Here is a 55,240-nt window from a genome sequence, read left to right as displayed (position 1 = left end):
CGGTGCGGCCGGCATCACAGCCGAGACGGAAGGCATTAGCCATGGCGACGGGATCGGCGGCTTTAGCGATGGCCGTGTTGAGCAGCACGGCGTCGTAGCCGAGCTCGAGCGCTTCGGCTGCGTGGCTCGGCGCGCCGATGCCGGCATCGACCACCAGCGTGATATCAGGCAGCCGCTCGCGCAGCAGTTTGAGCGCGTCGCGGTTGGTGATGCCGCGGGCCGAGCCGATCGGCGCGGCCCAGGGCATGACGACCTTGCAGCCGGCATCGACCAGGCGGTTAGCGACCGAGAGATCCTCGGTGCAATAGGGGAACACTTCAAAACCGTCCTTGATCAGGATGGTGGCGGCTTCGACCAGGCCGACGACGTCGGGCTGCAGCGTGTCGTTGTCGGCGATCACTTCCAGCTTGATCCAGGACGTGCCGAACAGCTCGCGCGCGAGTTTTGCGGTGGTCACGGCTTCGCGCACGCTGCGGCAGCCGGCGGTGTTCGGCAGCACGCTGACGTCGAGCTCGCGGATCAGATTCCAGAACGCGTCCCCGGTCTTGCCGCCGGCGGCTTCGCGGCGCAGCGACACCGTGACGATGTTCGAGCCGGAGGCACGGATCGCCGCCTGCATGATCGCAGGCGAGGGATACAGCGCGCTGCCGATCAGCAGGCGGGAGGGGAAGGTTTTGCCGTAGAAGGTCACCATGTCCGAGGTGTCTCCTCAAGTTCAACTGTCGTCCCCGCGAAGGCGGGGACCCATACCGCGTGATTTCTCTTGGGGCACGTGGGGAGAGACCGGCCGCCATAACCGCTCCCTGTGGTTATGGGTCCCCGCCTTCGCGGGGACGACAAGTGGAGAGAGCGTGCCATCATCACCTCACCCTCCCTGCCGCGGCGTGATGATCTCGATCTCGTCGCCGGCCTTGAGGTGGGTCTCGGCCCAGCGGCTCTTCGGCACGACGTCGTAATTGAGCGCGATCGCGAAATGGGTGCCCTCGTAGTCGAGCTCGCTGAGCAGCGCGTCGACGCTTGCGGAATTCACTTCGCGCTGCTCACCGTTGACGATCACCCGCATTGCATCACCTCATTGTCGATCTGGCCGCGCTGGACGTATTGCAGCGTCAGCTCGGCGAGTGCCGGCGCGATCAGGAAGCCGTGGCGGTAGAGGCCGTTGACTGCGATCCTCTCGCCGCGAATGCCGATGCGCGGCAGATTGTCGGGGAAAGCAGGGCGCAAGCCCGAGCCGAATTCGACGATCCGCGCCTCGCCGAAGGCCGGATGCACGGCATAGGCCGCACCCAGCAGCTCCAGCGCCGAGCGCACGCTGACGCCGGTGTCCTCGGCCTCGATCGAGGTCGCGCCCAGCATGAACAGATTGTCCTCGCGCGGGATCACGTAGAGCGGCCAGCGCGGATGGATCAGCCGCACCGGGCGCGCCAGCCGCACCTCGCCGGTCTCGATCAAGATCATCTCGCCCTTTACGCCGCGCAACTCCGGCTGCTCCTCGCGCGCGCCGAGGCCGCGGCAGTCGATCACGATGCCGTCGAGGTCTTTGGCGCTGACGTCGCTATCAAACTTAATGGTGCCACCGGCGGCGCGGATGCGCTCGTGCAGCTTCGGCAGCACGCGGCGCGGCTCCACATGGCCCTCAGTCGGGAAGAACAGCGCGTCGCGGAAGCGGCCCTCCAGCGACGGCTCGAGCTCGGCAAGGCTGGTCGCATCGAGCCGGCGGTGGCCTTCGGTCATCCGCGCAAAGCGCTCGAAATCGTTGCGCTCGCGCGGGTGGGCGACGACGAGCGAGCCGTTGAAGGGGGTGTCCGGCAGCTCGCGCCGCCAGATGTCCAGGGAGCGCTGGCCGAGCCTCGAGATGATGGGTTCGGCGACCTCCGCCTCGCACCAGGGCGCGAGCATCCCGCCGGCCCAATGGCTGGTGGAATCGGTCATCGCGGCGTCACCGCGCTCGTGTAGCGTCACGGCATGGCCGGCCTGCGCGAACAAAAGCGCCTGCCAGGCACCTGCAATGCCTGCGCCGATGATGGATACCGGGGAATCCGGTCGCTTGGTGGTCTGCAACATCCCTGTCCCTTCGCCGGCATGACCCGGATCAGGTTCAAAGGGTCACCGCGGTCCTGGGCCTTCTGACCCATTTAGCGGTATCTCAGCTCCTCCTCGGAGCACCCCTCGGAACAGCTCTAATGTATGCCAGCGGGACGGGGTGGTCAACGCGCTAGCCACAGGGCTGACATTCCGGCGCGGTCCGCCGGACCGAACCCCGGGTGCGCAATTGCGCACCGGGGAATCTCGAGATTCCGGGCTCGATGCTTCGCATCGCCCCGGAATGACGGTGGCTAGTGGTTGGGAACCTGCGCCCGCGCATTGCTGACGCGCTGGGCCAGCTTCTTATGCGGCGCCGTCCCGAGCATCGGCTGCGGATTGCCGTTCGGCTCGAGCCAGGTGTCGCCCATATTGGCAACCTGCACGGCCTCCTGACGCTGCCGCTTTGCAACGTAGTAATAGCCGCCCGCGAAATAACGCACGGCTCGGGCGTGGTCGCCATTGGCGGCGCGATAGGCGCCGGCGAGGTATTTGACGGCGTAGGTAAGGTTGGTGTTGGGATCGCGCAGGCCGGCGGCGTCGCCGGTGTAGCCGACCCCGCGGGCGGTCGCGAGCTTGATCTGCATCAGGCCGATGGTGCCGCCGCGACCGATCAGGCCGGGCTGATAGCGGCTCTCGCGCATGATGACGCGATGCACCAGCGCTTCCGGCACGCCGTTGGCGCGGGCATGGGCCGCGACCATCTCGGCATACTCGGCTTCGCCCGCGAATGCGGCCTGCGGCAACATCAGCCCGGCCGCAACGAGCGCGGCAATACGCAAAATTTTCATTGAATTATTCCTCGGCAGAACGAACCTGCACCCGTGCGCGTTAGGCCGTGGGAACACGGCGATGATGTGGCGAAACGCCGCCAGCGGCGATTTTCGCGGGGCCGTCGTTTTTACGACTCAAACCCAGGTTAGGATTGCACTTGGCGATGTGCGTCACGCGACAGCAGGTCTGTCCATTCGTGCGTTCGCCCAAAAATCGCTATTCAAAATTCGGGAGAACGTCCATGACCCGAGCAGACATCGGCGACATCCCCAAGCAGAACCCCTGTGCGCAATGTGGGGCACCGATCCCGTCTCCGGACTGGATCGAGCCGGGCGAAGGCCGCGTTTCCTATCTCTGGAAATGCCACGCCTGCGGCTACCGCTTCGAGGCGGTAGCGATCTTCGATGAGCACCCGATCGAGCATCCGCCGCTCGCCGCCTGAGGCGTGCCTTACGCCGCCCGCCGCGGCTGCTGCCATACCGGCAACTGCATCCGTACGATCAGCCCGTGCGGCGCGCGGTCGTGCAACGACAATTCGCCGCCATGAGCGATCGCGATCGCGCGCGCGATCGACAGGCCGAGCCCGAAGCCGGTGTGCTCGTCCATGGTGCGCGCGTCGTCGCCGCGCGCGAACGGCTCCAGCATCTCCTGCTTGCGCGCATCCGAGATGCCGGGGCCGTCGTCCTCGACGTCGATGACGAGCCTGGTGCCTGATACGTCGAGGCGGATCGTCACTTCGGCGCCGAAGCGCACCGCGTTCTCGACGAGGTTGGTGACGCCCCGATGCAGTTCGTCGGGCCGCGCGGCGGCCGTCGCCGAAGCGGGGCCGTCATAGTGCACGACATGACCCATGTCGCCGAACTGGTCGGCGATGACCTGGAGCGTGCTCGCGATGTCGACTAGCGTCACCGCCTCGATCTTGCGGTCGTTGCGCAGCAGCGACAACACGGATTCCAGCATCGAGCGCATCTGGTCGAGATCGATCAGCATGCGCCTGCGGTTGCCCTCGTCCTCGATGAACTCGGCGCGCAGGCGCAGCCGGGTGATCGGCGTTCGCAGGTCGTGGCTGATCGCCGCCAGCATCCGGGTGCGATCCGACATCAGCCGCGCGATCCGCTCATGCATGCGGTTGAGCGCGCGCGCGACCGAGCGGATCTCCTCCGGGCCGCGCTCGGGCAGCGGATCGGCCGCCCCGTCCAGGCTGAAATTCTCGGCGGCCCTGGCAAACGAGGACAGCGGCGCGGCCAGCGCGTAGGCCGCCCACAGGCCGAGCATCGTGACGCTGATCAGCGCGAACAGCAGCGTTATCATCCAGGGGCCGCCCCAGAACCGCGGCGGATGCGGGCCCTGCTCGACGCGGCCTGCGATCACACTGCCGTCGGGAAGCTCGACCGCGACGCGGTGCACGCCGAAGTTCGGGGCCAGCGCGACCACCTTGTACTGATGGCCGAGATGCCGGCGCACGTTGCGCAGATGCGGGCCCTCCCTGTCGTCGGCGACGGAGAAGGTCCCCGGCGCGAGGAGCTCGATGCCGGCCTTCGGAAACGCACGCACGATATTGGCGAGGATGCGCGGCCGCTCGCCCGCATCCGTGCCGTTGAGCAGCAATGCTGCGTCCGCGAGCTGGTGGGCGGCGTCGGGCGGCGGCTCGGCCCGGTCCGGCCGGCTGATCAGGAAGCTGGCGGTGAGGATCAGATGCAGCGCGACGATCGACGCCACCACCAGCGCGGCGATCTGTCCACCGATGCTTTTGAGGTGGAAGAAGCGGAACGGCGTCATGACGACCGCTCCACTAACTGCTCAGGGTCGCCGCGACTGCTTCATTGCCAGCTGCTTCAGTCCCGGCCGCTTCGGTTCTGGGCGTGAACAGATAGCCGCCGGAGCGCACCGTCTTGATGATGGTGGGATCGGCCGGATTGGGCTCGATCTTGCGGCGGATGCGGCTGACCAGCACGTCGATCGAGCGCTCGAACGAGCCGGTGTTGCGCCCTTGCGTGAGGTCGAGCAGGCTGTCGCGCGACAGCACGCGGCCGGGCCGTTCGCAGAACGTCCGCAGGAGATCGAACTCGGCGCTGGTCACCGCGACGCGCGCGCCTTCCGGATTGCGCAATTCGCGCAGCCGCAGATCGATGCGCCAGCCCTCGAAGACGAGCGTGGAGGCGCCCTCTATCGAGCTTGCCGCCTGGGCTGCGGCCTGGCGGCGCAGCACCGCGTTGATGCGTGCGAGCAGCTCGCGGGGGTTGAAGGGCTTTGGCAGATAGTCGTCCGCGCCCATCTCGAGGCCGACGATGCGATCGACGTCCTCGCCGCGCGCGGTCAGCATGATGATCGGCGTCTGCGCCTCCGAGCGTACCTTGCGGCACAGGCTCAAGCCGTCCTCGCCGGGCAGCATGACGTCGAGGATGATGAGGTCGACCCTGTGATCGGCCAAGGCACGCGACATCTCCCGGCCATCGCTCACGGTGGTGACGTTGCAGGCGTTGTTGCGCAGGTACTTTGCAATCAACGTCCGGGTTTCGCGGTCGTCCTCGACGACCAGGATGTTGGGATTGGCCATGCGCTTTGTTTGTCCAAGATTCGGGCCAAATGGCGAAGATTTTTGTTTCGGATTGTTTCTGACTGTCCGGGCGCAACAGCAGGCAATACCCGGGCAGGGAAGCGGCAAGGTCTCGTTAAGGCCGCTAACCATACCGTGGCGGTGTCGCTTACGAAACCCCGCAAAAGCCACGGAGCCATTATGACCTCGATTTCGGCGGCCTCCGCCGGTAACTACCAGTCGCCCCTGCAGCGGCTTCAGCAGCAATTGCAATCGGACGTTTCCGACGGCACGATCTCGTCGTCGGACCAGTCGGCGCTCTCGACGGCGCTGACCGACATCGACACCGCCTTGCAGTCGAGCCGATCCAGCGATCAGTCGAGTGGTACGCGTCCTTCCAAGGACGAGATGAAGTCGAAGGTCGACGATCTCATCGCCAACGAAGTGTCGAACGGGACGCTGACCTCGGACCAGGCGGACGAACTGAAGAACGTGTTTCAGTCCGCTTTCGCCAAGGGGCCAGGCGGCGCCGGCGGTCCCGGTGGTCCGGGCGGTCCCGGTGGTGCGGGCGGACCGCCGCCCGGTCCGCCGCCGGATGACAGCTCGTCGGATTCGTCCTCGACGGACTCGACCAGCAGCACGTCGACCAACACGACCACGGCGGACATTCTCCAGCAATTCCTCCAGGCGCTCCAGCAGTCGCAATCGTCGAGCGCGTCCTACGGCGCCAACGGCAGCTCATTCGGCGGTTCGGATTTCTCCGCACTTCTGATCGACTTCAAGAGCTGACCTGAGCGACGCAGGTCGGCGCGTTCCTCGCCGCGATCGTGCTTCACCCAGGGCGCATGATCGTCGGCGGGGAACTGTGCATCAGGAACGTTCCTCATCGAACGTTCCTGAGTGACGCAGGAACTTTCATCGCAGCGCAGCGCCATCATCGCGTGACGAAATTGCCGCAGAAAAGGAACTGCGGATGATCGCCGCTGTTCTCTCCGCATAAGCTTTCTGCTGAAGAAGAGGACAACAATGTTGATGAAATCGATCGCCGCCGGCCTTGCCGGCACCGCACTGCTTGCGACCGTTGCTTTCGCGCAAAACCCGACGGCCACCACCGACAAGGCGGCGCCCGCGGCCACCACCACCACAACGACGACGACTGCGTCGGGCGAGTGGCGTGCGTCGAAGATGTCGGGCCTGAAGATCTACAACGACGCCAACGAGAACATTGGCTCGATCAACGACCTGCTGATGGACAAGAGCGGCAACATCAAGATTGCCGTGATCGGCGTCGGCGGATTCCTCGGCATGGGCGAGCATTTGGTCGCCGTCCCCTACGAGAAGCTGAAGTTCGTCAACGAGGCCGTCGCCTATACCGGCACCGGCGCGAAGCCTGTGGCGACCACGACCACTGGCGCTGCGACCGGCACCGAGAAGACCACGACGACCACGACGGCTACGACCGCCTCGTCCACGTCGAAATGGTATCCGGACCACGCCGTGTTCAATGCCAGCAAGGACGAGCTGAAGAACATGCCCGAGTTCAAGTACGCGGAGTAATGCTGCTCACGTGACGGCCGATGTCCAACTGCGTATAAGTTGAGTCAAAAGCGGAATAGTCGAGTCAAGCCAAGGGCACCTCAACGCCGTTCCACCGAGGTGCCTTTGGTGCGGACGTGTGTGGCGCGCTCATGGGCGTCGGATGATGCTAAGTGCCAGGGCTGGCATCCAGCTCTTATGCACGAGGCCGCGTCGGGCATAGAAGGACGCGGCCCTCTCAAGGCTGAAACAGGGGGTCGATTCCCCTAGGGAGCGCCAGCAAACTCAGGCACTTAGGTAGACATCAGCCGCGTTCGCTGAACAGGACGCTGGTGAACAACGGCGAGCGCGTGCGGAATTTACTGGCGACATTAGCCGACTAGCCTCGGCGCGATGCCTCACTGTGGCTGGCGCATTCGCGAAAAATTTCCTCGTCGCCCTTGGTGTCCGGAAATATTCAAACCGCCGCTGACGTGCGCTATCGTACGCGAGCGCGCTCGGATGTTTGCATTGACGTTGCTGCTGTCGGCGGCGCCTAATGGCGAGCCGACTTTTCCCTGCCGACTCTGGGCGGCTCAAGCATAACCTCCTTCAAGCGATCACCACTGGCGATGACGACCACGAAGTTGAGTTTGCCATCCTGCTTCACCAGACCTCCGGCGAGAGCGCTTCCCGCAGCAGCTTTCTCGGCGATGCGTACGGCGTCCGAAAGCTCCTGCTCAACGGACTTCAGGGCAATGATGTTGCCCAGATCCTCTCGGTCGACCTCCCTCAACGATGACGAAATTTCCTTTTCTGTCACGCTTCCGGTGTTCGCATCTATGACATTTTCCCAAAGTCGTTCATTGCCTACCGTCCGCACGCGATAAATGGCCGGACCGGAAATCTCAAAGCTAACATCCGCGGTCCTTGAACCCTCATGCAAATTCTCGGCGATCGCTACCGCCTGACTGAGTGGTATTTTTATTGTGCGAAATTGCTCGAGCAGGCGACGAATCGCCGCCTCATCGGCATCGCCTTGCGCGGCTAGGCCTCTATTTGTGGCGTCCAAAGGTGTGTGGGTGACATCGGCTATCGCGCCCGTAGCAGCAAGCGTGGCGGACAAAACGATAATCGCTAACAATCGCTTCTTCGACATGAGGCAAATCCAGTGGCTGTTCGTGAAAAACTGACCGGTGGTCTTATCGGTGTGTGCGCGGGTCCATGACGGCCTATCGACACGAACCTTGGCCGTGGCTCAGTGAAGCGCACCATTCGAGAGTGCTATCGAAACTCGGATGCCGAGCTGGTCGCCGCCGCTTCTCCGACCGGGTGGGAGCGATTCTGCGCCGTGGTTCGGAGGCAAGCCCGGCTGGCCTCGGGCTTGAGCCGGCTTGATCGGAAACTCCCGGACCTAACTGCGCCAACGTTTCACGGATACGGGTCGGGATTGCGGGGCTCCCGTCACTCGCATCGGATTGCTCGGACAATAACGCGGACGGCTGTCGTACAGCATCGGCCACATCCGAGCTGAGCGGCGAGGGGACTGCAATCTCCCTGTGCGGGAGAATGGGCAGGAAACCGGGCAGGCTGGTATCGATGACAACTGCTTCCGATCTCTTCAGCTCGGAGGCGATTCGGATCGGCGGAAGTGTAGAATGCGATTCGATGAGCCTGCTCGCCGGGGTCTCGGGCAACAGGGAATTGGCTGCAAGAGCAGCACGAGCAACGCTCCGCCGACCCACAGAAAGTAACCCAGCACGGGAGCTTGAGTATCGACTGAGCCGCGCGCACGCATTGACAAGACGGATGTTCTGCTCACAGCGCCCCGCTCCCGCGCTGAAGTCCCTTTGGCGTGATCCAAGACCGCTCGCCGACGAACGCGTGCAGCCCGGCAAGCAACGATATCGTGACGCCCAGCAGCAGGCTCAGGCCCACGAGAGACAGAGCCACGACCAGGTTCAGGGATGCGAGCGCAAGCCCCGGCCACGGATTTTCCTTCGCGAGCGACCACAAAAGCGTTGACATTCTCGGCTCCATAAATATACTACACCGTATATTTCATATACATCCCGGCCTGAGGGATGTGTCAAGAGCGAAGAGTCACAAGCGCGTGTTCAGACTGTTTGAAGGGTGGGTCTCGGAGCGTGACGCTGCGTTCACCTGTTCGAACGAGCGATGCTCAACAGAAGAAGGGATTCGGTATGTTCAAGTTCACATTAGTCGTCATGCTGGCGGCGACGTTCGGCAATGGGACTGCCTTTGCGCAGGAGAACCGCGGCACTCCCGAACAGAGGGCCGCATGCGCGCCTGACGCCTTCCGGCTGTGTCTTAGCTACATCCCCGACGCCACGAATGTGGAGGCCTGTCTCAGGCAAAGAGAGTCAGACCTGAGCGATGCTTGCAGGGCCGTCTTCGATCACGCTGCGGGAACTGCTGCGGTCAGGACCATCGGATCGCCCCGCCACCGCGGCGCAAGAGATGAGGACTGATCGTATGAACACGATTTATGCGCCCGCTTTCGCTGCGTTCGGGGGCTCGGCCTTCGGAGCGATCTCCACAATCGTAACTGGATGGGTGACTCGGCGCCGCAGGCTTCGCGAGCGTCACTATGCCCGGTCGATTTCCAAGCGCGAGCGGCTCTATCGAAGCTTCATCGAGGAGGCCTCCCGAGTCTACGCCGACGCGCTCGTCAGCGACAAATCCGAGATTCCGCAACTGGTCAATCTGTATGCGCTCATAGGGCGGATGAGGATTCTGTCCAGCGATCAAGTGGTTCAAGCCGCGGAGCGGGCAGGTCGCCTGATCATCGAAACCTACCTGTCACCAAACCGCGAATTTGGCGATCTGCCTGAGTTCCTGGAGGAAATGGATCCCTTGCGTGGCTTCGGGGAAGCCTGCCGACGCGAATTGCATTCGATCCCATCTCACTGAGGTCCCAAGCGATGCAGGAACGCGTACCTCAGGCCGGATCGCCGTGCATTCGTCAGCGGATCGTACAAGCCGCGATCCGATTGCACCGCAAAATCGGGTTCAGGAAGACCACCGTCGCCGATATCGCTCGCGGAACGTCGATGTCGCCCGCCAACGTCTACCGCTTCTTCGCTTCAAAGCAGGCGATCGAAGAGGCGGTCGTGGCGGATTTGTTCGAACAGGTCTCCGCGGCCGCAATCCTTGCGGCTCTCTTGAGCGGATCGGCTCTGGAGCGTCTAACGGCCGCTTTGAGCGCAATCTCGCAACTGCACGAACACCGGCTGGAGAACGACAGCAAATTACACGAATTGGTCGCTGCGGCGGTAAGCGAGAACTGGCCAGTCGCGCTGTCTCACGCAGACCGGATCCGGGAACTTGTGCGCGCGATCATTGCTGGCGGACAGGCGAGCGGCGAACTGCGACCGGGAAGTCCGATGGCGATGACTGGTTGCCTGCTTGAAGCAATGGACGGATATCTCAATCCATCGCGGATCAAGTCGGCTACCGTTCGGCCCGCGTTTGACGAGGTGATGGATTTCTGCGCGGGCGCCCTGCATCACGTACCGTGGGGGCAGTCGATCGACCTCGGCGCCGACTTACGTCCCAAAGCGGTGGCGCAAGGATAGCGGGCGGGGTGTGGCTGATTCACGGCCTCCAATCTGCCTCGCAAGCCGCAAGAAAGAAATTGACCCGTTCGTGCAGGAACGTCGGCAGTTCTTTTTGGAGATCCTTCAGGTCCTCACCCATCAGAGATCTCATAAGCATCGGAAGCAGGATGAGATCCATGAACATCTGCGCGGTCGCTACGCTCCGCTTTGCGCTGAAAGGTCCTTTAGGTGAGCGCGCGACCCTCTGCGTTGCCTCGTTCAAGAGCTGCGATACTGCCCCAGCCGCGCGGTCGCGCGCCGCGTCGTGAACATTTCGGCTCAACTCGGGAAATCGCCGCGCCTCGGCGATCGTCGCGCGCGTGAGATCCAACGTGTCCTCGACGAATCTCTCCACGATCTCGATGCCGAGATTGGCGAGTTTTTCCTGGATGGTGCGGCCTGCCGGCGTGAACCCCTCGAAATCTGTCAATCCGTTGATGGTCCGTGCCACCACGGCCACAAACAGCGCCTCCTTGCCGGGGAAGTGGGCATAGATGGTCGGTTTGCTCGCAGGGGCCAACTCGGAGATGTCATCGATGCTGGCACTCCGAAACCCTTTCTCGAGAAAGAGCTGCTGGGCCGCATCGAGAATCCGCGCCTGGACGTCGCCGGCGAGGTCCTTGGGCGGTCTGCCGCGTTTCGGGCTTTTGTTCTTCGCCATCACGATCTCCTAGTTACGAGTTTGCAGATCCCGCTTGACATGCAGGGAAGGAAAATGCAAGAAAAAGAAAATATACGGTTTAGTGTAATAAAAGCCAGCGCAGACAGCTTTGCTTGCCGGGTCTGCGATAGCTCGTCCGGATGGACCGGCAGGAGCAACCTGAGGAGATAACCGTGACTGACCACATGGACTTGTCATGAAACATCACGCAGCCAACCAAAATGGCAACGCTGAAACTGCCAGCAAAGGCAGGCTGAGAGGGGCTGGCCTCCTGGCGGCCGCGCTGGCCGCAATCGCGCTGAGTGGTTGCAATGATCATTCTGCCGCTCCCATCATGCGCGCTGCTATCGTGCGCACGGAGATCGTGCAGCCGCGCGACCGGCAAGCCTCCGTCACGCTGACCGGCGAAATCCAGGCCCGTTTCCACGCTGACCAGTCATTCCGCGTCAGTGGACGTGTGCTCGCGCGCTACGTCGATGTCGGCGCGCACGTCGAGGCTGGTGAGATCCTGGCTGTACTCGATCCAGCGGAGCAGCAGGCCGACGTCGATGCCGCGACCGCGGCGGTGCTGGCCGCAGAATCTCAGCTGCGCGTGGCCAAGGTAACCTTCGAACGGCAGAAGGCGCTGATCGCAAGCGGTTTTACCACGCGGACGGTCTACGATCAGGCGCAGGAAGGATTGCGAACCGCAGAAGGTGCGCTTGAAGCAGCAAAGGCGGAGCTGGGAACGTCGAAAGACGCCCTTGGCTATACCGCACTGCGCGCGGAAGCGGCAGGCGTGGTCACCGCGCGCAATCTGGAAGTCGGCCAGGTCGTACAGGCCGCGCAACCCGTGTTTTCGCTGGCGCAGGACGGAGAACGGGATGCCGTCTTCGACATCTACGAATCCCTCTTCTTTGGTGATCTCGACGCCGGCAGCGTATCGCTGGCGCTTGTCTCCGACGCTGGCGTGATGGCGAGCGGGCATGTCAGGGAAGTCTCGCCCGCGATTGACGCGAGAAGCGCGACAATCCGCGTCAAGGTTGCCATTCAGGATCCATCGGCAGCGATGACGCTTGGAAGCGCCGTTGCAGGAACCGTCAAAGCGAAAGCCCAGCAGCAGATCGCATTGCCCTGGAGTGCATTGGCGGCGGCGGGATCGAAGCCCGCGGTTTGGACCGTCGACCCGGCGACCAAAACAGCTGCGCTGAAGCCGGTGACGATCGGCGGTTATGAAGCCCGTGAAGTGCTGATCAAGGCGGGACTCAAGCCGGGGGAGCGCGTCGTGATCGATGGCGGCAAGCTGCTGAGCAATGGCCAGGCCGTGACATATGAGGGAGATCCGTCATGAAGAGGCGCGCTATGATTACAGCCGGCGCGATTGTATCCGCGCTGGTGCTGGTTGGATGCCAGCAGGAGGTGAAAGCGCCCGAGCCTGTGCGACCCGTGCTGTCGATGGTGCTTGAGCCAAGCCGCCCGGACGGCATCGTCGCCGTTGGCGTTGTTGAGCCGCAGTATAAGACCAATCTCGCGTTCCGCGTCCTGGGACGTCTGACCGGGCGTCCCGTCTCCGTTGGTGACGTCGTCAGCGAAGGACAAACAGTCGGTGTCATCGATTCCATGGCTCTGGAGCTTGCGGTGCGCTCGGCGAAGGCTGAGCTCACCAAGGCCGAAGCGCTCCTGGCGACTGCCAAGGCGACTGAGGAGCGGCAGCGGACCCTCATCACAACCGACGCCACCACCAAGCAGACACTGGACAACGCCGAGCAGGCGCGAGCCGGTGCCGCCGCGTCGGTCGCACACACACAGGCGAACTTGATCAAGGCCATCGAGCAACGGGGCTATGCCCAGCTCAAGGCCGATTTCGCCGGTGTCGTCACTGCGGTGGGCGCAGAAGTCGGACAAGTGGTCTCTCCTGGCCAAAATGTCGTGACGGTTGCGAGGCCCGACATCCGGGAGGCGGTGGTCGATATCGGGGAGGATTTCCCGGTGCCGCTTGAAATTGGCTTGCCGTTCAGTGTCGGCTTGCAGTTGCTCCCCGCCGTCCGGGTCGACGGCAAGGTTCGCGAGATCGCTCCGCAGGCAGACCCCGTGACGCGCCTGCGGCGAGTCCGTATCGCCCTGAACTATCCGCCTGAAAGCTTCCGCTTGGGCACGACTGTCACCGCGACGCTCGACAAAACGCAAAGCCCGACATTGCGTGTCCCCGCCTCGGCGGTGCTCGCCAAGGATGGCGAGAATTTTGTCTGGGTCGTCGATCAGCCTGCGAGCACCGTGTCGCTGCACAAGGTCGATCTCGCCGGGGACCCCGCAGGTGCCCGCGTCGCCAGTGGGCTTGCCCCCGGCGCGCGCATCGTGACCGCCGGAATCCACAGCCTCAAACAAGGACAACACGTCCGTATCGAAAAGGATCAGAAGCCATGACGTCGTTCAACCTTTCCGACTGGGCGCTCCGCCACCGTTCGCTCGTCTGGTATTTCATGATCGCCTTCATGGCGGCAGGCCTCTTTGCCTATCTTCAGCTTGGTCGTCAGGAAGATCCCGACTTCACCATCAAGACCATGGTGATCCAGGCGCAGTGGCCGGGCGCAGCGCCCGACGAAATGACGCGCCAGGTCACTGACAGGATCGAAAAGAAGCTCGAGGAGCTGGAATCGCTAGACTACACCAAGAGCGTGACGGTCGCGGGCCAGACCACCGTATTCGTCTATCTGCGAGACACGACAAAAGCGGCTGACGTCAAGCCAACCTGGGTCCGCGTCCGCAACATGATCGCGGATATCAAGGGCGAATTCCCGCAAGGCGTGATCGGGCCGGGCTTCAACGATCGCTTCGGCGACGTGTTCGGCAACATTTATGCCTTCACCAGCGACGGCTTGACCCAGCGTCAGCTGCGCGACGAGGTCGAGGGTATCCGCGCCAAGGTGTTGACCGTGCCGGATGTGGGTAAGGTCGACATTCTGGGAACACAGGACGAGGTAATTTACCTCGAATTCTCTACCCGGAAGGTCGCGGCCCTTGGCCTCGACGTCCACTCGATCATGGCCTCTTTGCAGGGACAAAACGCGGTCGCGCCGTCCGGAGTCTTCCAGGACGGGCCCGAGCGGATCAGCGTGCGGGTCAACGGCCGGTTCACGTCGGAGGCAAGCCTGAACGCGGTCAATCTTCGGATCAACGACCGCTTCTTTCCGCTCACTGACGTCGCGACCATCACGCGCGGTTATGCCGATCCGGCCAAGACCTTGTTCAGGTACAACGGCCAGCCTGCAATCGGGCTCGCCATCGGCATGAAGTCCGGCGCAAACCTGCTTCACTTCGGCCAGGCGCTGAAAGAGCAAATGACGAAGGTCATTTCCGACCTGCCGATCGGCGTCGGCGTTCACCTGGTCGCCGATCAGCCTGTTGTCGTCGAGCATGCGGTGTCGGGCTTTACTGAAGCGCTGTTTGAGGCCGTCGTTATCGTTCTCGCCATCAGCTTTCTCAGCTTGGGCATGCGCGCCGGGCTTGTCGTCGCAATTGCGATCCCGCTGGTTCTCGCCATTACGTTCGTGGTGATGAACTATGCCGGCATTTCATTGCAGAGAATTTCGCTGGGTGCATTGATCATCGCGCTGGGCCTTCTGGTCGATGACGCGATGATTGCGGTCGAAATGATGGTGGCCCGGCTGGAGGTCGGCGATCCTCTGGAAAAGGCGGCGACCCACGTCTATACGTCGACCGCCTTTCCCATGCTGACGGGCACGCTGGTCACCGTCGCCGGTTTCATCCCGATCGGGCTGAACGCCAGCAATGCCGGTGAGTTCACCTTCACCCTGTTCGTGGTGATTGGGGTCTCCCTGATCGTGTCGTGGATCGTCGCAGTGCTGTTCACGCCGCTGCTCGGCGTCACCATCCTGCCCGCAAAGATGAAGGGGCACCACGGGAAGAAGGGCCGGCTGGCGCAGATGTTCGCCCGCCTGCTGCTCGTCTGCATGCATCACCGCTGGATCACGGTCGGCGTGACGGTTGCGGCCTTATTCGTGGCGTTGTTCGGCATGACTTTCGTGCAGCAGCAGTTCTTTCCCTCGTCGGACCGTGACGAGCTGGTGATCGACTGGAATCTGCCGCAAAATGCCTCGATTGCAGACACCAATGCGCAGATGGCGCGCTTCGAGCGTGAACAGCTGCAGGGCAATGGCTCCGTGGAGCATTGGTCGACGTATGTCGGCACCGGCGCGCCGCGGTTTGTGCTGTCGTTCGACGTGCAGACGGCCAATGCATGGTTCGGCCAGCAAGTGGTCGTGACCAAGGGTGGCATAAAGGCGCGCGATCTCGTCAAGGCGCAGTTCGAGGAATATCTGAGGAAGACGTTTCCAGGCACCGACACCTACGTCAAATTGCTTGAGGTCGGCCCACCCGTGGGACGTCCCGTGCAATACCGCGTGAGCGGACCAGATATCGCAAAGGTCAGAGATCTCTCGCAGGAACTTGCCGGCATCGTCCGGAGCAACCCCGGTCTCGGCAACGTCGTGTTCGACTGGATGGAGCCCGCGCGCGTCGTCAAGGTCGACGTTCTCCAGGACAAGGCGCGCCAGCTCGGCGTGACGTCGGAAGACATCGCCACGGCAGTGAACTCGGTGCTCGAGGGCACCCCGATCACACAGGTTCGCGACAGCATCTACCTCGTCAATGTCACGGGACGCGCTACTGCGGTCGATCGCGGCTCGATCGATACGCTCCGGGATCTGCAGTTGACCGGGCAGGGCGGGCAGTCGGTGCCGCTCGGGGCCGTGGCGAATCTGCGCTACGAAATCGAGCAGCCGACGATCTGGCGCCGCGCGCGGATTCCCACGATCACGCTGAAGGCCGGCATCGTCACCAACGTCCAGCCGAAGACAATCATGGACCAGTTGGCGCCGAAGGTGGCGGAGTTCGGCAAGGAACTGCCGGCGGGTTATTCGGTGGCGATCGGCGGCTCCGTGGAGGAAAGCGCCAAGAGCCAGTCGCCGATCGTTGCCGTCGTTCCGCTGATGCTGTTCGTCATGGCTACGGTCCTGATGATTCAGCTGCGGAGCTTCCATCGCCTGTTCCTGGTGTTTGCGGTCGCACCGCTTGCGGTGATCGGCGTCGTCATGGCCCTGCTGCCGAGCGGCGCTCCTCTCGGCTTCGTTGCCATCCTGGGCGTGCTGGCGCTGATTGGCATTCTGGTCCGGAACTCAGTGATCCTGATCGTGCAGATTGAGGATCTGGGGAAGGAGGGGCGCCCGGCCTGGGATGCCGTCGTGGAAGCGACCGAGCATCGCATGCGGCCGATCCTGCTGACAGCAGCCGCCGCAAGTCTCGCACTGATTCCGATCGCGCGCGAGATTTTCTGGGGCCCGATGGCCTACGCGATGATGGGCGGCATCATCGTCGGCACGCTGCTGACGCTCCTGTTCCTGCCGGCGCTCTATGTGGCGTGGTTCCGGATCCACCCTGTCCACGACGATTGCCGGCCAATGTCAGAGACGGTTGACCCGGCGCACGAAACTCATTCGTCGAACCCGACTCTTGCGCCGGCCGCGCCGGTGCCGGTCCTTGAAACGCAAATCTGAAACGGAGACTATCATGTCCAGGAAGACACTCTTGACGTTGTCGCTCAGCTCGACGCTCGCAGCGATTTCGTTGGCGCCGACCGCGGTGTATGCGCAATTTCCCGGTCCTCCTCCCATGGGGCCGGGCGGTCCTCCGCCGATCGCGGCCGGCGGTCCTCCCGCATTCGCAAGTCCACCTCCCATGGGGCCTGGCGTTGCGGCCCATGCCGGCCTCGGCGGTCCGGCTCCTCGGTTGGGCACCGGCGTTGGTCCTCGCGGCGATCTAAGGGCGCTTGGCGGCGTCCACGCCGGCGGTCGCGACGGACCCACGGTTGCACGCTCGGTCCAGGCTCGCTCTGCATTGGTCAGCGACAGCCGTTCCGGAAGCTTCAGCCATGGCTATGGCGGGCGGCGATACGGTTATGGTGCAGCCTATGCCGCTGGAGCCTATGCCGGCTATGCCTATGGCAGCAGCTCGAACGAGGGCAATTATTCCGATAGCGACTGCTACTATGCCTACAGTAGCCACCGACGCGTTCTGGTCTGCAACTAGCCAACACGAGATCGGGCAGGGCGGACCTCATCCGACGAACACTGCGGTTGATATCGTAAGCGCGTGGGCATCGCTGGTGCTCGTAACAAAGACCGGTTCGTTCACCACAGTGGCGTGACGTCGAAGCAGAATTTGGCGTTGCGCCAGCGTGCCGAACCGGTTGGGCAGTCGATAACAACGTCGAGCGAACGTGACTCAATCAGTTGCAGCACGAGCTTGTGAATGCGCCCGCTTGACGCGACACTAAATAAACTATACGGTATATTTTAGTAAGCCGGACGACGAACGCGATCCGGACAGAACGCGGGCTTGAGCAACCGCAAACCAAGAGCACACGAACCATGAACTTTCAGACTCGCCCACACTTCGCGACCGCCGAGCGGCGTCTGCCATTCGATTGCATCGCGTTGCTCTTGCAAGGCGGCGGCGCTTTGGGGGCTTACCAGGGAGGCGTCTACGAGGCCCTGGCTGAAGCCAACATCCATCCCGATTGGATTGCCGGCATTTCGATTGGAGCGATCAACGCTGCAATCATCGCGGGCAATCCTCCCAATTCCCGGGTTGACCGGCTTCGCGAGTTTTGGACGCAGGTGACGCTGGACGCGCCATTCACCGATTTGATGAATAGCGATCACACCCGCAATTTTCTCAATCAGGTGAATGCGAGCTTCGCGGCGATGTTTGGCGCGAGCGGTTTCTTCTCTGCGCGGCCACTGGCGCCGTGGTTGCAAGCGGGTGGAACGCTTGCCGCCACGAGCATCTACGACACGAGCGCGCTAAAGACGACATTGGAGCGCCTTGTCGATTTCGATCGCATCAACGCCGGTATGACGCGGTTCAGCGCAGGTGCCGTCAATGTGAGGACCGGCAATCTGGTCTATTTCGACACGGCTAAGCATACGATTCGGCCCGAGCACATCCTTGCGAGTGGGGCGCTGCCGCCGGGCTTTCCGGCGGTCGAAATCGATGGCGAACACTATTGGGATGGCGGCCTCGTATCCAACACTCCGTTGCAGTGGGTGATCGAGTGTGGCGCCCGTCATGACACGCTTGTGTTTCAGGTCGATCTCTGGAGCGCGCGCGGCCAGATTCCGCGCAATATGGCCGACGTCATTACGCGTCAAAAGGAGATTCAATATTCGAGCCGCACGCGAGCGAGCACAGACCAGTTCAAGAGCCTGCACCGGTTGCAGCGAGAGGTGGCGGCTCTCTTGAGCAGGCTGCCTGAAGATCTGCGCGAGCAAGAGGACGTCAGGCTGCTCAAGACAGCTGCCTCTCACAACGTGCACAGCCTCGTTCACCTGATCTATCGCGCGCGGGACTACGAAGGCCACTCAAAGGACTACGAATTTTCCCGCCTCTCGATGCAGGATCATTGGCGCGCCGGCTATCACGATGCGTTGCGCACCCTCCGACATCCCGAGGTGCTGGCCCGCCCGACCAGTGCGGACGGCGTCTCCACCTTCGATCTTGAGCAGGATGGTCGCGAATAGGCCAGCCAGCCGGTTATTCCCAGTCACAGGAGAAATTGAATGCACGAGAATGAAGTCGTGAGGCGGGCGTTCGCGATGCCGCTCACCAATCCGGCCTATCCTCCGGGACCGTATCGCTTCGTCAACCGCGAATACCTGGTCATCACTTACCGCACCGATCCGGCGAAGCTGCGATCAGTCGTTCCGGCTCCGCTCGAACTTGATGAACGCGAAGCGCTGGTCAAATACGAATTCATCCGGATGCCGGATTCCAACGGTTTTGGCGACTACACCGAGAGCGGCCAGGTCATCCCGGTGTCGTTCCGCGGTCGCAGGGGCGGCTACACCCACTGCATGTTCCTGAACGATGAGGGACCGATCGCAGGCGGCCGCGAGCTCTGGGGCTTTCCGAAAAAGCTTGCCCAGCCGACGCTGCGGACCGAGATCGATACGCTCATCGGCACTCTGGATTACGGTCCGTTGCGGGTAGCAACCGGCACGATGGGATACAAGCACCGCGAAGCCGACCTGGCGCAAGTCAAAGCCGCTCTCGAGGAGCCGAACTTCCTTCTCAAGATCATTCCGCACGTCGACGGCACGCCACGTATCTGCGAACTGGTCGAATATCACCTCGAGCAGCTTGTCTTGAAAGGGGCGTGGACCGGACCCGCGGCTCTCGCCTTGACGCCTCACGCCCTGGCCCCCGTGGCCGACTTGCCGGTTCTTGAGATCGTGTCCGCGGTTCACATCCGTGCAGACCTTACCCTGGGGCTCGGCAAGGTCGTTCACGACTATCTGCAACAGCCGGTTCGACGCCCGGTCCGGAACTACGAGAGAAGTCTGGTCACATGATGGATGACCGCGATCGGCTGCGCGAACCCGGAAACAGCCTGGCGTTGAGCCACAAGACCGTCACAGATCAACAAGGAAAGGCGAAATGGATATTTTGAAAGGTAAAGTCGCAGTCGTGACTGGCTCGACCAGCGGCATCGGTCTTGCGTATGCGCGGGAATTCGCAGGTGCTGGCGCCAATATTGTGCTCAACGGGATTGGGGCGCCGGCCGACGTTGAAAAAACGCGGACTGCAATCGAGAGCGATTTTGGCGTGAAGGCTATCTATTCGCCCGCGAATATGACCGAGCCAATCGAAATCGCCAACATGATCTCGTTTGCCGAGAGGACGTTTGGCAGTGTGGACGTGCTCGTCAACAATGCCGGCATCCAGCATGTCTCGCCAATCGAGGATTTTCCGGTCGAAAAGTGGGACGCAGTCATCGCAATCAATCTCCCCTCCGCATTCCATGCGATCCGTGCCGTTACTCCTGGCATGAAGAGGCGCGGCTGGGGCCGTATCATCACCACGGCCTCGGCGCATTCGCTCGTCGCGTCCCCCTTCAAGTCGGCCTATGTCGCGGCCAAGCACGGCATCGTGGGACTCACCAAGACGGTGGCGCTGGAACTCGCCCGGTCTATGATCACCTGCAACTGCATCAGCCCCGGCTACGTCTGGACGCCATTAGTGGAGAAGCAAATCCCGAATACAATGGAGGCGCGCAACATGAGCAGGGATCAGGTGATCAACGACGTCCTGCTCGCGGCCCAGCCGACGAAGGAGTTCGTCACGGTCGAGCAGGTGGCGTCGCTGGCGCTGTTCCTGTGCAGCCAAGACGCCGCGCAGATCACCGGCGCCAACCTCTCGATCGACGGCGGCTGGACGGCCGCGTAGGCCCGCGCGAAATGCGCACTGGCTCGTGGAACGCGCGGTCAAAGAAGATGGTCGACGAACAGCTGCACTAGACCAACCCAAGTACATACGACTGCCTACTGAACATCAACCAATTCCTCTGGAGAGAAGATCATGAACAAGCGACTGATCACGAATGTCATTGGCTGTGCCTGCCTTATGCTGGCGACTGCTGCCGAAGCCCGAACCTCTTACGACGGTCCCTGGAATCTCGTCTTCGTGACGCAACGCGGAAGCTGCGATCCGACCTACAATTTCGCAGTGAACATAAACGACGGCGTTGTGACGCATCCCAATCTGGTGAAGTTCAGTGGGTATGTCGGAAGATCAGGCGCCGTTCGCGCGTCGGTGACGGTCCATGACAAATACGCATCAGGCTCGGGAAGGCTGACGCGAGACGCCGGCGGCGGGACCTGGAGCGGCCACGCAGCAGGTGGGCGCTGCTCGGGATATTGGACCGCACAACGAAACAACTAGGACGCAACCACCGGGATACTCGCCGAAGACCACGGCAAGGCCGAACGATTCATTCAGACGAGCTTGCGCGAATGGGAATGCCCAGGCGTACAACACTTCACCCGAACGCGCCGCCGATCTGCCGCGATGGCTTCATCACTACAATTGGCACCGACCTGGCGGCAGCGTCAAATCAAAGCCGCCAGTCAGCAGACTCGGTTCAACCGGGATAAAATATTGAGGTTAAACTTCGGCTATCCGGATTATCGTGTGGAATGACGCGTGCGTCGTGGCCTTTACTGCCGTGGGAGCTTCTAATCCTTCGCTACCCGGAGTTCTTGAGGCACCGCGGGAATTTTCTGAGCGACTGGCATTGGCTCGCGCCTGCCGATACAGAATGATCGGAACGCCCGGAACAAGTTGGTTCAGGAAGTCGAAGTCGCCGACATTCCCTGTCAATATGCTGGCACCGATGCCCCGCGCCTGAAGATAGATGAGCGCATCGTTGAGGTATTTCCGCTCATGACCCGCACCCTTCGGCGCGCCGCTGAGACGAAAGAGCTCGCCCGCAAGCATTCCCGCTTCGCCCCACATTGCCGTATCTGGAGCTTGCAAGCGATGCTGCGGAATGTCTTCAATCACATCCCGTACCGTTTGCAGAACCCCACTCGTTGAGGGGTGGGCCGGATCGAGCCGCCCGAACACATGCGTTAGTTCGGCTAGGCAGACGGCCGAGTGGTGGCAGACGCGATATGTCAGCAATTCATCGACGGCGTCCGGCGTGCGTGCCTGCAAGACGTCGAGGTAAACGCTGGTATCGAGAATTAGCGCGCCGAAGCGGGATAAGGCTCGGCAACCTGCGCAACCTTGATGCCGCCGGCTCCCAGGGACGCGCAATCCAGGTTAGGGCGGCAGACGAGTTCGCTCGAGGCATTCTGCCGGTGATCCGGCTATCCAGGCAGCAGGGAGCACTAGCTTCGCGTCCATTGCCAGTGCGCTCAATGAGCGCGGCGTCAAATCCGCTCGCGGCGGCAAGTGGCACGTCTCTTCTGTAGCGAACGTGCTATCCCGCGCGAGCTCCTGATACGGTCTCCTATGTTTTATAGGCGGGAAATTGTAGTCTACCATCGGCGAAGTGCCGACGGGCTCTGAAATTGTCTGCTTATCGGGGTAGATCGGAAGTGATATCCGTCCGTCGTCTGTACCGAGCTGTGAATCATGACCAACCTTGACGTCCAGGATGCGGCGAAGGCCGACAACATGGTCAATCCGGCGTTCCTCGCCGCAAGCATGATCGAAGAACGCGCCGCTGACATTGTCGAGGCCCTCAACGACATGCCTTCGGAACTCGCAGTCGCGGTTCTGCTTCATCTACCCCCCGATCGCGCCATTGAAGTCCTCGACCAGCCTGGGTTGGAGCGCGAGCCAGAACTCATTACTCTGATGCCGCGGGAAGCAGCCGCAAAGCTGCTTGCCGGCGTGTCGGCGGACCGCCTCGCCGACGTCTTCCACCAGGTCAAAGAGCCACACTGCTCCGAACTTCTTGATCTGCTGGACCTCGACATCAGGCTCAACATCCGACGCCTCCTGGAGTATCCGAAAGACACCGCGGGAGCGATCATGACGACGGAATTCGCCAGCGTTCCCTCGACCTACACCGTCCAGCAGACACTCGACTATATCCGGCACGTCGAACGCAGCCGGGAAACCGTTTACGCGATCTACGTGCTAGATCCCCTCAGCAAGAAGCTGGTCAAGACGATCACCCTGCGCCGGCTCATCACGGGAGATCCGCAAGCACCGGTGCTCTCGGTAGCCCGTCCTGGCCGTCTGATCACCGCCACTCCCCTCATGGACCGGGAAGATGTCGCGCGCCTGATCTCGAAGTACGACCTGCTCGCGGTGCCGGTCGTTGACCACGGTCGCGTCATTGGAATCGTCACGGTCGACGACGTCATCGACGCCATCGTGCAGGAAAGCACCGAGGACGTGCAGAAGTTCGGTGGCATGGCGGCCGTCAACGAGCCGTATATGGAAATCCGCTTCTGGCAGATGATGAAGAAGCGCGGCGGCTGGTTGTGCGCGCTGTTCCTGTCCGAAATGCTGACGGCGTCGGCGATGCAGAGCTACGAAGGCGAGCTCGAGAAAGCCATAGTGCTGACGCTGTTCATCCCACTGATCATGAGTTCGGGGGGCAATTCCGGATCGCAAGCCACATCCCTTCTGATACGCGCATTGGCCTTGCGCGAAATTGAAATCAAGGACTGGTGGCGCGTGGCGCTGCGGGAAATCGCCAATGGGCTGGCTCTCGGGGCGATGCTGGGCCTTGTCGGCATCGTACGCATTTCGCTCTGGCAGTATCTGGGCTTCTACAATTACGGCGAGCACTGGGTGCTGATTGCGCTGACGGTCGGCGCCACCCTGGTCGGCATCGTCATGTTCGGCTCGTTGACCGGATCCATGCTCCCATTCCTCCTGCAACGAACCGGGTTCGATCCGGCCAGCGCTTCGGCACCGTTCGTCGCGACTCTAGTCGATGTTACGGGATTGGTGATCTATTTCACTGTCGCTTCCATTATCCTTCGAGGAACGCTGCTGTAGTTCGGCAAAGCGGAGCGAAGGGCAAGGCCCACAGGCTGAACTATTACTGTCGGTGGTCACTCGCTGGATGAACGCGCTTGGGCAACCTTTGCCCTTGCGCGGGGTTGTCAGCCAGGAGAGTGAGATGCCCAACGGCCGCCCGAACCTTGCGTTCTTCACGTTGATCGCTGCCAGCCTATGCGCTGCCGTGGTCCTTGTTGGGCTGTTGATCGCAGGAGATGTCGCAGGTCCAAGGGTAGCAACGACTAATTTGCCGCCACATTCTCAAGAGGGTGGCAGACAATGATCCACAGTCTGGACCCGAGGCGCGCGACGCGGAGCTTATTGTCGGCCTAATGGTGGTAGGCGTTTTCCCTTCGGCCTAGCGCGCGGCCAAGTAAGCGGCATGTTCTGGCGGCTCTCTTTGGGAGTATGCTCGCTGGCGAATCTCTAACATGATTTGCAGCTGACTGAACTTGCGGAACCATTTTCGCTCATTCGTCTTGGCTATGTAGAGGGTAGGAAATGGTCAATTCTTTGATGTTGTTGGCATTCGAAGCAAACGGCGTAATTGCGCTGCGGATGATGAAGCTGATGCGCGGCGGCAGAATTGCCCGTCGCGAAGCGGAGTTGATGGTCAGCGAAAAGGTACATGCGGCTTTGGAAGCTTCTGCAAGTTTAATAGCTGGAGCTTCGGGCGATGAAATAGTCCGCCAATATCGACGGTATGTCGCGGCGAATGCGAAGCGACTGGGCGGGCTTAATTCGGGTCGGAGTCGAAAACGTGCGCTCAGGCGAACGCAGTCTAGACGGAAGTAGCTTAACGGCATTTAGAGAACCCGACGGATAACGGCCTTCCGGAAGATCGCACTTAGACAAGGCGCCGAGGCTCGGATCGGCGTTAGCCGCTGCATCGTGCCGGAGTGCGTGGAGGAGTCATCGAGTCAAGGCCGTGCAGGCTAGCAATCGGCGGGAAAACTGTCCCGAGGACCCAAGTCATCGATGCACTAGCAGTTCCAAAGCACCGGCTCCCACGCGTTGCGCGCATTTCGCCGCGCCTTGTCGGCGCAGGCGCTCCTCGATATCGCGTGCGAGCCCCTCCACTCCTCTTCACTGGGCGCGCAGCCAGAATTCCAGGTCGCGCCCCTCTCAGGTCGGCCCGCTTCTTGCCAAAGCTCATGAGCGCCTTTGGGTCTCGTCGCGCAAACCAGCCGCGCGAAGCTCTTCGAGTTTGCGCTTGATCTCATTTGCGAAATGTTCAAGCCGCTCCACGGTGGCTTCGTCGCCGATCAGTGAGATCGCGCGGTTGGCCAGTTCGAGTTGATGCTGCAGCCTTTGAAGTTCGCCTCGGCAATCCATGACGCCGCTCCAGCTAGCTATAAAACGCCGGAGCGTGACAAATGTTCAGCCTGACCTTGGGCGGTCTTTCCAGCGTGGTTTCGGGAATGCACCTGCCGAAAACTTCGGGAGAATGCCATGGCCAGAAATAATCGGCTGGTCCGGCCGGAGGTAATCAGCTCTACCTATGTTGTGCGAGTGTCCAACAACTCACCTCGGAAGTCGGGACCCAGCTGGGATCGTGGCGCGTCGAACAAGTCCTGGTCGTTCACCGAGGGTCGTCACCGGCATCATCACCACGGATTTGAGGACAATGGCCTCGGAAGTGAGGCCATTGTACGCTCGTCACTCTCACTTGCTTTGGGGTTGAGACAAAGTTTCGTCCAGAGCGTGAGCGTGCTGGAATTCGCCGAGGATCGTGGACGCGCCAATTTACACAGTTGGCATGACGTTCCGGGGCACAGAGTTGATTGAGCCGATCTTTGTGTTGGTGACGATTGAGCCAGGCATGTCGGGGCCAAGACTCGCGAACGTTTCTTGCCCACAATGCAAGAGAGTTGAGCGAAACATCATCGAGGCGCTTTAACTAAAGTGTGGACAGCGCCAAAACAAGTGTCACGCGTTATGCTGCCGGTAATCGAACGCGGTCAATCCATGGATGGCACGCTCGCATAGTTTGTTGGCGTTCCGCTCACCGGTTTTTACGGCTCGCAAAATTCCTCGGGCAATGATTTCGCGATCCACTTCCAACTGGCCGATGTTCTGAAGCGTTCGACACGCGAGATCGTATGCCTCGCTTGCAGCGATCATCTCCGCTGGATCGAGTGACAGATTTTGGAAAGGCGGATTAACATCGGACATGATGTCTCCTCATGAAACGGCAGGCAGGCTCTGGGCTGCGGCAAAGGCCCCGCGAATAGCAGTGCGCTTATATCGCGAGGGTAAGACTTATCGATTTGTCGGGGTAATCTTGGCAAGAAAACTACCGAATGGTTTGCAGGATTCCGTAGCAAGATCGCGATACAACGCGCCAATCTTCTGCGACTCGGCCATGAACGTCTCGAAAGCCGACTTAGCGAATTCGGTCTGAATTTCAATCGCCTTGTCGATCGACTTCACGCCTGAAAGCTTCTCGACAAACGACCTGGTGTCTTCAAACGATTTCTTGGTGTAGTCGCTGTAAGCCGTGGCAATCGCATGAAAGGCGCCCGGGAAGGAATTCATCGATGCATCAGCGGAACTGATATGTTCTCTGCTATCATCCTGCAGCTGTGATAAATCCCGATTTGCGTTATTCTGGATTGGATTAGACATTATGAATAAAACTCCTTGGTTGCTTAGCAGTGAGTCAATGTTGCGCGTCACCAATGGTTGCACCGAAAAGGCAGTTCCCGCTTGTTCCTTGGCGGTGGTTGTGTGTTCGTATGATGTTATCGGAACTCGGTGCTAGGCACTTTTACTTCGGACGTCGGCGGCGTGAATGGAAAGTAGGCGTCCCGAAGCGGGGATGAAAGCGGACATGCCAAACAATACCAATCAAGCAATACTTGATCCCAAGGAATTCTCGCCAAGGTGGGCGAATGGAAGACCATCCTTGAATTTCGCAAGGATGAGATTGTCTTTTCGCAGGGCGACGTGGCGGATACGGTCTTCTATATTTAAAAAGGCCGGGTCAAGGTTGTGGTCATATCCGAGCAAGGCAAGGAAGCCGTGGTGGGCATTTTGGAGACCGGCCACGATCCAGGCAGCGTGGGGATACTCTGGTGAGCTTGCGGTTTTCGCCGGGCAGTCCCGTCGGAGAGCCATTGAACGAACTCGAGAGCAACGAGTTGTCCCTGATGCCTAACCGCACATCACCATCCACTGGCCCGATGAGCGTGCAGCCTATCGAGCATAGCGCGACAGGGGCACTGGTGCGCCGATCTAATAAGTGTCGTTTTGTATGGAGTATCAGCGATGGCAGAACCCAAAACCCCGCATGAACTGGCGAACCGAATGCGCGATCATCGCGCGCAGCACCGCGCCCACGATGGTTTCGTGCGAGAGTCCTTCACCCAACCCCGTGACGATGCCCGCCAAACGGCGAGGGCGTTCCTCGATCACTACCCGAAGGCGGCATACATGAGCGAGGTCGAGCACTGGCGTGAGCAACCCAACGGGCGGGTCGAGTTCACCATCAGGCGGCTGCGGACGGCGGATTGACGGTTCTCGCATGGCGCTTCTTGCGTCGATGTTCGCCGCTAGAGTTGCCTTACAGCCACAACAATCAAACGCGCGAGCAAGCAGACGCAGCACCGACAAATGGCATTCCCGATGACGTCGGCAGGAGGTTTAGGGCTTTGGGGTATTCTGGTCCTCGACCTTGGTAACGGAATTTCCGGCTTTGCGAAGAGCAACGAGCACAGCCTTGGCGAGATGAATACTTTCTTCGTCACTTTTCGTGACTTGGTTCCACGTCGTGCCGTGCCCAGAACCGGGATGATCATTGAAAGCGGTTTTGATGGCGCTTGTTATGACAATAAGGGGGTTCTTCTGACATCTCGGTCTCCCGCTGCTTTCGCTAGGCGTATCACGCCTTGACAAGGTGCGATGGCTGAGCGGCACCATGCGCAAGTATCGTAGTCAGCGCCAAACCGACCGCTATTTGTTTGCATTCCATTCCAGCAGTCGCGACTTTTTCGGCGCGGTCGAAACAAACCGCGACTACGGCAGCAGCGCTGTCTTGAAGGTCGCCTCACGACAGCCATTTTAACTTAGTCGATGAGACGCGTAGGACTTATCGACATCACGGTAGGCAACGCGGCGCGCCTCGGCGCATCGCAACGTTCCACCACGCGACGCTGCGCGTCGCACCACATCGCTACGCAACGCCTGAGCCGCTGGGGAAGCCCGGCGGCTCGCGCGCGTTTAGCCCGGACGCCCCCCTCAATCGCCTGTGGCTCCGAGACGCCTACCGCAGCCAGCCGGAGGCTGAAACCGAGGAGATCTGACAACGAGGGCGCGAGCCAGTCCTACGCCGCCCGACCCGCCGGCGGGCCTTACTTCGGTGGGTGCAAATCGCCTTGAAGCCAGCGTCCAAGGCCAGCGTCCAGGGCCCTTGGACTTCGTGGGGTCCTCAAACGCGGCAAAGGTCGTAAGGACCTGATTGCAGACAGCGCATTCAAACGTTAGCAAGTCGACGCCCCGGACGCGTGCTGGCTCGATGCTAACGAGCATCATCTGGGCCTTGCACTTCGGACAGGCGGGGCGCCCAATTGCGGCGAATGGAATGACGGACGAGAGGCGTGGAGGTTGGGGCATGATGCCTCCCTCGAGCAGGCGGGAGCGCAACACTCTCTGTCACTGGTAATGCCTAGAAGGCGTCTGAGTATGCGCCTGAGGGATCTCAAACGCGAGTTAATTCGCAGATATTTGGAAGGAGGGTAAGCGCCCAGCGAAATTGCGAAACCGGAAGCTCGCGCCCGATGCCGTGAGCGTCCGCCGCCAGTTGCCAGTCTGGGGCCTGTGCGTGAAAGAGCTCAGCTTGCTCGCGCGTGAGTGGAGGTATACGGCCCGGAAACCCGTTCGGGTTTGTCGCCGATGACAAGGTGGCAGTGGCGATTAGTTTGCTGGTGGTCGCCCTACAGCCATGGGTGAGTTGATTGGGGTTGCATTTATCGTGTTGAGTGTCGTGATCCTTTTCGCGATGGGAATGCGACTGCCGAACAGACCTAGCCCGCTTCATGTAAAGCCGCCGCCGATCCCCCAACCGGAGATGCCGCTCGCGGATGTGCTCCAGGATTTCGAGCGTCAATCAAAAGAGCAGGGTTAGCTTGATCAAAACCGTTCGCCATCGCGGGTGACTGGCACGACTACCCGCTTCGCGTTCTCGCTTCGCAACATTTCGCCCGCTGCATATCCAAGAGCATGGGGTTGAACCTCCGATTTGGTTAGCACCCCACCCCCCCTCGACGTTGCCGACAATTGCTTGCCCGCAGCTGTGCGTTGTTGGTGCCATCAGCCGACATCTGTGTCCAGATCGCGGTCCAGCGCGGCGGCCTTCGCGTGCGGATGCGGGCGATGCCGTTTACGAATGTTCGGATGACATCGTCTAACTGAAGGTGTCGGCTACCTGGACACGTCTTGGCCTGCGGCGGGAATTTGCCCCGTGTCCGCGACGGAAATTATTCGCTTTTCCGTCGCTGGAACCAAAATCCCGCCGCCCTATTGTTCCCTTAAACAATGGAGAAACATCATGATTTCCAAATGTCTTGCAATAGCAATCCTGGCTACCGCATCGATGAGCGGCGCGGCGTCGGCGCAAACAGCCACAAACCAAGTGGCTACGACTACCAGTGCTACCACGCACAAGGTGGGTGAATGGCGCGCGTCTAAGCTCGCCGGCGTCGATATCTACAATGAAGCAAACGAGAAGATCGGCAACATCCACGACGTGATTGTGGATAGGTCAGGCAAGGTGGCCAATGTCATTCTGGGTGTGGGCGGTGTTCTCGGCGTGGGCGAGCACTACGTGGCGGTCGCCTTCGATAAGCTGAAGTGGGTTGACCAGCCGGTGACCTCGACAACTGCGTCGACAACGTCCGCACCGCCGAATGCTCCTGCACCGACTTCCGCTCCAGAGAGTGCCACGCGAACCACCACCGGTGCCGCAACTACCACCACGACCACCACCACCACCAGCGCTAGTAAAAGTTGGTATCCCGATCACGCCGTGCTTAGCGCCACCAAGGATGAATTGAAGGCCATGCCGGAGTTTAAGTACTAGCTCTCGACGTACAATCCAAAAGCCGCCCCCAACGGGGCGGTCTTTTGTTTGATTGGCCGGATCGATGACGCGGGATTCTCCGTTGCGTGGAAAGGCCACCCCCTCTAGCTTACTGATCCAGCTCTCTCAAAATGCGGTGGGCCAAGTGCGTTCTTGGGATGCGCGGAAGGCCTCAAACAGCTTACGAGCCTTCATCGTATCGTGGCCATCTCGGTCCAAAGTGGCAACACGCTGCTCCTGTTCGGCAATGTGGCGCTCACCCTGCGCTACATGTCTTTCGGCTTGTTCCAAAGGACGAAGTTGCATGTCCCGGGGCGAGGATGATTGTGAAGGTGCCGACATCGTTGTCATCAAGACAAACAGCGGTGATCGGAGAAGCAAAGGAATCTAGATCAGTGACGTTGAAGGTCAGGTGCCGCATTCCTTCGCATGCACTGCAAAGCCACACGTTCCTAAGAAAAGGAGCCGCTGAGTTCTCACCCATGCGGCTCGTATAGTCCCTCCCAGCCCGTGTACCGCCGTTACCTTGTTTGGGCCATTCTAAACGAAGCTGGATGCGAGCCCAATTTGAGGCGGCCTTACCTTCAAGTGGGGGCCCTTAGACCGGGCGACCGCAGCCACTCGCTGATGTGTGAGCCGGTCTCAGCCAGTCGTGCTTTCCTGTCGACTTCATCGCGCAGAGCGCCATACGGAAGCAGTCTGGCTTGTTCATGCAGGCGCTCCGCTTCTTCGGCTAGACGTTCTTCAAGGGATTGGGTTTGTGTGAAACGATGACGCATGGCGCTGCTCCATTCCAGTGAGGAAGGCGGGAGCGCAAACGGCGTTCTCATCACCGATAAAAGCCACTGGCCGAGCGGTGATAGGGATAATTTAGCATGCCCCGTCGCCAATAACTGGTCAATACAGCCCAGCTGGGCGAAATAGTTAACGACTCGAATTAGGACGCCCAAATCCAACTTAGGACACGGCGGCGAGCGCCCGAGGCGGCCTCAATTCGATGGCTTGTTTGCGTCCTGCCCAGTTCCGTTGTCGGAAACCTGTTGATCGAATCCTTCTTGGCGGACTGGCTCCGCTTTGCGAGAAGGCTCAACCATCCCGCGACAAGTCGGAGCCAAGCGGCGCGCTCTGGCTCGCTGACGACGCAGTAGCTCTGCTTTGGGTCAACAGCGTCGGGTGCGCACGGCCGAGCCGCTTCCGCTCTGCCCACAAAACCGGTACTGCCCGCGAGCCAGCCGGGACTTTGCGTACGGGCCGAGATCGGACAGCTGAGATGATCCATCGTTAGCGGGCATCACTAGATGACGCCGAGCCCATTAGCATCCGGCGTCCGCGTTGGCTTCTGCAAGCACCCGGTCGCGCAAGACCATGGGAGAACGTTCGCCGCGCCGGGCAAACGCGATGACTCTCGCCGCGATGGTCTCGCGAGCCCGCGCGTCGCCATTGATGTGAAGGGAGTTGCAGGCTTCCTCACACGCCAGGGACATCGCCTCAATATCGTTGGGCTCGAATACGCCGTCCAATACGAACGGAAGGATGACACCCATAATTCAGCTCCTCTGTTTATGGGACGCCTCTTGGTTCGACATCTCCATTAACGAGGGAGTCTGGGCGCATTGGGAGCGGGAGTCTGACCTTTATTGCTCACTCGCCGGCCGGGCACGTGCCAGTTACTCCGCGACCAGCACTTGTTCGGGGGTTTTCCCGATGTTCGGTTTGCCCTAGAATATAAACTCGCGAGAATTAAAGGCAGGAAGCGGTGGCCAAGGAAAGGAAGAAGCAGCCCTTCGACGTCCAGGTGTTCCTCAACACCGTGGCCGGGGGGAGGACCGTTTCGAACTATCGGAAGAATCGGAAGGTCTTCTCCCAAGGAGACCCAGGTGATGCCGTCTTCTACATTCAGGAGGGCAAGGTCAAGGTCTGCGTCGTCTCCGAGCAGGGCAAGGAGGCGGTCGTCGCGCTCCACGGAAATGGGGACTTCTTTGGTGAGAGCTGCCTAAATGGGCATCCGCTGCGGGTGGCGACGGTCGTGACGGTGACGGAATGCGTCATCATGCGGCTCGAAAAGGCAGCTATCGTGCGTGCACTCCGCGAGGAGCCGAAGTTCTCCGAGATGTTCATGGCTTACCTGTTGTCTAGGAACGCCCGAGTCGAGGAGGACTTGGTCGACCAACTATTTAATTCCAGTGAGAAGCGTCTGGCGAGGGTGCTCCTCCTGATGGCGAACTTCGGCAAGGAGAGTAAGCCCGAGCGGGTCATAGCGAAGGTAAGCCAGGAGACACTCGCGGAGATGGTCGGGACCACGAGGTCGCGCGTCAGCATGTTCATGAACAAGTTCCGCAGGCTTGGGTTCATCAAATACAACGGAACGCTGGAGGTCCATAATTCCCTGCTAAACGTGGTGCTGCACGACGGTCCTCACCTCAGGAAGAGTGCCGAAAGGGAAGAATGAATTTGGGGAATCCGGTCAGTAGTGGCCAGCACGGTCCTAGTTCAACTTGACCGCTGCGATTGTCCCGAGACTATCTCTGTGATGACGGCTGCGTTCGGCAGGGTCTCCCAATCCGTCACGTAGCAGATGAACGGCAACGATGATGTCAAAAACACGCTCGCTTTGATATCGTCCCATGACCGCTTCGGGTCATAGGCGACATCGGACGCCGATGGAAATTTAATCGCAAACCAAACCGGCGAGGCACTTCATTCCTATGAGCATCGCGGAAAATTTCCGCCGGTTTGCAATCGCCTCGGCCGTGTAGCGCCCATGCTTGTACGCGTGTTGATTCCCTTTCGGTGCGCCCGGTGATGATCCGCCGTGCATCCGGCACCTACCGTTTGCCATTCCCGGCGACTGGCACGACTTCCCGCTTCGCGTTCTCGCTCCGCAACGTTTCGCCCGCTGCATATCCAAGAGCATGGGGTTGATTCTCCGATTTGGTTAGCACCCCACCCCCCCTGAACGTGGCCGACAATCGCTTGCCCGCCGTTGTCGACGTGAACGTGCTCGACCGTGACTTTCTGCTGGCCCTTGCCGCGATGCCGGTTCAACGCTTCCAGCAATGTGGCGTGCGTGCGACACCGCTTGTTAGCCTGCCCCAAAGTTTCCTTACGGCCTTCAAGTGTCTGCTCGGCAATCATCGCCCGCCGATAGCACTCCATCGCCGCATTGTGCGAGGCGAGAAGCTGCGCCGCTAGCATTCCCTCGAATTCGTCATTCGGCGAAATCCCCGCAAGCAGGCTGAGCGACGAAACCTGCCGTTCGTGAATGCGCTCAGCGTCGGGATTGGCACCGAGATCATTTCGATCATGTTCGAGATGAAGAACGAAGGCGACAAAACCGCGACAAAAAGCAAGAACGAGGACTTCCTCAAGGAGCTCGATCGGGACCGGGCAGAGAAGGGCTGCGAGTACGCTGTCCTAGTCTCCCTACTTGAGCCTGAAAGCGAGCTTTACAACGCAGGCATCGTCGACGTCTTCCACCGCTATCCGAAAATGTATGTCATCCGGCCACAGTTCTTCCTGCCGATGATTACGCTTCTGCGGAACGCGGCGACCAACTCGCTGAAGTACAAGACCGAGCTTGCGCTTGTGAAGGCGCAGAATATCGACATCACCCATTTTGAGAGCCAACTCGAGACGTTCAAGAACGCATTCTCGAAGAACTACGATCTGGCATCCAGGCATTTCCAGACCGCGATCAACGAGATCGATAAATCCATTGATCACCTGCAGAAGACCAAGGATGCATTGATCGGCGCGGACCGCAATCTGCGCCTTGCGAACGACAAGGCGCAGGACGTGACGATCAAGAAGCTAACCCGGGGCAATCCGACGATGGCCGCGAAATTTGCGGAGCTGAAAAATCAGCCCGCTGAAGCGGCTGAATAAGGCCGCCAAGCTACTTCCTCATTCTGCGTGGCCTCGGCGCGCACATCAGGGGTGCCAATGGCGAGAACCAGGCCATCATTCGGTTCCTGAAGGTCGCGAACGACACCGCGATCGCCGTCAACCAGGGCGGCAAGCGCAAGGGCGCGGTCTGCGCCTATCTGGAAACCTGGCGCGTCGACATCGAGAATTCCTCGCAAGAATACCGGCTAGGAGCGTTTGAGCCTGCCGTCGGCGCGGTGGCCCTTACGACAAGTGAGCCGCGTCAGAGCTGACGCAATCGCTTTGTGAGCGCGTTCGATACGAACGAAGACGGCACCCGCAATGGTAGCTTTAGAACTGATCGCACCTATTGCTTCACTTCGCATCGCTAAGTCGTTGAAATACTAGGGAATGCGAGCGCCCTCCGAGCGCACCATAAACCCAAAGCGGCGATACGTCGTCGCAATGGGCTTCACTCTGGGCAAGGATCCAGTTCGGGAAGTTCTCGCTACCACAACGCTCGAGACGCACCCCGCTGATGCGCCTGAGCGATAATGAGAAAAGGTCTGGAAGCTAAGCTACATGTCTGCTTATCGAGCGACAGGAGACAGCCGTCTCTTGGTCGGACACACCGTCAACTTTTGACCCTAAGCGGCCTATTTTTAGAACTGCATCAAGTCATGCTGCCAGGCATGTAGCACCGGATGCGTGGATGGCCGTCGATGTAATTCTTCCAGACCATTGTACGGCCGAAACGGTTTGGTTCCTTGATAACGGCGCCGTTTGGCACGTTGACCCATTCGTTGTCGATGATGACGCGGTAACGCCCGCTATCGGACTCCCAATGGGGCATCAGAAACGATGTACCCGTCAATATCGGTGCAGCACTGTCCAAATTCGCTCTGCAAGCTTTCAAACCATGACTTCAGCGGGCCATCGTGCGCGAGTGCTGGCGTCACTAGCGCCGTCAAGCCAAGCAACAGTCCAAGCAACAGTGCCGCAGGTATTGCTGGAAACATCTCTTTGCCTCCGCGATCTTCACCGCCCGATCCGCGGGCCTGATGCGGACAAGGCTGGCAACCCGGAAAACAAGATGGCGCTTACAGCTGCGTCTCCGTGATGGGCGCAACAGCCACAATCGTTCGAGGCCTCGTCATGGGAGACTTTCGTCCCCGGCGCTTATGGACGTGAGTCCTTCAACTCGGGCAAAGGTTCCGCAACGACAGCTTAACTAAAGGTCAGCGCAGCTGCATGTTTGGTCCGGGGAGTCCGCTTATGGCCCAACTGGGAAGTTCGGCGGGCCTCTGAAAACGTCGGCTTGTTAGGGTAGACCGCAAGCCGCCTACCCTCGGCCCGACCGACACGATAGACCCTGAGCGGAAGCTTCGGCCAGGGCGACTGATCGTTCCGCAGCGGTCAAATTTCGCGTTTCAACTAGCTAAGGGGGGAGTAAAATAACTACGTTCAAGCACTTGCGCGAGACGCCCGCCGCGGCTCCTCCGCGGCTGGCATCAGCAAAAGGTCATGGGAGGATTTCGCGATGAAATCGCTAGCCTATGCCGCAACTCTGTTTGCGCTTACCTCCAGCTTCGCTTTCGCTCAAGAGCACAAGATGAGCGACGAAGATCTAATTAAGCTGTCGCTGTCGGCCGCGCCCGAGGCCATCGCCAAAGACGCTACCATCCTCGCTATGGATCATATGGTAAGATGCGTACATTGCGCGAAGGAACCGGGCAGTGGACGTGCATGCCAGGTCACGCTGATCCGGCCAATCCCGACCCGATGTGCGGTGATAAGAATGCGATCGAGTGGGCTTCGGCCTGGATGAACCACAAGGAGCCGCCCGTGAATAAGATAGGATTCATGTACATGCTCCGAGGGGACGGGGGTGCGAGCAACACCGACCCGTATGCAACCAAAGAAGAGCCCGGTAACAATTGGATTAAAACCGGCGCCCATGTAATGATCGTCGGCTCTGGCGCTAAGATGTTGGATGGTTATCCACGCGACGCGAAGGCCGACCCAACGAGGCCCTATGTGATGTGGCCTGGCACGCAATACGAGCATTTGATGCTGCCGGTCCGCTGATCTCGCGGTTTCTGTGTCCGTATAGGTTTTTAAGATCGGCAGTGATTGATCCCCGCCGTTCTGTGCGGGACGCGCGATGAAACGTGCGTCTATCGCACTGCGCTGTCGGCATGTGGCCCATGCAGCGAAGTGGCGGCACGCGTCATTGAGGTCCGTGCAATGGGGCATAGCGGACTGGATCTGCTCACATTGGGTTCTTGGCATTTTGACCCATAGGCGACTTCGGCTCTGTGCGGTTTTAGCTCTAGGTCGAAAACTGACCGGCAACTGTCAGCCTGATCGCCGACGGTTCGATCGGGTGAGTAATCCATCACGCTGTTTGACATGAACCGCCGAAGGAACTGCTAGTTTGGGCTCGACGGCACAACGCAACCAAATTTGGGTCCCGGGAGGTGGGCCAGCTCAAGGGCGCGGCTCGGTCGACGTCTGGGATGGACCGTTGCCGGGGCACAACACACGTCCAGTAGATCGTAAGCCCCGCCCTGCTTGCGGCACCCCGGTATGGCCGCCCACCTCGACCATCTTCCCTCCCTGGGGTAGCCTCCAGCGTAGGGTGGACCGATGCGTCGACGGCTAGAACGATTTCTTCCCATCGTCGTGCTTGCGCTGGTGATGCAAATACTGGCGCCGATCGCGGCCTCTTGGGCTGCGGGCATCACGGTGGCCGATCCACTGCAATCAGCAAGCATTTGCCACAGTGACGGGACCCCAGACGGCCCCTGCAGGGCGACGCATTCGCCGTCCTGCAAGTCGAACGACACCGAAATGTGCAGGCGCTTGAGCCCGCTGACCGTCAGCATGCGTCAAGGCTTAGGCTGCAGGCGATCGGCAACCCGCCTGGCGATCTCCGTCGGCGCCTCGCCCGGGTAGGGATGCACCGAGCTGACGTTGATCTCACCGAGCACGTAGCTGTCGCTCCCATCAGAGTGGACGGGGCCGAGCATGAAGTCGGCGTCCCAGATCATGGGCAGGTCATCTCGCGCGATCTCCAGCAACGAGGTTAGCTGTGGCGTCCACTCGTCCTCCATCAGCCGGCGCAGCCGCTGGAAGCGCGGGTCTGCGTTGGACGTGTAGAGCCGCGGCCCGGCCTCGGAACGAGCGGCCGGCGAGTCGACCAAAGCTTTGACTTTGTGGTGGCCGAAGCCCGCGCAGCGATCGCCGGCCATGTAGCAGCGGACCACGCCCTCGTTCAGGCGAAGCTGGAACGGTTGGTCGATGACGCTGCCGTTTTCGAAATACTCCGCGCAGCGACGAAGAAAATCATCCAGCGTCAGTTCCTCCGGCGCGTCCTTGGTCGCGTCCAGCACCCTTTTCATGGAGGAGGTCGGCAGCCTCTCGACCTTCCAAACGCCCTGGCCGCCGTTGCCCCGGTTGCGCTTGATCACACGTGGACCGGTGGCAAGCCGCGTCGGTAGTTCGGCGCGCATCTCCGCGGCGGTTTGATACAGCGCCGTGTCTGATCCCCAGCCCATCGAACGGGTTCGATAGAGGACTTCCTTGGTGCCCATTTTGAGAATGACGTCCGGGTGGGCGCTGACCCACACGCCCTGGGCGGCGACGTCGCGCAGCAGGGCGTCGAGACCGGCGCGGTTTCGGCCGTCTTGAATCGGATTGACCCAGACGAGCACACCGTCCACTGCGAGCAGTTGCTCGCGGACCGCGTCGGCGAAGCTTTCGTCGTAGATCGCCGGGCGAGCTTCGACGCCCACGACGGCGAGCGCCTCGAAGACGTCGGCGAAACGGCCGCCTTTCGAAGTTGCATCTCGACGCGCGACGGCATTTCCTCGCGAGAGGATAGCGATGGTACGTCGGGGGGAGGGGTGTCGTTCGGTGTCCATGCGCAAGCTCCACGTGTCGCGTGCTGCGCAGAGCTTGGACCGAAGTCTCACGGGGAGCCTGCTTTTCCCCTCACGAGCACCTTACGCGAACTTGTAAGGTGCTTTCAAGTCGGCGCGAGAAGCTCGGTCGGCCTCAGTGCGATGGGCCGCAGCTAAGCGCCTTGATCTTCCCGGAGGCGTCAAACGCGACCAGCGTGCTCTCCACGCCGGCGCTCGTCACGTAGGAGATCCTAGTCCCTTCGTGCGAGCGTCTCAGGTTGTCCAACTTGGATGCCAGATAGCGAAGATCGCGCGCCATTTTATCCTCCGACCTGAGAAGGCAAGACACAAGAAGCCAAGACGTTCCGCGAGGCAGTCCTGCCAGGTGCGCCTACCGGCGAGAGGCAAGTGTTGGACCCGGAGATTTTGCTTGATCGGTGGGGGCGCTCTGCAGCGTCGCTCGCCGTTCGGCGACGGCATGATCGAACAGTTCAAGGACCAGTCCGAGTGCGGCCAGGTCATCTTGTTCGATCGCTCCGTCATCGTAGCACTTCAGGGTTTCGCCGATGATCGTGTCGACTTCCTGTTGCGACAGCAGAAGGTCCTGTTCGGACCCGGCATCGCGAAGCTCCGAGACCACGGCGAGAATGCGGTTGCGGTGGCCGGTGGTGTCGTCCCGGTCATCCCGGTTCAGATAGCGACGCAGCCAGGCGGCGGCCGAACCGATCCCGGAAAGAAGAAGCAAGGCAAACCAGAAGTAGTCGCTGTACTTGTCCAGAAAGGTCCGCTCGGTCCCGTTGATGACCGCCGCGGCGCCCCGGTGCACAGCGGGCTCCGCCTCCTTCTCCGTGTCGGGCTTCGTGATGTGCGCGGCGCCGGCAACGCGTTGCGCGATCGAGTCGCGGACAGCGAAAAGCTCCCGGTAGAAGGCCGCCGCCTTTGCTTCGGACAGTTCTTTCCTGGCCAGAATGAGATGGTTGACGCTGATGGTGTCGACTTTGTCCTTGGGCCAGGCCGGCTTCGCGTTGAAAACACTGCCCGGAATCTCCTCGGCTTCGTAGCGAGCGTGCTTCAGGGCGATGGCCTCGGATGTTTCGACCGGAAGAAACTTCGGAGCTCCGCGCGATCGCGAGGTCGCGGCGATCGCGGCGGCGGTGATCCGGCTGTCGAGCGGGCCGACGGCGAGGTAGGCGTCGACAGTCGCGTCCTGCGCAAGCTTTTCGATTTCATCGGTCCCAAATTGGATTGTCGCAACCTTGTCCGACTCCACGCCGGAGGCGACGAGAATGGTGCGTAGCAATTCGAGGTTGGCTCCGGTCCTTCCGATGATGGCGACCTTGCGACCCGCCAGATCGGCGATCTCTCCGATCCTCCCGGAGGCCTTTTTCTTGGGGCCCTTCCGAGGCCCCCCGGTAGGCGACCAAAGCACGACGTAGTTCTTACGCAGGACCGCCAGTGTCTGCGCGTCGGCCGGCATACCGAGGTCGCCGCGACCGATTGCCAAGTCCGCTTTGCCGGCGCCCAGCAGAGCCAAGGATTCGGCCGCTCCCTCGGTCGTGATCGGGGAGAGCCGGACGGTCCTGCTTTCGTCGCCGAAAGCTTCGGCCATCGCCTGGACCACCTGATGATCGTCGCTGCCTGCGGGCCCGACGGCGATCCGAAGGGTCTCAGGCTGCAAGACGTAGAACAGGGCGGCCGCAGCAGCGCCGAAAACAACGAATCCCAAAGCCAACACGATTAAGAGCCTTTGTTGGCGTCGATCGTGGGCGCTCCTGATCGGGTAATCGGACGGTGACATCGGCAAAACCTACCTGAACAAACGCCTGCTGAGGCGTGCCGCCGAGAACTAGGTCGAACCGGTGTCCGACCGGAATGTTCCGTACGGGCGAGACTGAGTTCACGAAGGGCCGAATTTGACTGCGTAGCGAGTTGGCCACCATCCAGTAGCACGTCACTGAGCGACGACGAGGGTAGCCAGACCGTCGGCGGGCCCGGAGAATGGGATCTGGCTCTGCCGGCGCCGACGTGGGCTGCCGCCGTATGCCTTCGCCACGCAGAGTATCCGCGCTCGACTAATCGAACTGTGTCGCTGCGACAGGGCGGAACACCCATTCACGCCACACCGTCAACAGGGCTGCCATCACGACCGGCCCGAGGAATAGGCCGATAAGTCCGAAGGCCGCCAAGCCTCCGAAGATCCCGACGAAAGCGAACAGAAAGGGCAGGCGAGCCGAACCCCCGACCAGCACCGGCCACACGAAATGATCGCCGGCGAGCATGATCACCGCTCCCCAGCAGAACACACCTGCCGCCGCGGCTTCGTTTCCGTTCGATATCAAGGCAAGCGCCGCCGCGGAGAAGGCCGCCCAGGCACCGAAAGGAAGCATCGCGAATGCAGTGGTGAAAATGGTGAACATGACGGCGTTCGGCACGCCCGCAACGAGATAGCCGACCCCTATCAACAGCCCCTCGCCAACCGCGACCACGACGGTGCCGTTCACCGTGCCGCGAATGGAATCGACGATCTTCTCGACCACGCCTTCGCCGGGATGGCCAAGGATTCGTTCGCTCGTCTCAAGGAAGCGGCTCGCGACGGATCGGCCGTTGCTGAGAAGAACGAAGAGCGCGACCAGCGAAAAGAGCAGCATGAACATGCGATGCAGCAACTGGCCGCCCAAAGTATTGAAGAGATCCGACGCGCTGTCGGCGCTGATCGCCTTCAACCAGCCGGTGGCCGCCTGCGGATCCGAAAGGTTGGCGCGCCACCACTGCTGCGCGATCTCCGCCGCAATCGGCAGGCGGGCGATCCAATCAGGCACCTCGATGCCGCTCTCGCGGGCCTTCTTCAGCCAACCCGCGATCTCCCCGCTCTGCTGTGCTACCTGATAGATCGCGAGGGCCATAGGCGTGAACAGGATGATGGCAACGAAGCACGTGAATGCGAACGCGGCCCAGCCGGACGGGCCCGACGTCACGCGAGTTGCGAATGCTACGTACAGGGGCCACAGAGCAATGGCCAGTATGGTGGCCCATATCAACGCGGAGAGGAAGCCCGCGGCGGTCCAAAGGGAGAGTGCGACGATCGCCAAAGCGAACACGACGCGCGCATTCTTGCGTGCGTCCGATCCAAGCGGCAACGGCTTATGCCCCGGTTTCGCCCGGGCCTTCTCCTTGGAATCCACCGATCTGGATTCGTCCGGCTTCTTTCGGCTCATGCTCGGATTTGCCCGTCCCACGTTTCCCTACATCACTGGTTGCGCCGAGAAGCGGAGAACGCCTCCCGGAATCGGATTACCTGGGTCGGTAGATGGCGTGGAAGCGGAGGGGTGCAGGGTGCGCCAACGTGTCGAGGCACCCCCTCCTAGATCGGAGAGCGAGCGTCGAGGTCCCGCTCGCTCTCCGCGACGAACCGACTGACTATTTCTTTTCCGGCACCCAGGTGGTGCTGGCTCGATCGTACCTGAAACCTGGGGCGCCCTTCAGGTCGTCCTTGGTTTCGTCGAGGGTCAGCCACCACTTGTCGTTCTTTTTGGCGGTCTTGACCGCGGTGAACGGCACGATGACATCCTTCTCGCCAGCGCCGAGAAATMCGCCGACCCCGATCACCAGTCCCGTGATCTTGCCCGATTTGTCGACGAGGACATCGTCGACATCGCCGATCTTGCTTTCCTTCGGGTCGTACACGGCCTGCTTGTAGTAGTTCGTCACCGTCCAACTTTCGGTCGGTGCCGCGGTCAGCACGGTGGTCGCGGCGAATGCACCGGTTGCCATCGTTGCGGCCAGCAGACATCCGATTGCGAAATCTTTCTTCATATCCGAGCTCCTCGATTTATGTGGGTCCCATGCAACGGGATAAAGTGGCAAATGTTCCGACGATGGAACGTCGCCGTTCGTTGCGTCGTTGAACTAGACCCAGGAGCTGCTCATGAGCCTCTGACAACGGATCGAGAATCTCGGACCCTACCAATCGCTGTTTTTGTTGGCGGTGCCGACGGCGACTGTGGAGCCGTTGAAATTGGTCGCGGTCGCGGTTGCCGGCGAAGGTCACTGGATCGCCGGAACGGCCATGATCGTGGCGCCCAGGAGGCTGCTGCAGGTTAAGCCTCAGGAATCATAATCCTGGGGTCGGGGGTTCGAGTCCCTCCCCCGCTACCAGTAAAATCAATGACTTAATTCCATTTCGTTCGCTGCGAATTTTTTGCACCACGTCTCGCACCACATTTTCGGTTCCCTATCTGCCGCAACAAAAAAAGCACTCCTTGGAAATGCAGCAGCGCAAATTGTTGGGTCCGCCCCAGCAGCACGGATTGAACAAAGGGCCGGCGCCGCCTTGCTCGGGATTGCCGTCCCGGTGGACATTCCCGTTTGGATCACGTCACCGAGCAAGCGAATCGAGCGCTCTGTCTGAAGCGCGTAACGGGCAAGCTGAAGCCTCGGTGGACCGGCAGCCTGAAGGGCGCCATCAGCGAGGTAGGGCCGCGTCTCGACTCGATGGAGTTAGTCGTAACAATGAGGGGAGCGGGGGATCATAATCGTAAGGTCGGAGGTCCGAGTCCTCCCCCGCTACCAGATCCAGCGTAACCCTTTGATGTCCCTTACATGGCCAATCGAAGCTTCAACAAGAGGGATATCTCATTGTTACATGCTGTAGATCATTGATCGATCATGGAGCGTCCGAGCCGCTGACTCTTGAGCCTGTTTGAGATGCTGCAACCGCATCCTCCTGACAGGGGCAGGCTCCTCCTTCTGTGCGAAGAATAGCGGCCCGAACGCCATTACGGCGCCCGGCATGAGAGACCTTTGGGATACGAAGCCATCCAAGGCTCGATTGACGTAATCGCCCGCTATATGCCTCGTTCAAATCAAGATATCGCGGAAAAGAACATCGAGAAACTCCTAACTCACTGCAAAATCTACCTGGAGCTGTTCGGACTGGAGGAGGCTCGTGACGTCGCTGAATTCATCGCATCAGCCGAAAAGTCTATTGCGGCTCGTGTCGACTTCGTGAGCGATCAAACGGACCTGTCTGCACATCAGGCGATCCTAAGAAAAATCGCCCGACGCGGTGCAAGGAAGCCACGCGCGCGTGTGTTCACCACGAACTATGACTTGGGGTTTGAATACGCGGCGAAACACAACGAGCGTTTGAGCGTCGAGCCGCAGATGGGACTGGCGCCCGAGCCGCATCCTATTGGCCGCATTCAGCTGCTTGCGTCCGTGGACCAGAAGAAAAAACGGCTTATCCGTGGGCTTGCCATTTCATCGAATGGGACAGCAGTGCTCGCTTGAAGAGCATCGCCGCCAGTCACATGTGATAAGGATCGGGGATCGTTGGCCCGCCACACTGGCAACGCACCCACCGGCCCTCATTGACGGTCGCGTGCGTCCAATAAGAGCGAGCACGGGCTGCGTTCGAGCACCGCTCGACACAGTACCTCTACGCAAACGCAACGGCACGAGCCGTCGAGGGAGACCTTGGCGGCTTTTGCGTGTGGCTAGATATGCGCAAAGAAACGTCCCCTTCAGGGTCGGTCAGCCGCGAGGCTCTTGCACTCAGATACGAGGTAGGCCGCCTTTAAGACGAACCATTGCGCGACGTTTTACTGAAGCTGACCCAGAATACGAGAAGCCAATTCCCGTCGGAGCTAAGGGAGCCAGAGCCATGGCGGTCGCGCCTGCGCTGCTTGCGGCGCTCCCGCCATCCGATGACCTCGTCGTCAACGCAATGGATCTTGGAGGCGAGGTGCTTGTCGGTGAGCTTCACTCGACCGTAGCAGACGATGACGTCGCCAATAGACAGCATAAACAGACATCCCATTTCAAGGGCGTCAGGACCGTTTTTGACGGTGGTCGCACCCCGGTTGAGGGCAACCCAATTCGGACAGGCGGGCGCGCATCGGCCCTCTCTTATTGGGCAGTCTCAGTGTAATGCGGTGTAACATTCGATGCGGGATAAGGAACAAGTGACCCCGATAACAGTTGCCCGACATCAGCTCTCAAAATCGAAATCACTGAGAGGCTCTAGGATTAGGGAAGAATAAGCCATTGCGTGTCTTCATCATCGCATTGTCAGTCTTGGGACTTTTCGTCGGTGCAAATGTTGCCAAAGCGGGCCCGAGCACGGCCGACCGCGAACTGTTGGCATCCGTCGATCCGGCGACCTTTGGCCAGGAGGCAACTCAGGAAACCGAAGATCAGGTAGGCCTCGACAAGGGAAGGCGTCGAGACGTGCAGCGCCGGCTGACCCGTCTCGGCTTCGACACCAAGGTCAACGGACGGTTCGACGAGTCGACCCGGTCTGTCATTACCAGCTGGCAGGCGGCACGCGGCTATCCCAAGACTGGCTTCCTCAACACGCAACAGCATCAGGCGCTACTGACCGAGTCAGTCTCAGCGGCGCACGCTAGCTCCAGCAGCAGTGACAAATCCGATGAAGGACGTCTGGCCCGTCGTCACGGTGGGGGCGGTGCTCACCATCACCGCAGCGGTGGCGGTCCAGGTGGACTGATTGGTGGCGTAGTGGGCGGACTGTTCGGACGCAGGTGACCCGACAAATTGTAAAGGGGGGCATCCACCCGGCGCGATGCCGAGAGCATCGGTCTGATCGACCCATTCACTCAAGCATGCCTTCAAGGATGCCAGGACGGTTCTGAGAAGGGGAAGCCGCCAGCGTGTTGCGCCAATGCCGGAGCGTATCGTCTGTTAATTCACTCACCACCAGATCGCCGAGTGTCGGCAGGATATGAGCTGTGCCCCTCAAGGCTGAAACAGGGGTTCGATTCCCCTAGGGAGTGCCACTTTTCGGGGCGGCTGACGCGCGTAGGCAGGTGTCGCTATCGCCGCAAGTGGATAAGGTGGTGCCGGATCGGCGGCGGCTTGATTGGGCGAGGCTTACAGGTTGTCGCGAACAATCACCTGGAGGCGGCGTTGAATACTTTGGCGCGCGGCAAACACTCGCCGGTGTCAGCGGAGAATTCCGATGGAATTGATCCTAATTATTGTGGTCGTGTTGCTGCTGTTCGGTGGCGGGGGATACTGGGGTAGGCGGCGCGGCCACTGGTGAACGATGATCGACTTTTCCGACCTTAGTCGCTCCTATGACGCCGCCCGGCACGCTGTGCGTTTCTGAGTTGCGCTGGCACGAATCCAGCCGGGGGTCGTCCCGATGATCAGGCTTGCTGAATGCCTTTGACGGCAACCGAGACAAAATATGCGCCGCGGCCGCTAAGATTTATGTCCCCGGCAGCCGGGGGTCTTACGATCTGGGCGCGTCCAACTTTTGAACCGGCGGCGGTCGCAAGGATCGCGACGCCGCAGAAGGAATGAAAACTAGTGAAAAAACCTGTTCTCTCAATCGACGAGCAAGAGCCAAAGAAAATACTAAGAGCCGATCGGCCTCCGATGGAAGGGTTCGTGACAATAGTCGACGGGCATTTCAAATCAGAATTTGACGATGTCGAGGCCGCTGAAGCATCGGGTCGAAAACTGAAGGCGATATATCCGATGCTTCAGATCGAGATCTACGACGCCGCCAACAAGGTCCGCACTTTGTTGAGCTAAGGCAGACGTCTCATATTGGCTACTAGTGTTGCAAAACTCCAAAAAGACTTGGCCAATTTCCCGCCAAAGATTGAAAACAGCGACAACCGTCGATCAACAGGGCCTCAAACACGCTGACAGAATCGCCTGTGCGTTTGGCGCTCCCCCCGCAACGCTACACTCGCCTTACCATGAGCATTGCAACAAGACGTTCTAATGCCTGCTTCTGGCCCTTCGCGTCGGTTGGTGCGGTGCAGCCGCGTGTCCGGAGTTGAAGTAATGTCGAAAGTGGCTGGCCGATCGTCAAAGCGACGCGATTGACCGTGCGCCCCGAGGGCGCGAACTACCAGTGAGGGAGGATCTCACCCGGATAATTGTCGATTGGTCCGGAAGCTGGCAGGTGGCTCGGCCGGGTAACTGGCTGGGTCGGAGCCCTGCGACGAAGGCGGCCTTGGGCTGCTGAGCGATCCGATGGGCCGTAACAGAGTGAAGCACTTACTACGACGACGGCGGCCGCGATCATCCAGCCTTGGACGGGAGATCCCTGAAAGTCACGCACCAGCCACTCGCCCACGTCGCGGACAATTATGCGTCCGCTCGGCACGTCATGGACCGATACGCCGCAGGAACGATGGACGACGCCGAAGAAGTAAGGCCGCCTCAGTTGGCGGCCTCTTTGCTTCCCGATTGTCCACACTCACGACCCGCAGTAGCTCACGCTCGTTCCAAGGCCCAAGGGAGTTCGTAAGACGTCTGTCAGTTCGCGGGTCTAGGTGATCCAAGTCTCAACCAACTTGCCTTCCTCAATCCGGTAGCTCTCTCCCACTCCAGTTGAAGAGGAAGAGAGCCAGTAAAATAGTTCTCAGCGTCATGCGACACTCCCACATCCGGACGCGTGCCGCGCCTAGAAGACGAGGGCTTCGCCCGGGGCGCATCACCGGCGCATTAGCCAAGCAAGTGCGGCACTTAAGGTTCGATCCCAGTTTCTCTCCCTCCGCCAGCCACCCGAAGTCACTTCGTACTTCGATGTGGAGACAGGCCGAAAATCCGGGCCGTCTTTCCCGCCAGAGAAGTCCCATCGTCGACCCAATTATGCGTTCGACAGGCCCGGAGAACCGAATTTTCTCCGAATCTTAGTAGCTCGTGATTTGGTCTAGTATGGCATTTTCCGGCAGACCAAGCGCGTGTCAGGCAAGCGGTTTGGATCTCTCTCGCTCAACCGAAATGAACCGGGCGATGAGCATCGATAGTGCGAATGCGCCGGTCACATAGGCCTGACGGGTTTCGTCGCGAGATACTCGCCTGGGACGAGTTGCTGCTCGTATGCTTTTCGCGTTTGCTCGAGGAGATTTCATATCGTGTGCTATGCGAAGCCGCTTAAGGGATGTTGGTTACGTCATCGATCGCACCTCACTTTGCGCCGTTCCTTCGTTCGTGCCTGGCGGTCGTTCCTTTGTCCCGGCCTGCGCGCGCAGACGCGCCGCGCGCAAGGGCCGTCAAGGCCGGCCGTCGTGCTGTCCTGACGTCTTGCTCGACCGCGGCGAGGCTGCGCCTTGACGGCCCCGAGCACGGCGCGAGGATCAGGCAGGTCGGGACGCCATCTCCTCCGTCTTGACGCATTCGAAGGCGCGTCCCTTGTTGAGAACCGCCCACGCGATCCGGGCGAGCTTGTTGGCGAGCGCAATCGCCAGCACGTTGTGGTGCAATCGTTTCTTGGCGGCTTCGATCCAAGATTTGAGGCCATAGCGCTCCCAACACTTGACCTTGACCAGCACGACCCACGCGGCTTGCACGAACAGCGCGCGCAGGTAGCGATTGCCATGCCTTGATATCTTGCCGAGGATCGTGCGGTCGCCGGTCGAGATCTGCTTCGGCACCAGCCCAAGCCAGGCGCCGAAGTCGCGGCCTTTCGAGAACACGTCTCCAGTGCCGATCGCGGCCACCATTGCGCTCGAGATAAGCGGGCCAATGCCGGGCACTGTCATCAGTCGCTCGCAGGCCTGATCTTGACGGGCCAGCGTCTCGATCTCGCTCGACAGCCCCTCGATCCGCGCATCCAGCCGACGCCAGTCAAGCATTTGGAGCCTGCGACTGAGATGATGTGCGCCAACGCAGGCCTCCATACCGATCAAGCACGGCGGCAGGTTGGCGAGCCGCGTTTCCACCTGGCCGCGCGACCACTTCTGCCGCAGCACGATGGCGCCGCGCTGATTCTGGCCAATGATGTGGAACGAGTTCTTGCCAATATCGATGCCGATTATGGCGATCGCAGCGTTGAGTTTCTGAGACATGGCGTGCTCCTTGTCTTGAACACCCCTTGCCAGCTTCTCGTACCGGCAGGGCCGGAGCACGGCCGGACCATTCCATTAGCGGGAGTTATTCATCAGGTGCAGAATCGGCGTAGCGTGCTGGCATGCTCGAGCGGATTGCTTGTCCGAGCGCTACCCAAAGACGGCGACGCACCGAAGTCATCGCTTCCGCCAAATGGCAAGTCAGTGCCGGCGGTGAGCCCCGAGGGCGGAGGGGCACGTCCTGAGTCTTTCGAATATTGCCCAAGTTAGGACAGGCAATATTCTCAAACGGCTGGAACGATTGATCTTGGGACTTCTTGGTCCTCCGCAATCGGAGATCTTATCTTCGAGAACCAAGCCCACTGACCGGTCGACATTTTGCCCCAATGCCCGGCGGAAGGCTTAGCGGCCTCAGATGCCCCCGCACTGAGGCCGTTGCCTTGGCCGAGGCGAAGGTGTTCACGTGGTGCGAAAAACGACTTGACGAACTGCTTCAGGAACATCGCGAGCAGCCTGTGCCTTGACTAGCGGATCCGGTCGAACTTGGCGTCGCCTCGAAGGTGTCAGCGCTACAAGTGCCCTCTAACTGACAACCTCGACGATAGAGCGGGAATGAAAATCTCGTGCCCGATAAACATCAGTGCTTCCCGCTTCCCTTCTGGTCCATGACAGACAAGGTCGTCACCGCCTAGGTCTTACCCGGCACCGCTTCGGCCTCGATAGCCGCGACAAGCTCGGGCGCAAGGTGCGCGGACAAACGCTGAATGATGTTGAGTAGCTGCAAGATTTCTTGCTCGCGCAAGGCGTCAATCTTGTTGTGCAGCAATTCGATCTCGAGTTCAGCCTTCACATTTATTCGGTAGTCGTGTTCTGCGTGCCTGCGGTCAATCTCAGATTGGCGGTTCTGGCTCATCATGATGATGGGCGCTGCGTAGGCTGCCTGGAAAGAAAGGACCAAGTTCAGCAAAATGAAGGGATAGGGGTCCCAATGGTTGATGAATGCTATCATGTTCAGAATGATCCAAATGCCAAGAAGGACGCTTTGGATGATGATGAAGCGCCAAGAACCAACTGTTTCAGCAACCCGGTCGGCAAGCATCGCGCCCGGCGTCAGTGCGAGCTTGGGTACGTTGCGGGCTGGCTTTTGCGCCCGAAGTTCTCGCAACCGCTCCTGATCTTCGGGACCTAGGTGCACTTTGTGGCTTTGCTCGTTGGTCATTCGTTGCATCCACAGTTAAGAGGGGTGTGACGATCCGGTACAGGCCGCTTTGGGATGGGAAGCAGGAGAAGTGTACTACGTTGACGCGAAAGCGGAGAACTGTGGACGACTTGCCTTTGGTCTATCTGGTTCAGCGCGACGATGAAGCGGATGCAAGTGGTCCCGTCACTCGTGGATCATTTCCGCCGGGGAGATGATTTCGAAGTAACACCTTATCGGCGGACTGGGGCAACCTCGTTGACGAACGAGATTATCGCGACTTGCTGCACCGATGCTACGTTCCGGACGACATCCCAAGTTAGCGGCTGAGAGCGCCAAGAAAATTCTCGCGCCACGCCGCAATGCTATTGCGGCGTAGTACCGCCATCATGGTCCGCCAACGCTCGCATCGCTCCCCAAGTGGCATCCCCAGCGCTGTCTGCAATGCTTCGGCGACGGCGTCGGGGTCATACGGGTTGGCGATCACGGCAGCGTCGAGTTCATAGGCCGCGCCGGCGAAGGGTGAGAGAATGAGCACGCCGGGGTCATCGGGGTCCTGTGCAGCGACATACTCCTTGGCAACCAGGTTCATTCCGTCGCGCAACGGAGTGACAAGAGCGACGCGACTGAGCCGAAAGAAGCCAGCGAGCGAGCGCTGCGAAAAGCTCCTGTTCAAATACTGGATCGGTGCCCAATCGAGTTCCGCGAAGCGACCGGCCACGTCGCCTGCCAGCGCACCGAGCCTCTGCCGCAGCGCACGGTATTCAGGAACGTCGCTGCGCGTTGCGGTGGCGATCTGCAGGAAGCGGACGTGGTTGCGGTACGCGGGATAGCCGTCGAGAAAGGCGGCGAACGCTTTGAACCGGTGCTCGAGTCCCTTACTGTAATCGAGCCGGTCAACCCCAATGATGAGCTTGCGCCCCCGGAGACTCTCCTGCAGCCGGCGTGCCGTTCGGGATTTCACAGCGCGACCGGCCATGTCGGCGATGGCTTCAGTATCGATACCAATCGGGAAGGCGCCGGCGCGTAGATCCCGATCGAAGGCGTGAACGTGGCCATCGGACGAAACCTTGCCGCCTGCGCGGCGAAGGATGGCGTCATGGAAGGCGGTCAAATCCTCCACCGTCTGGAAGCCGACGAGATCGTAAGCGCACAGTGATTTCAGCAGGTCGCTGTAGTGAGGAAGGGTCGCCAGCACCCCCAACGACGGAAACGGCGTATGCAAGAAGAACCCGATCCGTTGTGTGGCCCCGGCGCGGCGAAGTTCCTCGGCCATCGGGATCAGATGGTAGTCATGCACCCACACGAGGTCACTCGGCCTGAGCAGCGGCGCGAGGGCGTCGGCGAGCAGGGCGTTCACCCGTCGATAGGCGGCCAAGTCCCGGCGGGTAAAGTTCATGAGGTCAAGGCGATAGTGGAATAAGGGCCACAGTGCCGCGTTGGAGAAGCCGCTGTAGTAGCCGTCATGGTCCGCGCGGGTAAGATCGACGGTAGCGTACGTCACTTCCTCGGTCTCAAAAACGTTCGGCTCTGGTGTTGTTTCTCCAAGCTTGCCACTCCACCCGAACCATAAGCCTCCAGCCTGATGCAGAGCGTCGACGAGGCCGGTCACAAGCCCGCCGCTGCGCTGCGCAGCTTCCCCCGGCAAGGCGACACGGTTGGAGACGATGACCAAGCGGCTCAAGCGGGTTCCCTCCGCACTGTCAGGGTTGCGTCAAGCCCAGCCGCCAAAAGATCTCGGCGAACACGGCACCGCAAATGATCGAGCGGTGACATCCGCCGGAGCCCACATTCGCCTCGGTCCTCACGCGAAAATCCACAAGTCCTTCTACCGGAACCGATGGTCCCGTCATCAGGCAATCTGGGCGCTTGAGGTCGGGCGCGACGCATGGACATTGAGCTGCAAGATCAGGGTGTTACTTGTAAAATACATAAATCCTCTCGCAGTAGATACTCTAGCGACGAGCTGGATTGTTGGGCGCTGTCTAAAGCTGATCTTCACCAGGATTGCGTCGGCAGACGCCCCGGGTGTGCCTTTCGATCTCAGCCAGTGCGGCGTCGAGCGAGGCGTGCGGCCCTTGCTGTATGCCGGCCATAGTTTCCGAGGCGTGGCCCCCCGGATAGATCATGAATTGACGGGGAGCGCTTGCCGTGATGCGCCCCATCGAGCGGCCGAGCAGGTCCGTCAGCTGCCAAACCGTGCCTCCCTCTGCGGGTGTAACGATCACATCCATGGTGAACCTTGAGTCTGTACGCCGCGCGAACAAACCGTTGCAATAACCGATGGGCGAACTACCGAGTTCCGCGGCCGCGGCATTCTCGGTACTGGAAGGATTGGCGCTTCGGATCGCCCCGCGATCGAGCGAATGGCGCTTAATGCCGACATGTGCGACTATATAGAATGGTCAAAAAGAAAGGTCGAAGGCCAACGTCGGGAGAAGAAATGGCAACCGCTCTCGACCGTTGGGACGAGGAAGGCGGAGCGCAGGAGTTGGCGTGGCCTTTACCCTATGAAGCCAGCGATTTGCGCGATGTGGAGCGCAGAGTCCTGGAATGTCTGGGTGCCGCCCTTGTCAGCGAATGGAATGATCTGCCTACTGACGTCCAGCGCAGGCTCTTCGAGCACGCGGCCTCGGGCAAATCGCACGACGCCACCGTGTTGAAGACGCGGATCGCCCGTTTCCTGCACGATCATAAAGGCGCTTCGGGTGGGCGCTAACACGACTTTGGCAGATTTGTTCACGCCTTGCTCTTCGCTGACCTGTGTTCTGCAGTATCCGTATCGCGGATCTGATGGCTGAAGAATGAGAGCGACGATGACGGGACGCGCGGCTGGCAGGTTGGGCTGAGGTGGTGGCCGTCGATTCATTTTTGCGCCCCGTCTTGGCAATGCGGAAGTGCTGCAAGAAGGCGTAAGCAATCATCGTCATAAGAGCGTGACGATGAAGACCGTGCCAGAACCGTCCCATCGCGCCATGACGGTTGTAGCCAACCGCCGCAAGTCTATCTCGGCTGGTAGATTTGCGAGATAGCATTTCTTCTCTCCGAGTCGCGATGCTTGCCGATCGCCAACTCGCATTTTTTCACTTGGCATCAGCAAGCATTTCGTCCGCCGGCATCTATAACAAATCCGCGATGTGTATTGCCTTGTGTTTGGTGACTTCGCAGCCATCTTATGATAAAGAGATAGCTAATCTCGGCACAGAGAGCACTGTAAACGGATTGCTTCACTATCGCGCCGATGCAAAGCCGTTTCTGAAGGATAGCCGATCATGACCATGCGCTCCCGACGCGAAACGGTCACCTTCAAGCATCCCTTCCGGATCAAGGGCATCGACCGCCTCCTGCCTCCGGGTGCCTACGAGGTCATTACCGATGAGGAGATGATCGAAGGATTGTCGTTCGAGGCGTTTCGCCGCGTTGCCACTATGATCACGGTGCCGGCGGCGCCGCCGCGCACTTCAACGGTGGAGAGGATTTCCATCAACCCGGTCGATTTGGCTGACGCTCAGCGCATTGATGCCGACGCGCCTCGTGAGTGACGAGCCACTCGATCTCGACAAGCACCGCTGAATGGCTGCACAAGAAGCGACCGACGTCCGGCGTATTCTGGCGCACGTCGAGAACAACGCAATGCCCCTGCGCGATGGGAAGCTTTCTTAAATTTGATGACGCGGCGTCCAACGACTTTCGCACCACACAGCTGGCCTTCACCGGATCCTTAGCCGCCGATGCAGCCGGGTGGCGGGTGAGAATTGTTACCAAACCAGTCAGGACGCACCCCACCGTTACTGGATTTTGGGAAGTGCATAGCTCCGCCCTGGTTGGTCGTCCCCGTGATTAGACCGAAGACCGCGATCATCTGGGACGCGGGGATCATGAGTAGCAGGCCGGCTACGGTCGAGACACCCGGTGCAATAGCGACCACAGCGAGCAGCGGCATAATAGGGCCGAAGGAGCGCTTGTGTAGGCGACCCATCAGCCAGCCCAGGGTAAAGCGATCTTGCCGGTGCCGTGCAGCCGCTGCAGCAGGACCGAGGCAGGCACAAACACCCCTTCATCGGCGGGCATTGTCGGCTTCAGCTGGTCGAGCTCGTTGGGACCCGGTACGCCGGGGAAAGGATATTTTGGGAGGCGCCGGGTCGACACAGCCGACCCTGCGAGGGTCAGAGCCGACCCAGAAGTAGCAATACGACGAGGATGACCAGGATGGTACCGATGACCCCCATCCCACCGTGGCCATAGCCGTAGCCGTAGCCGCCGAAGCGGCCGCTGAAGCCACCAAGCAGGAAGATGATGAGGAGGATGATGAGGATAAGTCCGATCGACATTGTCCGACTCCTTTGGTGGGACCTTGTGGATATTGGGTCTCACGGTAGTCCGAGTTGAGTGCGCGATCTTCAAGCTTCCGGCGACGACTGTCGGCGGCATCACTGGGCAAGTGCTGCGCTACTTCTTCTCGATTGAAATGCCACCCAGCGCGGCGGACGCGGAGCAGGAGGCAGTTTGAGCTTGAGAGAGGCAGCCTTGGTATTGTTTGGCTCGTGGTCGGCGGTGCCCGTGGCGTTGCCGGGACGAGTCAGTCGCTTCGGGATTGCTGGTCGAGCCGATAGACCCGCCCCGCGCTCGCGCCTTTAGCTCCCTGGCGCAAGTTTTGTCTGTCTTGCGATTCGCCGACTCCTGCAAAAGTCCGCAGGCGACCCCGGATGGGAGGGGCCGATGCAGTCGACCGGATCACAGGGGCGCAGCCGCGCCATCGCGCTCCAGTGCGCTTGAGCGCGCGTTGAGTGGGCATGGTCTGTGACAGAGGTTGCCACGCCCAAACAGCGTCGCTCGTGCGCTCAATACGGGGCGTAGTATTGGCGGCGATAGGGATACGGGCCGCCGTAGTAGCCTGGCGCATAGTAGCCCGGCCCGTAATAGCTACCACCGTAGGCTCCATAAGCGGCGGCTCCAGCCGCGGCACCCAGGATGCCAAGACCAATTGCGGCCCCCGGAGCGCCGTAGTAGCCGCGACCGCGGTAGTGGCGTCGGTAGTAGATTTCTGTCACCCCGGACGAAGAAGCCGCTTGTGTCAGAAGAGTCGTGCTCGGCGAGATCGGAGCTGCCCCCGAAGGCAGCACCGAGCCGAGCATCGCCGCACCGAAGAGCGCGACCGCAATCGCGTATTTCATTGTCTGCTGGTTCATGGTCGTATCCTCTCGAACTTGGAGCATCTCAAGCGGGAAGTCGATTGCGTGCCGCTGGCCGATAAAGAACCTCGACCCAGAGTGCTCGAAGCGCTGGTGGGGGCGGATCCGAGGATTCGTGGTTCTAAGCGAACTCACTGACCCGCCTCTGTACTCGCGCCGCGACTTAGCCGATTACTTGGCGCAAGTTTTGTCCGCCTTCAAAGCGGCTTCTGCCGAGGCCTTTGTCGTGTGGGCGGCACCGACAACCTTCATGCTGCCGCCGGTAGCAGGCTGGCTCTCGACAATCTGACACTTCATGGTCGCAGCATCCTGAGCCAGATAGAACGAGGAGGGCGATTGGCCAACGGTTTTGCCAGTCTCCGCCGCGAATGACGGAGAAGCGAATGCGAGAACGGCGACTGTCGTTAATAGAATTCTTTTCATAGTATCCACCAATTCTTATGCGTCCGGAATCGGACAAAGAATGAACAGGGCAAGCCGACAAGAGTTCCAGCTATCGCCGATTTGTTTGTTGCGTGTGGATCCGCGTGGATCAGTGACAGCCCCGAAAGTCTGTCGACAGGTTGTGCCAATCGCCCAATTCCATTCTGCCTAGCGGCGATCCTTCAGCGGGTGTTGCCGTTAGCGGGAATCAATTGGCTATAGCCGCGGCCCTCGCAAACATTCTCTCAATCACCGATGGATGCCGAGAGCAGGGCGGCAAGAAGTATTGTGCCGCAACGCCGCGCGAGCTCATGGTCAAAATTGCTCATTCAAGAAAATTTAACGAAAGGGAATTTGCCATCAGATTAGGACGGCATCATTCATCGCAATGTCACTCTTTGGCCCAAGCCCCACTGACGAGTAGGCGCAATCGGCGATGCCCATCATGAGCAGGAGCCTGAAGGCCTTTCTAGAAAACGTGAGGGCCTTGAAGCTGAACGACTGATCAGAAAGGCTGCCGAAGGTCCAATGCGTCGATCTATGATGTGACAAGAACTTCTACGGACATCCCGGCGAAGGCGCCGATGCTGCCGACGAAGCTGCCGGACACCGGAATCGTCTGCCGGATGTCGCGCGCGACCGCGACCGGGATCAGATTGAAGCCGCCGAGGCTACGATTCGTCGGGTCGAAAGTGATCCAGCCGGCGCCCGGTACGAAGACCTCGGCCCACGCATGGGTTGATCCCGCATCGCTCGATCCGACGCTCTGTTGCTCTGGATTGTAAAGATAGCCGGAGACGATCCTGGCTCCAAACCCGAGCATGCGTGCTGCTTCGGTGAACAGCACCGCCAAATCCCGGCATGATCCCCAGCCACGATTTAATGTTTCTACCGGCGTTTGGGTACCCTCATCCTCACGGCTCTGGTACCGGACAGCTTCCGAAACGCCGACGCTCAGGTCCTTTAGCAGCGACAGCGTATCAGTCCGACCTCCTCGAATGAACATTTGTGCCCAATTTCGTAGGACCCCCGCCGTGTCCGAGTACTGGGGGAGAGCCAGGGCGCCGAGATCGGTCCAATCGTCATCCGAATAGCGGAATGGGTAAGACATGGCCGAGACAGCGATATCGAACACCGGCCATGCAACCGCGTCGAGCTGAAGCTCCGCGAGGCTGGCGATCACCAGGTTGGAGGCTGTCAT

55 protein-coding genes, 8 pseudogenes and 1 riboswitch (2 of these 64 running past the window's edge) are annotated in these 55,240 nt (G+C 60.4%); of the genes and pseudogenes, 31 read left to right on the top strand and 32 right to left on the bottom strand.

Going from position 1 to position 55,240, the window contains the following annotated elements; all coding sequences use genetic code 11:
- The 4 genes from AC1DW2_RS05170 to AC1DW2_RS05155 all read right to left on the bottom strand — a co-directional run.
- Window positions 1–694 carry the 5' portion of a thiazole synthase gene (locus tag AC1DW2_RS05170; RefSeq protein WP_041953196.1) on the bottom strand. The gene continues 89 nt to the left of window position 1, outside the view, so only the first 694 of its 783 coding nucleotides appear in the window; it begins with the start codon at window positions 692–694; its stop codon lies off the left edge, out of view.
- A gap of 171 nt (window positions 695–865) precedes the next feature.
- Window positions 866–1,063, bottom strand: coding sequence for a sulfur carrier protein ThiS (gene thiS / locus AC1DW2_RS05165; protein ID WP_063981493.1), 198 nt, complete (start codon window positions 1,061–1,063; stop codon window positions 866–868).
- Window positions 1,054–2,064: an FAD-dependent oxidoreductase gene (locus tag AC1DW2_RS05160; protein ID WP_477005348.1), complete on the bottom strand. Its 1,011-nt coding sequence runs from the start codon at window positions 2,062–2,064 to the stop codon at window positions 1,054–1,056. Before AC1DW2_RS05160 ends, thiS begins: the two co-directional genes overlap by 10 nt.
- A riboswitch (TPP riboswitch) is annotated at window positions 2,052–2,180 on the bottom strand. It overlaps the preceding gene by 13 nt.
- A gap of 156 nt (window positions 2,181–2,336) precedes the next feature.
- The gene (locus AC1DW2_RS05155; RefSeq protein ID WP_477005347.1) at window positions 2,337–2,873 is read right to left on the bottom strand and encodes a transglycosylase SLT domain-containing protein; all 537 of its coding nucleotides are present in this window, start codon (window positions 2,871–2,873) and stop codon (window positions 2,337–2,339) included.
- Between the two features lie 224 nt (window positions 2,874–3,097).
- On the opposite strand from AC1DW2_RS05155, the gene AC1DW2_RS05150 reads away from it, so the two are divergent.
- On the top strand, window positions 3,098–3,298 hold the full coding sequence (locus tag AC1DW2_RS05150) for a hypothetical protein (protein ID WP_028153771.1): 201 nt from the start codon (window positions 3,098–3,100) through the stop codon (window positions 3,296–3,298).
- Window positions 3,299–3,306: 8 nt separating this feature from the next.
- On the opposite strand, the gene AC1DW2_RS05145 is transcribed toward AC1DW2_RS05150, so the two are convergent.
- Window positions 3,307–4,635 carry an ATP-binding protein gene (locus tag AC1DW2_RS05145; RefSeq protein ID WP_477005346.1) on the bottom strand — a complete coding sequence of 443 codons (1,329 nt, stop codon included), beginning with the start codon at window positions 4,633–4,635 and terminating at the stop codon, window positions 3,307–3,309.
- A gap of 13 nt (window positions 4,636–4,648) precedes the next feature.
- Window positions 4,649–5,413 (bottom strand): response regulator, encoded by a 765-nt coding sequence (locus AC1DW2_RS05140; RefSeq protein WP_039153088.1) that lies wholly within the window; start codon window positions 5,411–5,413, stop codon window positions 4,649–4,651.
- A gap of 180 nt (window positions 5,414–5,593) precedes the next feature.
- Between AC1DW2_RS05140 and AC1DW2_RS05135 the strand changes: the two genes are divergently transcribed.
- Both AC1DW2_RS05135 and AC1DW2_RS05130 read left to right on the top strand, forming a co-directional pair.
- The gene (locus AC1DW2_RS05135; RefSeq protein WP_477005345.1) at window positions 5,594–6,181 is read left to right on the top strand and encodes a hypothetical protein; all 588 of its coding nucleotides are present in this window, start codon (window positions 5,594–5,596) and stop codon (window positions 6,179–6,181) included.
- 237 nt (window positions 6,182–6,418) lie between these two features.
- Entirely contained in the window at window positions 6,419–6,949 is a 531-nt protein-coding gene (locus tag AC1DW2_RS05130) for a PRC-barrel domain-containing protein (protein WP_477005344.1), read from the top strand.
- A gap of 514 nt (window positions 6,950–7,463) precedes the next feature.
- On the opposite strand, the gene AC1DW2_RS05125 is transcribed toward AC1DW2_RS05130, so the two are convergent.
- Window positions 7,464–8,066, bottom strand: a complete 603-nt coding sequence (locus tag AC1DW2_RS05125) for a PepSY domain-containing protein (protein WP_208088340.1) — start codon at window positions 8,064–8,066, stop codon at window positions 7,464–7,466.
- A 659-nt stretch (window positions 8,067–8,725) separates the two neighbouring features.
- The gene (locus AC1DW2_RS05120; protein ID WP_208088339.1) at window positions 8,726–8,935 is read right to left on the bottom strand and encodes a hypothetical protein; all 210 of its coding nucleotides are present in this window, start codon (window positions 8,933–8,935) and stop codon (window positions 8,726–8,728) included.
- Window positions 8,936–9,403: 468 nt separating this feature from the next.
- Between AC1DW2_RS05120 and AC1DW2_RS05115 the strand changes: the two genes are divergently transcribed.
- Both AC1DW2_RS05115 and AC1DW2_RS05110 read left to right on the top strand, forming a co-directional pair.
- Window positions 9,404–9,841 (top strand): hypothetical protein, encoded by a 438-nt coding sequence (locus AC1DW2_RS05115; RefSeq protein ID WP_225005405.1) that lies wholly within the window; start codon window positions 9,404–9,406, stop codon window positions 9,839–9,841.
- Between the two features lie 11 nt (window positions 9,842–9,852).
- The gene (locus AC1DW2_RS05110; protein ID WP_208088338.1) at window positions 9,853–10,506 is read left to right on the top strand and encodes a TetR/AcrR family transcriptional regulator; all 654 of its coding nucleotides are present in this window, start codon (window positions 9,853–9,855) and stop codon (window positions 10,504–10,506) included.
- Window positions 10,507–10,525: 19 nt separating this feature from the next.
- On the opposite strand, the gene AC1DW2_RS05105 is transcribed toward AC1DW2_RS05110, so the two are convergent.
- Complete coding sequence (locus AC1DW2_RS05105) at window positions 10,526–11,188, bottom strand: TetR/AcrR family transcriptional regulator (protein WP_208088337.1); 663 nt, start codon at window positions 11,186–11,188, stop codon at window positions 10,526–10,528.
- A gap of 196 nt (window positions 11,189–11,384) precedes the next feature.
- Between AC1DW2_RS05105 and AC1DW2_RS05100 the strand changes: the two genes are divergently transcribed.
- The 9 genes and pseudogenes from AC1DW2_RS05100 to AC1DW2_RS05060 all read left to right on the top strand — a co-directional run.
- The gene (locus AC1DW2_RS05100; RefSeq protein WP_208088336.1) at window positions 11,385–12,518 is read left to right on the top strand and encodes an efflux RND transporter periplasmic adaptor subunit; all 1,134 of its coding nucleotides are present in this window, start codon (window positions 11,385–11,387) and stop codon (window positions 12,516–12,518) included.
- Window positions 12,515–13,591: an efflux RND transporter periplasmic adaptor subunit gene (locus AC1DW2_RS05095; RefSeq protein ID WP_477005343.1), complete on the top strand. Its 1,077-nt coding sequence runs from the start codon at window positions 12,515–12,517 to the stop codon at window positions 13,589–13,591. The genes AC1DW2_RS05100 and AC1DW2_RS05095 overlap by 4 nt, the downstream gene beginning before the upstream one ends.
- Window positions 13,588–16,740 (top strand): efflux RND transporter permease subunit, encoded by a 3,153-nt coding sequence (locus AC1DW2_RS05090; protein WP_477005342.1) that lies wholly within the window; start codon window positions 13,588–13,590, stop codon window positions 16,738–16,740. Before AC1DW2_RS05095 ends, AC1DW2_RS05090 begins: the two co-directional genes overlap by 4 nt.
- Before the next feature lie 13 nt (window positions 16,741–16,753).
- Window positions 16,754–17,272, top strand: coding sequence for a hypothetical protein (locus tag AC1DW2_RS05085; protein WP_477005341.1), 519 nt, complete (start codon window positions 16,754–16,756; stop codon window positions 17,270–17,272).
- A 341-nt stretch (window positions 17,273–17,613) separates the two neighbouring features.
- Window positions 17,614–18,765 (top strand): DUF3734 domain-containing protein, encoded by a 1,152-nt coding sequence (locus AC1DW2_RS05080; protein ID WP_477005340.1) that lies wholly within the window; start codon window positions 17,614–17,616, stop codon window positions 18,763–18,765.
- 39 nt (window positions 18,766–18,804) lie between these two features.
- Complete coding sequence (locus AC1DW2_RS05075; protein ID WP_208088332.1) at window positions 18,805–19,596, top strand: acetoacetate decarboxylase; 792 nt, start codon at window positions 18,805–18,807, stop codon at window positions 19,594–19,596.
- Window positions 19,597–19,681: 85 nt separating this feature from the next.
- Window positions 19,682–20,470 carry a 3-hydroxybutyrate dehydrogenase gene (locus tag AC1DW2_RS05070; RefSeq protein WP_477005339.1) on the top strand — a complete coding sequence of 263 codons (789 nt, stop codon included), beginning with the start codon at window positions 19,682–19,684 and terminating at the stop codon, window positions 20,468–20,470.
- 132 nt (window positions 20,471–20,602) lie between these two features.
- Window positions 20,603–20,965 carry a hypothetical protein gene (locus AC1DW2_RS05065; protein ID WP_477005338.1) on the top strand — a complete coding sequence of 121 codons (363 nt, stop codon included), beginning with the start codon at window positions 20,603–20,605 and terminating at the stop codon, window positions 20,963–20,965.
- Window positions 20,964–21,223, top strand: a pseudogene (locus AC1DW2_RS05060) (integrase core domain-containing protein); the annotation flags it as partial. The gene AC1DW2_RS05065 and the pseudogene AC1DW2_RS05060, both read left to right, overlap by 2 nt.
- Window positions 21,224–21,325: 102 nt before the next feature.
- On the opposite strand, the pseudogene AC1DW2_RS05055 reads toward AC1DW2_RS05060, so the two are convergent.
- A pseudogene (locus AC1DW2_RS05055) lies at window positions 21,326–21,778 on the bottom strand (type II toxin-antitoxin system VapC family toxin); the annotation flags it as partial.
- A 118-nt stretch (window positions 21,779–21,896) separates the two neighbouring features.
- Here AC1DW2_RS05055 and AC1DW2_RS05050 point away from each other — a divergent pair.
- From AC1DW2_RS05050 to AC1DW2_RS05040, 3 genes are all read left to right on the top strand, one after another.
- Entirely contained in the window at window positions 21,897–22,028 is a 132-nt protein-coding gene (locus AC1DW2_RS05050) for a recombinase family protein (protein ID WP_477005453.1), read from the top strand.
- 134 nt (window positions 22,029–22,162) lie between these two features.
- A complete protein-coding gene (mgtE, locus tag AC1DW2_RS05045; RefSeq protein ID WP_477005337.1) occupies window positions 22,163–23,545 on the top strand; it encodes a magnesium transporter in 1,383 nt (460 codons plus the stop codon).
- Window positions 23,546–24,049: 504 nt separating this feature from the next.
- Window positions 24,050–24,343, top strand: coding sequence for a hypothetical protein (locus tag AC1DW2_RS05040; RefSeq protein ID WP_208088326.1), 294 nt, complete (start codon window positions 24,050–24,052; stop codon window positions 24,341–24,343).
- A gap of 357 nt (window positions 24,344–24,700) precedes the next feature.
- On the opposite strand, the gene AC1DW2_RS05035 is transcribed toward AC1DW2_RS05040, so the two are convergent.
- The 4 genes from AC1DW2_RS05035 to AC1DW2_RS05020 form a co-directional block, all read right to left on the bottom strand.
- Window positions 24,701–24,883 carry a hypothetical protein gene (locus tag AC1DW2_RS05035; protein ID WP_208088325.1) on the bottom strand — a complete coding sequence of 61 codons (183 nt, stop codon included), beginning with the start codon at window positions 24,881–24,883 and terminating at the stop codon, window positions 24,701–24,703.
- Window positions 24,884–25,477: 594 nt separating this feature from the next.
- Complete coding sequence (locus AC1DW2_RS05030; protein ID WP_208088324.1) at window positions 25,478–25,723, bottom strand: hypothetical protein; 246 nt, start codon at window positions 25,721–25,723, stop codon at window positions 25,478–25,480.
- An 87-nt stretch (window positions 25,724–25,810) separates the two neighbouring features.
- Window positions 25,811–26,176, bottom strand: a complete 366-nt coding sequence (locus AC1DW2_RS05025; protein WP_208088323.1) for a phasin family protein — start codon at window positions 26,174–26,176, stop codon at window positions 25,811–25,813.
- Between the two features lie 222 nt (window positions 26,177–26,398).
- Window positions 26,399–26,668, bottom strand: a complete 270-nt coding sequence (locus tag AC1DW2_RS05020) for a hypothetical protein (RefSeq protein ID WP_208088322.1) — start codon at window positions 26,666–26,668, stop codon at window positions 26,399–26,401.
- A gap of 150 nt (window positions 26,669–26,818) precedes the next feature.
- Here AC1DW2_RS05020 and AC1DW2_RS05015 point away from each other — a divergent pair, with 150 nt between their 5' ends.
- The 3 genes from AC1DW2_RS05015 to AC1DW2_RS05005 all read left to right on the top strand — a co-directional run bounded on the left by AC1DW2_RS05015 (window position 26,819) and on the right by AC1DW2_RS05005 (window position 29,627).
- Window positions 26,819–27,064 carry a hypothetical protein gene (locus tag AC1DW2_RS05015; protein ID WP_208088321.1) on the top strand — a complete coding sequence of 82 codons (246 nt, stop codon included), beginning with the start codon at window positions 26,819–26,821 and terminating at the stop codon, window positions 27,062–27,064.
- 99 nt (window positions 27,065–27,163) lie between these two features.
- Window positions 27,164–27,442: a hypothetical protein gene (locus AC1DW2_RS05010; RefSeq protein ID WP_208088320.1), complete on the top strand. Its 279-nt coding sequence runs from the start codon at window positions 27,164–27,166 to the stop codon at window positions 27,440–27,442.
- A gap of 1,654 nt (window positions 27,443–29,096) precedes the next feature.
- The gene (locus AC1DW2_RS05005) at window positions 29,097–29,627 is read left to right on the top strand and encodes a PRC-barrel domain-containing protein (RefSeq protein WP_208089547.1); all 531 of its coding nucleotides are present in this window, start codon (window positions 29,097–29,099) and stop codon (window positions 29,625–29,627) included.
- Between the two features lie 1,313 nt (window positions 29,628–30,940).
- Here the strand turns inward: AC1DW2_RS05005 and AC1DW2_RS05000 are convergent.
- Complete coding sequence (locus AC1DW2_RS05000; protein WP_166350443.1) at window positions 30,941–31,171, bottom strand: hypothetical protein; 231 nt, start codon at window positions 31,169–31,171, stop codon at window positions 30,941–30,943.
- Window positions 31,172–31,383: 212 nt separating this feature from the next.
- On the opposite strand from AC1DW2_RS05000, the gene AC1DW2_RS04995 reads away from it, so the two are divergent.
- Complete coding sequence (locus AC1DW2_RS04995; RefSeq protein ID WP_208088319.1) at window positions 31,384–32,076, top strand: Crp/Fnr family transcriptional regulator; 693 nt, start codon at window positions 31,384–31,386, stop codon at window positions 32,074–32,076.
- Between the two features lie 219 nt (window positions 32,077–32,295).
- Here the strand turns inward: AC1DW2_RS04995 and AC1DW2_RS04990 are convergent, their stop codons facing one another.
- On the bottom strand, window positions 32,296–32,529 hold the full coding sequence (locus AC1DW2_RS04990) for an HGGxSTG domain-containing protein (RefSeq protein WP_321576356.1): 234 nt from the start codon (window positions 32,527–32,529) through the stop codon (window positions 32,296–32,298).
- A 71-nt stretch (window positions 32,530–32,600) separates the two neighbouring features.
- Between AC1DW2_RS04990 and AC1DW2_RS04985 the strand changes: the two genes are divergently transcribed.
- The 3 genes and pseudogenes from AC1DW2_RS04985 to AC1DW2_RS04975 form a co-directional block, all read left to right on the top strand.
- Complete coding sequence (locus tag AC1DW2_RS04985) at window positions 32,601–32,819, top strand: hypothetical protein (RefSeq protein ID WP_477005336.1); 219 nt, start codon at window positions 32,601–32,603, stop codon at window positions 32,817–32,819.
- A gap of 90 nt (window positions 32,820–32,909) precedes the next feature.
- Window positions 32,910–33,512 (top strand): annotated as a pseudogene (locus tag AC1DW2_RS04980) (DUF2130 domain-containing protein); the annotation flags it as partial.
- Window positions 33,513–33,535: 23 nt separating this feature from the next.
- Window positions 33,536–33,697 (top strand): annotated as a pseudogene (locus tag AC1DW2_RS04975) (hypothetical protein); the annotation flags it as partial.
- A 467-nt stretch (window positions 33,698–34,164) separates the two neighbouring features.
- Here the strand turns inward: AC1DW2_RS04975 and AC1DW2_RS04970 are convergent.
- Window positions 34,165–34,510 (bottom strand): annotated as a pseudogene (locus AC1DW2_RS04970) (hypothetical protein).
- A 688-nt stretch (window positions 34,511–35,198) separates the two neighbouring features.
- On the opposite strand from AC1DW2_RS04970, the gene AC1DW2_RS04965 reads away from it, so the two are divergent.
- On the top strand, window positions 35,199–35,579 hold the full coding sequence (locus tag AC1DW2_RS04965; RefSeq protein ID WP_208088317.1) for a hypothetical protein: 381 nt from the start codon (window positions 35,199–35,201) through the stop codon (window positions 35,577–35,579).
- A 704-nt stretch (window positions 35,580–36,283) separates the two neighbouring features.
- Here AC1DW2_RS04965 and AC1DW2_RS04960 read toward each other — a convergent pair.
- The 5 genes and pseudogenes from AC1DW2_RS04960 to AC1DW2_RS04940 all read right to left on the bottom strand — a co-directional run.
- A pseudogene (locus AC1DW2_RS04960) lies at window positions 36,284–36,379 on the bottom strand (ABC transporter ATP-binding protein); the annotation flags it as partial.
- A 3-nt stretch (window positions 36,380–36,382) separates the two neighbouring features.
- Window positions 36,383–37,417 carry a Cj0069 family protein gene (locus AC1DW2_RS04955; RefSeq protein ID WP_477005335.1) on the bottom strand — a complete coding sequence of 345 codons (1,035 nt, stop codon included), beginning with the start codon at window positions 37,415–37,417 and terminating at the stop codon, window positions 36,383–36,385.
- A gap of 370 nt (window positions 37,418–37,787) precedes the next feature.
- Window positions 37,788–39,194, bottom strand: coding sequence for a TAXI family TRAP transporter solute-binding subunit (locus AC1DW2_RS04950; RefSeq protein WP_477005334.1), 1,407 nt, complete (start codon window positions 39,192–39,194; stop codon window positions 37,788–37,790).
- Window positions 39,195–39,468: 274 nt separating this feature from the next.
- A complete protein-coding gene (locus AC1DW2_RS04945; RefSeq protein ID WP_038934995.1) occupies window positions 39,469–40,611 on the bottom strand; it encodes an AI-2E family transporter in 1,143 nt (380 codons plus the stop codon).
- A gap of 202 nt (window positions 40,612–40,813) precedes the next feature.
- Window positions 40,814–41,209 carry a PRC-barrel domain-containing protein gene (locus AC1DW2_RS04940; RefSeq protein WP_477005333.1) on the bottom strand — a complete coding sequence of 132 codons (396 nt, stop codon included), beginning with the start codon at window positions 41,207–41,209 and terminating at the stop codon, window positions 40,814–40,816.
- A gap of 987 nt (window positions 41,210–42,196) precedes the next feature.
- On the opposite strand from AC1DW2_RS04940, the gene AC1DW2_RS04935 reads away from it, so the two are divergent.
- The 4 genes from AC1DW2_RS04935 (at window position 42,197) to AC1DW2_RS04920 (ending at window position 44,956) form a co-directional block, all read left to right on the top strand.
- Window positions 42,197–42,685, top strand: coding sequence for an SIR2 family protein (locus AC1DW2_RS04935; RefSeq protein WP_208088312.1), 489 nt, complete (start codon window positions 42,197–42,199; stop codon window positions 42,683–42,685).
- A 756-nt stretch (window positions 42,686–43,441) separates the two neighbouring features.
- Window positions 43,442–43,942: a peptidoglycan-binding domain-containing protein gene (locus AC1DW2_RS04930; protein ID WP_477005332.1), complete on the top strand. Its 501-nt coding sequence runs from the start codon at window positions 43,442–43,444 to the stop codon at window positions 43,940–43,942.
- Window positions 43,943–44,375: 433 nt separating this feature from the next.
- Complete coding sequence (locus tag AC1DW2_RS04925) at window positions 44,376–44,459, top strand: DUF3309 family protein (RefSeq protein WP_442869651.1); 84 nt, start codon at window positions 44,376–44,378, stop codon at window positions 44,457–44,459.
- Window positions 44,460–44,728: 269 nt separating this feature from the next.
- On the top strand, window positions 44,729–44,956 hold the full coding sequence (locus AC1DW2_RS04920) for a hypothetical protein (RefSeq protein WP_208088310.1): 228 nt from the start codon (window positions 44,729–44,731) through the stop codon (window positions 44,954–44,956).
- Between the two features lie 1,559 nt (window positions 44,957–46,515).
- Here the strand turns inward: AC1DW2_RS04920 and AC1DW2_RS04915 are convergent.
- The 4 genes from AC1DW2_RS04915 to AC1DW2_RS04900 form a co-directional block, all read right to left on the bottom strand.
- Complete coding sequence (locus AC1DW2_RS04915) at window positions 46,516–47,226, bottom strand: IS110 family RNA-guided transposase (protein ID WP_208088309.1); 711 nt, start codon at window positions 47,224–47,226, stop codon at window positions 46,516–46,518.
- Between the two features lie 688 nt (window positions 47,227–47,914).
- Window positions 47,915–48,445, bottom strand: a complete 531-nt coding sequence (locus tag AC1DW2_RS04910; RefSeq protein ID WP_038935046.1) for a DUF1003 domain-containing protein — start codon at window positions 48,443–48,445, stop codon at window positions 47,915–47,917.
- A 298-nt stretch (window positions 48,446–48,743) separates the two neighbouring features.
- A complete protein-coding gene (gene otsA / locus AC1DW2_RS04905) occupies window positions 48,744–50,108 on the bottom strand; it encodes an alpha,alpha-trehalose-phosphate synthase (UDP-forming) (RefSeq protein ID WP_477005331.1) in 1,365 nt (454 codons plus the stop codon).
- 301 nt (window positions 50,109–50,409) lie between these two features.
- Entirely contained in the window at window positions 50,410–50,658 is a 249-nt protein-coding gene (locus tag AC1DW2_RS04900) for a hypothetical protein (RefSeq protein ID WP_225004675.1), read from the bottom strand.
- Between the two features lie 209 nt (window positions 50,659–50,867).
- Between AC1DW2_RS04900 and AC1DW2_RS04895 the strand changes: the two genes are divergently transcribed.
- Window positions 50,868–51,143: a hypothetical protein gene (locus AC1DW2_RS04895; RefSeq protein ID WP_018648614.1), complete on the top strand. Its 276-nt coding sequence runs from the start codon at window positions 50,868–50,870 to the stop codon at window positions 51,141–51,143.
- A gap of 28 nt (window positions 51,144–51,171) precedes the next feature.
- Here the strand turns inward: AC1DW2_RS04895 and AC1DW2_RS04890 are convergent.
- Window positions 51,172–51,509, bottom strand: a pseudogene (locus AC1DW2_RS04890) (IS701 family transposase); the annotation flags it as partial.
- 187 nt (window positions 51,510–51,696) lie between these two features.
- Here AC1DW2_RS04890 and AC1DW2_RS04885 point away from each other — a divergent pair.
- Window positions 51,697–51,966 carry a hypothetical protein gene (locus AC1DW2_RS04885; protein ID WP_038958099.1) on the top strand — a complete coding sequence of 90 codons (270 nt, stop codon included), beginning with the start codon at window positions 51,697–51,699 and terminating at the stop codon, window positions 51,964–51,966.
- A gap of 179 nt (window positions 51,967–52,145) precedes the next feature.
- On the opposite strand, the pseudogene AC1DW2_RS04880 reads toward AC1DW2_RS04885, so the two are convergent.
- The 5 genes and pseudogenes from AC1DW2_RS04880 to AC1DW2_RS04860 form a co-directional block, all read right to left on the bottom strand.
- A pseudogene (locus tag AC1DW2_RS04880) lies at window positions 52,146–52,433 on the bottom strand (exopolysaccharide biosynthesis protein); the annotation flags it as partial.
- A 157-nt stretch (window positions 52,434–52,590) separates the two neighbouring features.
- Window positions 52,591–52,755, bottom strand: coding sequence for a DUF3309 family protein (locus AC1DW2_RS04875; RefSeq protein ID WP_018646276.1), 165 nt, complete (start codon window positions 52,753–52,755; stop codon window positions 52,591–52,593).
- Window positions 52,756–53,265: 510 nt separating this feature from the next.
- Window positions 53,266–53,613: a hypothetical protein gene (locus AC1DW2_RS04870; protein ID WP_225005394.1), complete on the bottom strand. Its 348-nt coding sequence runs from the start codon at window positions 53,611–53,613 to the stop codon at window positions 53,266–53,268.
- 174 nt (window positions 53,614–53,787) lie between these two features.
- On the bottom strand, window positions 53,788–54,039 hold the full coding sequence (locus AC1DW2_RS04865; protein ID WP_477005330.1) for a hypothetical protein: 252 nt from the start codon (window positions 54,037–54,039) through the stop codon (window positions 53,788–53,790).
- A gap of 538 nt (window positions 54,040–54,577) precedes the next feature.
- Window positions 54,578–55,240: the 3' portion of a transglutaminase family protein gene (locus tag AC1DW2_RS04860; RefSeq protein ID WP_038935054.1), read on the bottom strand. Its footprint extends 201 nt past the window's final position; only the last 663 of its 864 coding nucleotides appear in the window; its start codon lies beyond the right edge, outside the window — the gene reads right to left on this strand; its stop codon occupies window positions 54,578–54,580.

Source organism: Bradyrhizobium sp. P3_C3 (assembly GCF_056402655.1).
Note: the sequence above shows the minus strand (reverse complement) of the source record. Positions and strands in the feature narration are given on the sequence as shown.

Coding starts and splice junctions, on each gene's coding strand:
- thiS (WP_063981493.1), bottom strand. CDS start 1,063: ATGCGGGTGATCGTCAACGGTGAGCAGCGCGAAGTGAATTCCGCAAGC.
- AC1DW2_RS05160 (WP_477005348.1), bottom strand. CDS start 2,064: ATGTTGCAGACCACCAAGCGACCGGATTCCCCGGTATCCATCATCGGC.
- AC1DW2_RS05155 (WP_477005347.1), bottom strand. CDS start 2,873: ATGAAAATTTTGCGTATTGCCGCGCTCGTTGCGGCCGGGCTGATGTTG.
- AC1DW2_RS05150 (WP_028153771.1), top strand. CDS start 3,098: ATGACCCGAGCAGACATCGGCGACATCCCCAAGCAGAACCCCTGTGCG.
- AC1DW2_RS05145 (WP_477005346.1), bottom strand. CDS start 4,635: ATGACGCCGTTCCGCTTCTTCCACCTCAAAAGCATCGGTGGACAGATC.
- AC1DW2_RS05140 (WP_039153088.1), bottom strand. CDS start 5,413: ATGGCCAATCCCAACATCCTGGTCGTCGAGGACGACCGCGAAACCCGG.
- AC1DW2_RS05135 (WP_477005345.1), top strand. CDS start 5,594: ATGACCTCGATTTCGGCGGCCTCCGCCGGTAACTACCAGTCGCCCCTG.
- AC1DW2_RS05130 (WP_477005344.1), top strand. CDS start 6,419: ATGTTGATGAAATCGATCGCCGCCGGCCTTGCCGGCACCGCACTGCTT.
- AC1DW2_RS05125 (WP_208088340.1), bottom strand. CDS start 8,066: ATGTCGAAGAAGCGATTGTTAGCGATTATCGTTTTGTCCGCCACGCTT.
- AC1DW2_RS05120 (WP_208088339.1), bottom strand. CDS start 8,935: ATGTCAACGCTTTTGTGGTCGCTCGCGAAGGAAAATCCGTGGCCGGGG.
- AC1DW2_RS05115 (WP_225005405.1), top strand. CDS start 9,404: ATGAACACGATTTATGCGCCCGCTTTCGCTGCGTTCGGGGGCTCGGCC.
- AC1DW2_RS05110 (WP_208088338.1), top strand. CDS start 9,853: ATGCAGGAACGCGTACCTCAGGCCGGATCGCCGTGCATTCGTCAGCGG.
- AC1DW2_RS05105 (WP_208088337.1), bottom strand. CDS start 11,188: ATGGCGAAGAACAAAAGCCCGAAACGCGGCAGACCGCCCAAGGACCTC.
- AC1DW2_RS05100 (WP_208088336.1), top strand. CDS start 11,385: ATGAAACATCACGCAGCCAACCAAAATGGCAACGCTGAAACTGCCAGC.
- AC1DW2_RS05095 (WP_477005343.1), top strand. CDS start 12,515: ATGAAGAGGCGCGCTATGATTACAGCCGGCGCGATTGTATCCGCGCTG.
- AC1DW2_RS05090 (WP_477005342.1), top strand. CDS start 13,588: ATGACGTCGTTCAACCTTTCCGACTGGGCGCTCCGCCACCGTTCGCTC.
- AC1DW2_RS05085 (WP_477005341.1), top strand. CDS start 16,754: ATGTCCAGGAAGACACTCTTGACGTTGTCGCTCAGCTCGACGCTCGCA.
- AC1DW2_RS05080 (WP_477005340.1), top strand. CDS start 17,614: ATGAACTTTCAGACTCGCCCACACTTCGCGACCGCCGAGCGGCGTCTG.
- AC1DW2_RS05075 (WP_208088332.1), top strand. CDS start 18,805: ATGCACGAGAATGAAGTCGTGAGGCGGGCGTTCGCGATGCCGCTCACC.
- AC1DW2_RS05070 (WP_477005339.1), top strand. CDS start 19,682: ATGGATATTTTGAAAGGTAAAGTCGCAGTCGTGACTGGCTCGACCAGC.
- AC1DW2_RS05065 (WP_477005338.1), top strand. CDS start 20,603: ATGAACAAGCGACTGATCACGAATGTCATTGGCTGTGCCTGCCTTATG.
- mgtE (WP_477005337.1), top strand. CDS start 22,163: ATGACCAACCTTGACGTCCAGGATGCGGCGAAGGCCGACAACATGGTC.
- AC1DW2_RS05040 (WP_208088326.1), top strand. CDS start 24,050: ATGGTCAATTCTTTGATGTTGTTGGCATTCGAAGCAAACGGCGTAATT.
- AC1DW2_RS05035 (WP_208088325.1), bottom strand. CDS start 24,883: ATGGATTGCCGAGGCGAACTTCAAAGGCTGCAGCATCAACTCGAACTG.
- AC1DW2_RS05030 (WP_208088324.1), bottom strand. CDS start 25,723: ATGTCCGATGTTAATCCGCCTTTCCAAAATCTGTCACTCGATCCAGCG.
- AC1DW2_RS05025 (WP_208088323.1), bottom strand. CDS start 26,176: ATGTCTAATCCAATCCAGAATAACGCAAATCGGGATTTATCACAGCTG.
- AC1DW2_RS05020 (WP_208088322.1), bottom strand. CDS start 26,668: ATGGCTCTCCGACGGGACTGCCCGGCGAAAACCGCAAGCTCACCAGAG.
- AC1DW2_RS05015 (WP_208088321.1), top strand. CDS start 26,819: ATGGCAGAACCCAAAACCCCGCATGAACTGGCGAACCGAATGCGCGAT.
- AC1DW2_RS05010 (WP_208088320.1), top strand. CDS start 27,164: ATGGCATTCCCGATGACGTCGGCAGGAGGTTTAGGGCTTTGGGGTATT.
- AC1DW2_RS05005 (WP_208089547.1), top strand. CDS start 29,097: ATGATTTCCAAATGTCTTGCAATAGCAATCCTGGCTACCGCATCGATG.
- AC1DW2_RS05000 (WP_166350443.1), bottom strand. CDS start 31,171: ATGGGTGTCATCCTTCCGTTCGTATTGGACGGCGTATTCGAGCCCAAC.
- AC1DW2_RS04990 (WP_321576356.1), bottom strand. CDS start 32,529: ATGCAGCGGGCGAAACGTTGCGGAGCGAGAACGCGAAGCGGGAAGTCG.
- AC1DW2_RS04965 (WP_208088317.1), top strand. CDS start 35,199: ATGCGTACATTGCGCGAAGGAACCGGGCAGTGGACGTGCATGCCAGGT.
- AC1DW2_RS04955 (WP_477005335.1), bottom strand. CDS start 37,417: ATGGACACCGAACGACACCCCTCCCCCCGACGTACCATCGCTATCCTC.
- AC1DW2_RS04950 (WP_477005334.1), bottom strand. CDS start 39,194: ATGTCACCGTCCGATTACCCGATCAGGAGCGCCCACGATCGACGCCAA.
- AC1DW2_RS04945 (WP_038934995.1), bottom strand. CDS start 40,611: ATGAGCCGAAAGAAGCCGGACGAATCCAGATCGGTGGATTCCAAGGAG.
- AC1DW2_RS04925 (WP_442869651.1), top strand. CDS start 44,376: ATGGAATTGATCCTAATTATTGTGGTCGTGTTGCTGCTGTTCGGTGGC.
- AC1DW2_RS04915 (WP_208088309.1), bottom strand. CDS start 47,226: ATGTCTCAGAAACTCAACGCTGCGATCGCCATAATCGGCATCGATATT.
- AC1DW2_RS04910 (WP_038935046.1), bottom strand. CDS start 48,445: ATGACCAACGAGCAAAGCCACAAAGTGCACCTAGGTCCCGAAGATCAG.
- AC1DW2_RS04900 (WP_225004675.1), bottom strand. CDS start 50,658: ATGGATGTGATCGTTACACCCGCAGAGGGAGGCACGGTTTGGCAGCTG.
- AC1DW2_RS04895 (WP_018648614.1), top strand. CDS start 50,868: ATGGCAACCGCTCTCGACCGTTGGGACGAGGAAGGCGGAGCGCAGGAG.
- AC1DW2_RS04885 (WP_038958099.1), top strand. CDS start 51,697: ATGACCATGCGCTCCCGACGCGAAACGGTCACCTTCAAGCATCCCTTC.
- AC1DW2_RS04875 (WP_018646276.1), bottom strand. CDS start 52,755: ATGTCGATCGGACTTATCCTCATCATCCTCCTCATCATCTTCCTGCTT.
- AC1DW2_RS04870 (WP_225005394.1), bottom strand. CDS start 53,613: ATGAACCAGCAGACAATGAAATACGCGATTGCGGTCGCGCTCTTCGGT.
- AC1DW2_RS04865 (WP_477005330.1), bottom strand. CDS start 54,039: ATGAAAAGAATTCTATTAACGACAGTCGCCGTTCTCGCATTCGCTTCT.